Raw genomic sequence first — 57671 nt, 5'->3', positions numbered from 1 at the left:
TAAATTTTTACCAGCTAATAACACAAACCTATTTATAGGAACCGGAGGTCATGGACATACCTATCCTGGCGCAACGGTTCCTTTTGGAATGTTACAAGTAAGTCCTGATAACGGAATTTCAAGTTGGGATTGGTGTTCAGGATATCATTATTCCGATTCTATTATGATAGGATTTAGCCACTTGCATTTAAGCGGAACTGGTATTGGCGATTTGGCAGACATTCGCTTAATGCCAATCAACAAAAAAGTAGATTTATCTAAAGAAATAAAATCAAGAGATGATTTAGAATATAAATCATTGTATTCGCATGAAGAAGAAACTGCAAGCCCAGGTTATTATAGTGTAAATTTAAAAAGCCACAATATAAAAGTAGAATTAACTTCAAACTTAAGAACCGCTTTTCATAAATATACATTTGCACAAAACGATGTTCAATCTGTTGTTTTAGATTTAGGTTTTGCTATTAATTGGGACAAAACAATCGCTTCAAAAATTAATATGATTGATGCAACTACTATTTCTGGATATAGATATAGCGAAGGCTGGGCCAAAAACCAAAAAGTGTTTTTTGTTACTAAATTTTCGAAACCAATTGAAAAAATAGAATTAGTAGCGGATGGAAACTATATAACTGATGCAACTTCTGTAGTAGGAGAAAAATCATTTGCACAACTTTATTTTAAATCGGAAAACAACTCACAACTTTTAGTAAAAGTGGCAGTTTCATCTGTAAGCGAAGCAAATGCTTTAGAAAACTTATCAAAAGAAACTATTGATTTTGAGGGCATTAAAAGCGAATCGGCTGAAACTTGGAATAAAAATCTATCAAAAATTACCGTTCAAACCGATAATAAAGATTTAGAAACCATTTTTTATACTGCTTTGTATCATACGCAAGTTGCTCCAGTTACTTTTAGTGATGTAAATGGTGAGTTTAGAAAAGAGAATGATGAAATTGTAAAAGCAGCTAATTACACCGCTTATTCAACATTGTCATTATGGGATACTTTTAGAGCTGAACAACCACTATTAACAATTACACACCCAGAAAAAGTTGCTGATATTATAAACTCTATGTTAGCCTATTATGAAACAAATAAAATATTGCCAGTTTGGACATTGTACGGAAATGAAACCAATACAATGACTGGCTATCATTCTATTCCAGTTATTGCAGAAGCATACATAAAAGGTATCAAAGGTTTTGATATTAAAAAAGCCTATCAAGCAATGAAAACTACAATGATGCAAGATGAAAGAGGCTTAAATTATTATAAAAAATATGGTTACGTTCCACATAATTTATTAGATGAATCTGTAACCATCACTTTAGAATATGCTTATAATGATTGGTGTGTTGCACAAATTGCCAAAGAATTAGGTGAACAAGACGATTATACATATTTTATAAATCGTTCAAAAGCATATGAATATTTATTTGATGCCGAAACTGGTTTTATGCGTGGTAAGAATGATGCAGGAACCTCTTGGAAAGAACCATTCGACCCAAAATATTCTGCGCATAGAGTTCACGCAGAATATACTGAAGGAAATGCTTGGCAACACAGTTGGTTTGTTTTACACAACGTGAAAAATTTAATTCAAATGCACGGAGGTGATGATAAGTTTTCAAATAAATTAGAACAGTTATTTACAGAATCTTCTGAAATTACAGGAGAAAACGTTTCGGCAGATATTACAGGGTTAATTGGGCAGTATGCGCACGGAAACGAACCAAGTCACCATATAGCGTATATGTTTAATTTTGCAAACAAACCTTGGAAAACACAATATTGGGTACGAGAAATATTAAAAACCCAATACAATACAACACCAGACGGTTTAAGTGGAAATGAAGATTGTGGACAAATGTCTGCTTGGTACGTATTTAGTTCAATGGGGTTATATCCTTTTAGTCCAGCTTCGGGTGAGTATCAAATTGGAAGTCCATTATTTAAATCTTCAACCATTAAAATTTCTGAAGAAATTTCATTCACTATAAAAGCTGATAATGTTTCAGATGAGAATATATATATTCAATCGGCTACTTTAAATGGAAAAGATTTTAATAGAACAACAATTTCGCATAAAGAAATTATGCAAGGTGGTGTACTTCAGTTTAAAATGGGAAAAAGCCCTAATAAAAACTGGGGAATTATAAAAAAGTAAAAGATGGGTATAATTGATGTATCAATAATTGGAATTTATATTTTACTAACTTTAATTGTTGGAATTTGGGTTTCAAAAAAGGCTTCAAGCAGTTTAGAATCTTATTTTTTAGGAGGAAATAACATAAAATGGTATTTTTTAGGATTAAGTAACGGATCCGGAATGTTTGATGTTTCGGGAACAGCTTGGATGGTGGGAATTCTGTTTCTATATGGAGTAAAAAGCTTTATGTTTATGTGGCTTTGGCCAATATGGAATCAAATTTTTGTTATGATGTTTTTAGCAGTTTGGATTCGAAGATCTAACATTATGACTGGATCTGAATGGATTTTAACACGCTTTGGTGATAATAAAGCAGGAAGAGCTTCGCATATTATTGTTGCAGTTTTTGCAATAGTTGCAGCTATTGGTTTTATAGCTTATTTTTTTGAAGGTGTTGGAAAGTTTATGACCATAATTCTTCCTTGGGATGTATCACTTCAAATAGGAAATTTAGCTTTGCTAACTTCAGAACAATCGTATGCATTAATCATAATCTTATTAACTACAATATATACTGTAAAAGGAGGTATGTTTTCTGTAGTTGCCACCGAAGTTTTGCAATACGGAATTATGGTTTTGGCTGGTGTTTTAGTTGCTGGTTATGCCTTTTTTGCTTTTTCTGATGTTGAAATAAATGCTGTAATTTCTGATGAATGGCGAAACGTGTTTTTTGGATGGGAATTAGAAACACATTGGACTGATAAATATACTGCATTTAATAACTTAATAGATTCTGAAGGTTATAAAATGTTTGGAGCACTTATAGGTATGACTTTATTTAAAGGTTTTTTTGCAAGTATTGCTGGGCCAACACCAAGCTACGATTTACAAAGAATTCTATCTACAAAAACAGTAAAAGAAGCTGCTTATATGAGTGGTTTTACAAATTTAATTTTATTTATTCCTAGGTATTTACTAATTGCAGGTATTGTTGTAATTGCATTGGTTACTTTAGCTCCAGAAATGAGTATAAATCCATTATTAAATGGAAGCGATTTGGAAATTCTATTGCCAAAAGTTATTAATTTTCATGTGCCTGTTGGTATAAAAGGATTGTTGTTAGCTGGTTTATTGGCTGCTTTTATGAGTACTTTTTCGGCCTTTGTAAATGCAGGTCCGGCATACATGGTAAATGATATTTATAAAAAATATTTTAAACCTTCGGCTACAGCTAAACATTATATAAAAGCAAGTCATATAGCATCGTTTTTGGTAGTTGGTTTAGGTGTTTTTATGGGCTTTTTTGCTGAATCTATCAACTCATTAACCTTATGGATTACCAGTGCGCTTTTTGGTGGTTACGTTGCAGCAAACTTTTTAAAATGGGTTTGGTGGCGATTTAATGGTTGGGGCTATTTTTGGGGAATGTTGTCGGGTTTAGTAGTAGCTTCATTACAATTCGTTTTAGATCAAAGTAAAAACAACTTTTTAGAAGGCTCATTATTTTATGAACTATCTCATTTACATGCCATTTATTTATTTCCAATTATATTTTTTGTTTCAATTTTAGGTTCTTTTTTAGGAACGTATTTTAGTGAGCCAACAAATATGGAAGTGTTAAAATCTTTCTACAAAGATGTGCGCCCTTGGGGTTTTTGGAAACCCGTTTTAAATGAGTTGAAAAAAGAGGATGAAACTGCTGTGAAAAATTCAGATTTTTGGTTGGATATGATGAATTGTGCAATTGGCATTATTTGGCAATCAAGCATGATTGTGTTACCAATTTATTTAATGATAAGAGATTACCCTAAAACATTAATAGCATTGGTAATATTTTTAATTACATCTATAGTGCTTAAATTTACCTGGCTAGATAAGGTTAGAAAATTACCCAATTAAAAGTTATCAAAAAATAAGATTATAAGTAATTAAATATATAAGAAAGTGAATACAATTCCTTGGCAAGATAAACCTGAAAAAAGTAACGAAGTAATTTGGAGATATTCTGAAAATCCAATTATTAAACGCGACCAAATACCAACATCAAATAGTATTTTTAACAGTGCAGTTGTGCCCTTTAAAGATGGTTTTGCAGGTGTTTTTAGATGTGATAACAAAGCAGTACAAATGAATATTTTTGTTGGTTTTAGTAAAAACGGTATCGATTGGGATATCAACCACGAGCCAATTAAAATGCAAGCTGGTAATACCGAAATGATAGATTCTGACTATAAATACGATCCTCGTGTTGTTTTTATTGAAGATAGATATTGGATTACTTGGTGTAATGGTTACCACGGTCCAACAATTGGTATTGCCTATACATTTGATTTTGTTGAATTTTTTCAATGTGAAAATGCGTTTCTTCCATTTAATAGAAATGGCGTTTTATTTCCTAAAAAAATCAATGGAAAATATGCTATGTTAAGTCGTCCAAGTGATAATGGTCACACACCTTTTGGCGATATTTACATTAGCTACAGTCCAGATATGAAATTTTGGGGAGAGCATCGTTGTGTAATGAAAGCCACTGCTTTTGAAGACAGTGCTTGGCAATGCACAAAAATTGGTGCAGGTCCAATTCCAATTTTAACTGATGAAGGTTGGTTAATGTTGTATCATGGTGTTATAAATACGTGCAATGGTTTTAGATACGCAATGGGAGCAGCTATTTTAGATGAACATCAACCAGATAAAGTAAAATATAGAACGCAACCCTATTTATTAGGTCCACAAGTTAATTATGAGCAAGTTGGTGATGTAGCAAATGTTGTATTTCCGTGTGCTGCTTTGCACGATATGAAAGAAGATAAATTAGCAGTGTATTATGGTGCTGCAGATACTGTTGTAGCTTTAGCTTTTGGAAAATTAAGTGAAGTAATTCAGTACACAAAAGAGAATAGTTTATAAAAAATAACAGTAATGAAATTCATAAAATTAACTATTGTACTTTGTTTATTTTCGCTTATAAGTTGTGCGCAATCAAAAAATAATATTCCTAAAAGTTATATTGCTTACAAAACTTCTGAAACCATTACTATTGATGGTGAAGTATCAGAAGCATCTTGGAGTAAAGCAGCATGGTCTGATACTTTTATTGATATTGAAGGCGTAAAAGAACCAACGTACAAAACGCAAGTAAAAATGATGTGGGATGAAACTTACTTTTATATTTTAGCTCAACTAGAAGAACCGCACGTTTGGGCAAATATTACAGAGCACGATGCCATTATTTTTCATAACAACGATTTTGAAGTTTTTATTGATCCAGATGGAGATACTTTTAATTATTACGAATTAGAACTAAATGCATTAAATACAGTATGGGATTTATTTATAACAAAACCTTACCGTGAAAAAAATGCCGCTTTAAACGATTGGACTTTAACGGGATTAAAATCGGCTATAAAAGTTGATGGAACTATTAATAATCCTACAGATAAAGATAACGGTTGGACATTAGAGTTGGCAATTCCTTGGAAGGCTTATAAAACTTCATATTTCGAAAAAAATGTTCCTGAAAATAAACATTGGAGAGTTAATTTTTCAAGAGTTAATTGGGATTTTCAATTGGAAGATGGTAAGTATCAGAGAAAAAAAGACGCTGATGGTAAGTTGCTACCCGAATACAATTGGGTGTGGTCTCCGCAAGGTGTTATAAATATGCACGAACCAGAAAAATGGGGTTATGTGTATTTTTCTTCTAAAGAAGTTGGTTCAAAAGATACATTCACAATTCCGCAAGATGATGGCATTAAGGAGCAATTGTACAGCTTGTATAAAGCGCAAAATAGTTATCATCAAAAATATAAAAAATGGGCAACTTCAATAGATAGTTTAACCGCAAAAGCTATTGTTATAAATCATAAAACCTTGCAACCAACAATAGAAAATCACGCAACAGGTTATAATATTTCAGTAAAAAGTCCTTTTACTAACAAAACATTAATTATTAAAGAAAACGGTAAAATTATTTCAAACTAAATACATTATGAAATGAGCATGACCGAAATTTGGTCGTAAACGCCAATGTCGAAATGCGAATTACATATTACCAATTAAAAATAATAAATATTAACATATGAAACTACAAAAATTACTTTTTTTTGCACTGATATTAAGTATTTTTTCTTGTGATACAACAGATAAAAATAAAGTTGAAAATTCTATATCAGAAGAGGTTAAAACAGAAAATTCTTTTGAATTTGGCGTTTGGACTACTGCAAATAATGAAAAATCGAACGAAGAATATGCACAAGAGTTTGAAAAATATAAATCTGCAGGAATTGATGAGGTTTTAATCAACACAGGAACCGATCCAGAATTGTTAAAAAGAATTACACCAATTGCTACAGAAAAGGGATTAAAAGTACACGCGTGGATTATGGCAATGAATCGTCCTGGAGACACTATTGCACTAAAACATCCAGAATGGTACGCTGTTAGTAGAGAAGGAAAGTCGTGTTTTGATACGCGTCCGTATGTTGGTTATTACCAATGGTTATGCCCAACTAGAGAAGGATCTCGCAACCACGTTTTAAGCTTGGTTGAAGGTTTAGCAAAAGTTGATGGTATTGAAAGTGTACATTTAGATTACATTCGTTTCTCAGATATTTTCTTGCCAATTGGTTTGCTACCAAAATACGATTTAGTACAAGATGAAGAATTGCCAGAATTCGATTTTTGTTACTGTGATGTTTGTGTTAGTGAATTTGAAAAAACACATCATAAAAACCCAAGAAATATTAAAGATACAGACATTGATATGGAATGGAAACAATTCCGTTTAAATGCAGTTAGAAATGTGGTAAATGATGCGTATAAAATTGTGCATAAATACAACAAAAACTTAACAGCTGCCGTTTTCCCTTATCCAGAAATGGCAGATCACATGGTACGTCAACGTTGGGATAAATGGACAATTAACGAGGTTTATCCAATGATTTATCACGGTTTTTATAATGAAGAGATAGATTGGATTGGCTTTGCCACCAAACAAGGTGTTGAAGATGTAAAAGACAAAGGAATTGGCATTAATACAGGAATTTATATGCCAGATTTTAAAACTGTAGATGAATTTAAACAAGCAATTTTATTAGCAAAAGAAAATGGCGCTAAAGGAATCACATTTTTTGATGGTAATGCAATTGCACCAGAGTATTTAAAAGCAATTAAAGAAACAAAAGAAAGTTTGAAATAGTAATTTATGAAGTATTTTGGACTTATATATATCATTCTATTTGGAATTCTTTTTGGTTGTTCAAAACCAGATGCAAAAAGTGAGAAATTAACAAACTATGTAAACCCATTTATTGGAACTGATGGTCCTGGAAATACCTATCCGGGAGCAACAGTCCCTTTTGGAATGATACAATTAAGTCCAGATATTGGCATTCCTGGTTGGGACAGAATTGCGGGTTATTATTACCAAGATTCTATTATTTCTGGGTTTTCACACATGCATTTAACAGGAACCGGAGCAGGAGATTTGTATGATATTTTGGTAATGCCAACCAATAGTAAATTTTCAAAAAGAATTGAAAAAAATAGTTTCAAACCTTTTTCAAGTTTTTCACATGATAAAGAAACTGCTTCGCCAGGTTATTATTCAGTTGATTTGTTAGATTATGGTATTAAAGCAGAATTAACAGCTACTGAAAGAACTGGAATTCATAAATATACCTTTCCGAAAGACGATAAAACAGAAATTCATATTGATTTAGGGTATGCATTAAATTGGGACAGTCCAACAGAAACGTATTTAAATGTTGTTGATAATTCAACTATTGAAGGGTACAGAAAATCTACTGGTTGGGCAAAAGACCAACGTGTATATTTTGTAATTAAAGTTTCTAAACCATTTAAAACATATCAATTATTTAAAAATGATACGTTAACAACTTCACCAGTAACTGCAAAAAACACCAAAATTATTTTAGAGTATGCAACTATTGAAGGCGAACAAATTATTTTAAAAACGGGCATTTCTTCAGCAAATATTGAAGGAGCTCATAAATCGTTAGCAATTGAAGCTCCTGATTTTAATTTTGATGAAATTAAACAACAAGCAGAAGCAAAATGGGAAAACGAACTCAGTAAAATTGAAATTTCAACAAATGATACAACCAAAAAACATATTTTTTACACAATGTTGTATCAATCTATGTTAGCACCAACTTTATTAAGTGATCATAATTCGAATTATAAAGGAGCTAATGATAGTATCGAAAAAGCTAATGGTTTTAATAGATACGATACTTTTTCACTTTGGGATACGTACAGAGCGGCGCATCCATTATACACTATTCTGCATCCAGAAAGAACATCAGATATGATAAATTCTTTGTTAGCACATTACAAAGAAACTGGTTTATTACCAGTTTGGTCTATGCAAGGAAATGAAACAAACATGATGATTGGTTACCACGCAGTTCCAGTAATTGTAGATGCTTATTTTAAAGGAATTAAAAATTTTGATATTGAGCTTGCTTTTGAAGCTTGTATTGCAAGTGCAACAGACAATTCCAGACAAATTGATGAATATATGGAGCTAGGTTACGTTCCTGTTGATGAACACCATGAAAATTGGTCGGTTTCTAAAACATTAGAATATGCGTATGACGATTGGTGTATTGCACAGTTTGCAAAAGCTTTGGGTAAAACAGAAGATTATAATACGTTTTTAAAACGTTCCGAAAATTGGCGAAATGTGTACGATTCTCAAAGTACATTTATGCGCCCAAAATTAAAAAATGGTGAGTTTGTAAAAGATTTTATACCAAAAGAATATACACCATATTTTTGTGAAAGTAATGCATGGCAATACTTTTGGTCTGTACAACATAATATTGAAGATTTAATTGATATTATTGGAGGAAATGAATTGTTTGAAAAAAAGTTAGATACCATGTTTTCACTAAATCCACTTCCAGAAGATAAATTACCAATTTTTAGTACCGGAATGATTGGGCAATATGCACACGGAAATGAACCAAGTCATCATGTAGCCTATTTATACAATTACATTGAAAAACCTTGGAAAACACAGGGATTGGTGCGTGAAATTTTAGAAACACAATATAAAAATGAACCAAACGGACATTGTGGAAACGAGGACTGTGGACAAATGTCGTCTTGGTATGTGTTTAGCGCTTTAGGTTTTTATCCTGTAAATCCAGCACAAGGTATTTACGCTTTTGGCTCGCCAATTATAGATTCGGCAACTTTAAATTTAGAAAATGGAAAAAAGTTTACAATTGAAACTATGAACAATAGTTTTGAAAATAAATACATTCAAACTATTAAATTAAATGGTAAACTAATTGAACGAAATTATATCAAACATTCAGAAATAATGAATGGAGGAACATTGATCTTAACAATGGGAAATCTTCCGAATAAAAATGTAAAAAACACGATGGCAACAAGTTCAAAAGTGTATAATTAAAACCAAGTTTATGTCACACAGAAGAGATTTTATAAAAAAAGCCACTTTAGGAACTATAGGAATTAGTACTGTTTTAAGTTGTAAAGAACTTACTGAAAAAGAGGAAATTTCTACTAAAAAAACAGGAATTAAAAATCCAAAAAAGCCGCTAATTATTTCTACTTGGAATCACGGTTTTCCAGCAAATGAAGCCACTTGGAAGGCATTAAAAAGTGGAAAATCGTCATTAGATGCTATTGAAGCAGGAATGAAAATACCAGAAGCAGATCCAACTATTAGAAGTGTAGGTTACGGAGGCTTTCCAGATAGAGAAGGTAAAGTAACTTTAGATGCTTGTATTATGGATCATAACAGTGATTGTGGTTCGGTATCATTTTTACAAGGTATTAAGCATCCAATTTCAGTAGCAAAAAAAGTACTTCAAAATACACCACACGTAATGTTATCGGGACAAGGAGCACTTCAATTTGCTTTATCTGAAGGTTTTGTTGAAGAAAATTTATTAACACCTGAAGCTGAAAAAGATTGGAAAAAATGGTTGGAAGAATCTAAATACAAACCAGTTATTAATATTGAAAATCATGATACAATTTCAATGTTGGTGATTGATGAAGATGGAAATATTTCTGGTGGTTGTACTACAAGCGGAGCAGCTTGGAAAATGCATGGTAGAGTAGGTGATTCTCCAATTATTGGAGCTGGATTGTTTTTAGACAATGAAGTTGGCGCAGCAGCAGCTACTGGTTTGGGTGAAGCAGTTATTAGAACCGCTGGAAGTGCCATGGTTGTGGAGTTAATGCGTCAAGGAAAATCACCTTTTGAAGCTTGTAAAGAAATTGTTGAGCGCATTTACAACAAGCACAAAAATCATAAAGACATGGAATATTTACAAGTTGGTTTTATTGCCGTAAATAAACATGGAGAACACGCTGGTTACAGTTTGCGTTCTGGGTTTAATTACGCAGTTTATGATGAAGAAAATGGAAATAGAATGGAGGATGCGCAATTTAAAATGTCTTGGGACAATTGAGTTTTATAAAATAATTTATGTATGAAAAAAGCCTTGTTAATAATAATGGGAGTAATTTCTTTTAATGCATCCATAAATGGTCAAGAAAAACTTCCTTTTTGGTTAAACGAAAAGATAAATGAAGAAAATAGAGAACCAATGCATACAACATATTATGTGTATGAAAATGAGAGCTTGTCCTTACAAAACGATTGGAAATTATCAAAAAATTATAAAAGCTTAAATGGAATTTGGAAATTTAAATGGTTAGAAAATTCTTCTAATTTGCCGTCAGGGTTTCAAGATGTGAATTTTAATGATGCTAGTTGGGATAATTTTAAAATTCCAGCAAATTGGGAAATGAATGGCTACGGATATCCTGTTTATGTTAATGCTACGTATGAATTTGATAATTTAATTAAAGTGAATCCACCACAAGTTCCAGTATCACAAAATCATGTAGGAATTTATAGAAGAGAAATTACTATTGATAAAAGTTGGGAAGAAAAAGATGTGTTTCTTCACGTTGGTGCAGCAAAGTCAAATCTTAAAGTTTGGGTAAATGGTGAGTATGTTGGTTACGGAGAAGATGGAAAATTACCGCAAGAATTTAAACTTAATAAATTTATTAAAATCGGTAAAAATTCAATTGTTTTAAAAGTCATGAGATGGAGTGATGGCGCATATTTAGAATGTCAAGATTTTTGGAGAATGACAGGGATTACTAGAGATACCTATTTGTATGCTAGAAATAAAGTACATTTAAAAGATTTTGAAGTAAAAACCGAGTTAGATGCTAGTTATACCAATGCTAAAATACAAATTTCAACACTATTTTCACCAATAACTAAAAAAGACAAGTACTCTTTAGACATACTATTAAAAGATGGGAAAAATATAGTTGATTCAAAAAGTATTAATCTTACGGAATCTGATAAAGAACCAAAAGTAGAATTTTTTGTAAAAAATGTTAAAAAGTGGACAGCTGAAACACCAAATCTATATACGGTTAATTTTATTTTAAGAGATAAAAAAGGAAATGTAAGTGAAATTATTCCACAACAAGTTGGTGTTAGAAAAGTTGAAATTAATAATGGTCAACTTTTAGTTAATGGTCAGCCAATTTATATTAAAGGAGTAAATCGACATGAAACAGATCCAACTACTGGACAAACTGTTTCTAAAGAACGAATGGAACAGGATATTAAAGTTCTGAAACAATTCAATATCAATGCTGTTAGAACATCTCACTATCCTAATGATCCTTATTTTTATGATTTATGTGATAAATATGGCATATATGTAGTTGACGAAGCTAATATTGAGTCTCACGGAATGGGTTATGAATTAACCAAAACCCTTGCAAATGAACCAAGTTGGGAATTAGCACATTTACAGCGTTTAAGTAGAATGTTAGAAAGAGATAAAAACCATCCTTCAGTAATAATTTGGAGCTTAGGGAATGAGGCTGGTAATGGCTATAATTTTTATCGAGGTTATTTATGGATGAAAGAACGTGATGCATCGAGACCAGTTCAATATGAAAGAGCAAATTTAGGATGGGATGCAACCGTAAGGTTTGAATGGAATTCAGATATTATTAATCCAATGTACTCATCGCCTAGCGGTATGGAAAAATACATTTTAAAAAACCCTAATCCTTCAAGGCCTTATATTCAATGTGAATATGCTCATGCAATGGGAAATTCTATGGGGAATTTAAAAGATTATTGGGATTTAATAAGAACATATGATAATTTTCAAGGTGGTTTTATTTGGGATATGATAGATCAATCTGTTTATAAAACAAGAAAAGATGGAAGTGTTATATTTGCTTATGGTGGAGATTTTGGTCCTAAAGATGTGCCAAGTGATAATAACTTTTTAAATAATGGGGTGTTTACTCCTGAAAGAGATCCAAATCCACATGCTTTTGAAGTTAAAAGTGTGTATCAAGATATTCATACTTCTTGGAAAAATAAAGAAACTGTTACTATTAATGTATTTAACGAATTCTTTTTTAAAGATTTAAGTAATGTACATTTAAAATGGAAATTAATAGTTAATGGTGAAGAAAAAGCAAATGGTATAATTGATAAGTTAGAAGTAAATCCACAACAAACAAAAGGATATAGTTTGCCGATAAATATGCAGGAAATTAATGCTGGTGAGGCCTTTCTAAATATAAGTTATCATCTAAAAGTAGCTGAGCCATTTTTATCAAAAGGGTATAAAATTGCTTCGGAACAACTTTATTTAAGTGGAATTTATAAAAATGACTTAACAGTTAAAGGAGTTTCTAAATTAAACATATTAAAGGAAAAAAATTCAACGCTTTTTAAAGGTGAGAATGCTACTATTTCTTTTGATAATAAAACAGGATTTGTGAATGGTTACAAATTTAATAATGAAGATATTATAAAGAACGGAAATAAATTGCTTCCAAATTTTTGGAGACCTCCAAGTGATAATGATATTGGAGCTGGATTACAGGTGAAATTATTACCATGGAAAGAAGCAATTGAAAAAGCAGAGCTTTTAAGTTGGAGTTATAAAATTTCAAAAGAAAATACAATTACGGTAAATGCAGTATATAATTTAGCCAACGTAAATTCGGTATTAGAATTAATTTATCAAATAAATAGCAATGGAGAATTAATTGTACAGCAAACATTGAGTATTGATAAAAATAAAGAAACTCCGATGTTATTTAAATTTGGAATGCAACTTATAATGCCAAAAAGCTTTAATTCCATTTCTTACTATGGGGAAGGGCCTCATGAAAACTATATGGATAGAAATTATAGTTCTCAAGTAGGAATTCACAATCAAACAGTGTCTGAACAATATTTTCCTTATATAAGACCTCAAGAAACTGGAAATAAAACAGATATAAGATGGTGTAAATTATTTGGTAATAATATTGAAATTAAAGTAGAATCTAATACATTTTTTAATATTACAGCTTTACACTATTTAAGTGAGGATTTAGATGATGGTATTAAAAAAGATCAAAGAAATGCTGCGGATATAAGCGAAAGAGATTTAACAAATTTTCAAATAGATTATAAACAAATGGGTTTAGGTAGTATTACTAGTTGGGGAGATTTACCTCTTGAAAAATATAGACTACTTGAAAAAGAATATAGTTTTAAATTTAAAATTAGTCCAAAAATAAAAAAGCAATAATGAATATAAATTATCCAATAAAATTCAATCCAATTTTAAAAGAGAAAATATGGGGAGGAGAAAAGCTGAAAACATTATTTAATAAAAAATCTACACGAAATGATATAGGTGAAAGTTGGGAAGTTTCAGATGTTGATGGAAATATTTCAATAGTAAGTAATGGTGCCTTAAAAGATAAATCTTTAAAAACATTATTAAGTACTTATAAAGCTGAATTAGTAGGTGAAAAAGTATATAAAGCCTTTGGGAATAATTTTCCACTTCTTATAAAATTTATTGATGCTAAAGAAGCTTTAAGTATTCAAGTACATCCCAATGATCAACTGGCAAATGAACGTCATAATTCATTTGGTAAAACTGAAATGTGGTATGTTATGCAGGCGGAAACTGAAGGGAATTTAATTGTAGGTTTTAATAAAAACACTTCAAAAGAAGCGTATGTAAAACATCTTGAAGAAAAGAAATTGTTAGAAATTTTAAATCAAGAAAAGGTACATAAAGGAAATGTTTATTTTATTCCTACTGGAAGAATTCATGCAATAGGTGCTGGAGTTTTATTAGCTGAAATTCAACAAACAAGTGATATTACGTACAGAGTTTATGATTGGGATAGATTAGATGATGAGGGAAATTCACGGGAACTTCATACAGAATTAGCGTTAGATGCAATTGATTATTCAGCGCAAAATGAATATAAAACAACGTATGTTAAGGAGTTAAACGCATCATCTCCAATAGTAAACTGTCAATATTTTACAACAAATATAATTGTAATAAATGGAGTGTTAAATGTAAACAATACCAATAAAGATTCATTTATAATTTATATGTGTGTTGAAGGTGAGATTACCATAAAAAATGATGATTTTGAAGAAGTTAAATTATTGAAAGGCGAAACGGTTTTAATACCAGCTATTTTAAAAGAATACCAATTAATTGCAAGCGAAAAGTCAGAATTATTAGAAGTATATATCAGTTAATTAGATAAAATTTAGATAAAATTTAGATAAAATTTAGATAAAATGAAAAGATTAGGATTTTCAAAAATCATAGCAATAATGGTATTTGTGTCACTTTTTTCTTGCGGTAAGCAGGCTAAAGTTTTTACAGAAAATGATATTAAAATAATACCACAGCCAGTTGAATTTACACTAGGAGAAGGTGTGTTTAAATTTACAGAAAACACAAAATTTGTGGTTAATTTTAAGGATGATTTAGTAATAACAAATATATTATTAGAGAAGTTTAAAAATACAGAAAATTGGAATTTAGAAGTAACAAAAGAAGCGCCAACAAATAATTATGTTGAGTTTATTTTAGACAATAATTTAAATAATGAAGCCTATCAATTAACTGTTGCTCCAGATAAAATTACAATTTCAGCAAAAGACGCTAAAGGCTTTATGTATGGTTTAGAAACTATTCGTCAATTATTGCCTGTTGAAATTGAAAGTAAAGAAAAAGTATCAAATGCGAATTGGATTATTCCAGTTATGGAAATAAAGGATCAACCTCGTTTTCAATATCGAGGTCTTCATTTAGATGTTGCACGTCATTTTTTCAAAAAGGAATATATCAAAAAAACCATTGATCGTTTAGCAATGCTAAAGATGAATGTTTTGCACTTTCATTTAGTAGATGATCAAGGTTGGAGAATTGAAATAAAAAAATATCCAAAATTAACAGAAGTTGGTGCATTTAGATTGGATCAAGAAGATTTGCATTGGGATGGTAGAAGAGTAACTACACCAGAAGATGAAGCTACTTATGGAGGATTTTATACTCAAGAAGATATTAAAGAAATTGTAACGTATGCAACAGCTAAAGGTATAGAAGTTATTCCTGAAATAGAAATGCCAGCACACGTTATGAGCGCAATAGCTTCGTATCCTGAGTTGTCTTGTTTTGAAACACCAATTGGTGTTCCTTCAGGTGGTGTTTGGCCAATAACAGAAATTTATTGTGCAGGAAAAGATTCAACATTTGAGTTTTTAGAAAATGTATTGCTAGAAGTTATTGAATTATTTCCTTCAAAATACATTCATATTGGTGGTGATGAAGCAACAAAAACAAATTGGGCAAAATGTCCGAATTGCCAAAAAAGAATGAAAACTGAACAACTTGAAAATGTTGAAGAATTACAAAGTTATTTTGTAAAAAGAATGGAGAAGTTTATTAATTCAAAAGGTAAAAGTTTAATTGGTTGGGATGAAATTTTAGAAGGCGGTTTAGCGCCAGAAGCAACAGTTATGAGTTGGAGAGGAGTAAAAGGCGGTGTAGAAGCGGCAAAACAAGGTCATGATGTAATTATGACGCCAGGTTCTCATTGTTATTTTGATCATTATCAAGGTCCTCAAAATGAAGAACCTTTGGCTTGGGGAGGTTATACGCCTTTAAGTAAAGTATATGAATTTGATCCAATTGTAGAAGAATTATCCGAAGCAGAAAAAAAACATATTTTAGGAGGGCAGGCAAATCTTTGGTCAGAACAAATACAAACGGAATCACATTCAGAATATATGATTTTTCCAAGATTAGCTGCTTTGTCAGAAGCGCTTTGGTCCCCAAAAGAATTAAGAGATTGGAATTATTTTACTAACAGAATTACTTCTATGTTTAAAAGATATGAGTTGTTAGATATTAATTATGCAAAAAGTGCCTATTTAGTAACTGCAGATACTCAAATAAAGTTAGAGGAAAATATAGTAGAAGTATTGCTAAAAAATGAATTTCCTAATTCAGATATAAGATATATAATAGATGGAACTGATTTAAATAGCACATCAAAAAAATATTCAGAACCAATTAAAATTACAGAAACTACAAATTTAAAAGCTTCTTTATTTGAAAATAATCAGCCAATAGGAAAGGAGTTTAATCAAACTATTAAATTTCATAAAGCTGTTGGTAAAAAAGTTTCTTATAAAGAAATTTATAATGATAACTATCAAGGTGCAGGTGAATTTACTTTGGTAAATACATTAAGAGGTACCAAAAATTTTCATGATGGTCAGTGGCAAGCTTGGTTAGGAAAAGATATGGAAGTTGTAATTGATTTGGAAAAAGAAACTTCAATTAGTGAAGTAACAGTTGGCTCTATGGAAAATCAAGGTCCAGGAATATATTATCCAATAAAAATTGAGGTATTTGTTTCATTAAATGGTAAAGATTACAAACGGGTTGGAAATGTAGAAAGAGCTTATGCTAAAAATCCGGGTTCAGAGTTAAAAGAATTCAAAATTGAATTCTCAGCTCAAAATGCACAATATGTAAAAGTGATTGCAACTAATTTAAAAAATACTCCAGAAGGTGGAGATACTTGGTTGTTTATTGATGAAATTTTAATCGATTAAAAAATGAAAGGTATAAATACAGTACTAATAATTTTATTTCTATTTAGCTATCAAATAAATGCTCAAGAAACTAAATTAACTAAAGAAGAACGTTTAGAATGGTTTAAAGATGCTAAATTAGGTATTTTTATTCACTGGGGATATTATGGTGTAAAAGGAATCGGAGAATCTTGGTCTATGTATCATAAAAGAATTTCTTATGAAGATTATATGTTACAAGGTAAAGAATTTACAGCCGAAAATTATAAGCCAGATGAATGGGCAAAATTATTTAAAAAAGTAGGTGCGCGTTATGCAGTGCTTACTACTAAACATCACGATGGTGTAGCATTATGGGATACAAAATTTAGCAAGTTAAATGTAAGAGAAAAAACACCTGCTAAAAAAGATTTGGTACAACCTTATGTTACTGCTTTAAGAAATGAAGGGTTAAAAGTTGGATTGTATTATTCTTTATGTGATTGGTCACATCCAGATTATGAGGTGGTTTTTCCTCGTCCTGATACAAGAAAAAATTATCCACAAAAAAATCAGAAATTCTTATCACCTTGGCAACGTTTTATTAAGTTTAATAATAATCAACTAAAAGAATTGAGCACTAATTTTAATCCAGATTTGTATTGGTTTGATGGCGACTGGGAAAAATCTAGCGAACAATGGAGGGCAGAATCTTTAAAAGACTCTTTATTAGCTTGGAATCCTAAAGTAATTGTAAACTCTAGATTAAAAACACATGGCGATTATAGTACCCCTGAACAAGGAATTCCAGTTGTGAGACCTGAAGGAGCTTGGGAATTTTGTATGACAATGAATGATAATTGGGGATATTATCCTACCGATACCAATTACAAACCTATATCACAAATTGTAAGAACGTTTGTTGAAGTAATTGCTTCTGGAGGAAATTTATTGTTAAATATTGGTCCAAAACCTGATGGAACTATTGCTGAAGAGCAAGTTGAACGTTTAGAAGCTTTAGGAGAATGGATTAAAAAATACGAAACAGCAGTGTTTAATTCTAAAGCGGGTTTACCATACGGGCATTTTTACGGACCAACATTATTAAGTAAAGACGAAACTAAAATTTACTTATGTTTATTTGATGCTCCTAAAAATTACATTTCATTAAAAGGAATTCAAAACAAAGTTAAATCTATTAAAGTTTTAGGAAATAATCAAACCTTAAATTTTGAAAGAAATGGCGGAGCAGCTTGGAATAATATTCCTGGGATTTTAAGAATTGAAATTCCTAACCAGAAAAATTTAGATAAGTACGTAACAATAATAGAAGTTGAATTACAAGACGAATTAAAACTCTATAGAGGTCACGGAAACGCTGTTGAACTAAACCAATAAATTATGAAAAATAACACTTTTAAATTTTTGTTTGTATTGTTTTTAATAACTATTGTTTCTTGCAATACAAATAAAAGTAACGAGACAAATTCAAATATTTCTAAAATAAATTTGGTGGATTATGTTAATCCGTTAATGGGAACAGATTCTGAGTTTATTTTGTCAAATGGAAATACATATCCTGCAATTGCAACGCCTTGGGGAATGAATTTTTGGACACCAATGACTTCAAAAATGGGTGACGGTTGGACTTATAAATATGATGCATACAAAATTAGAGGAATTAAACAAACACACCAACCAAGTCCGTGGATAAACGATTATGCGGCATTTTCTTTAATGGCAACTACGGGCGATTTAAAATTTCAGGAAGACGAACGTGCTTCTTGGTTTTCTCACAAGGCAGAAACTGTAAAACCTTATCATTATTCAGTTTATTTAGCAGATTATGATGTGGTTGCGGAAGTTGCTCCAACAGAAAGAGCTGCTCATTTTAAATTTACATTTCCACAATCGGAACAATCTTTTATTATGTTGGATGCTTTTTTTAAAGGTTCTATGGTAAAAATTATTCCTGAAGAACGCAAAATTATTGGCTATTGTAGAAATAATAGTGGTGGCGTTCCAGAAAATTTTCATAATTATTTTGTTGCTGAATTTGATAAAGATTTTGAAATAAATCATACTTGGATTGATGGCTGGAACTTAATAGAAAACTCAACAAATAGCGAAGGAGCACATGTGGGTGCAATTATTGGATTTAAAACCAAAAAAGGGGAAGAAGTTCATGTAAAAGTTGCATCGTCATTTATAAGTCCAGCACAAGCGCAATTAAATTTAACTAGAGAGATTGGTACGGATACTTTTAATCAAACGAAAGAAAAGGCAAAACAAGTTTGGGAAACAGAATTAGGTAGAATTCAAATAGAAGATGAAAATATAGATAACATTAAAACTTTTTATTCAAGTTTGTATAGAGTGTTGTTGTTCCCAAGAAAATTTTACGAGTTTGATGCTAATAATGAGGTTGTACATTACAGTCCATATAACGGAGAAGTTTTACCAGGCTATATGTTTACTGATAATGGATTTTGGGACACGTTTAGGGCAGTTTTTCCATTTTTTAATATGATGTACCCAGAACTAAACAGTAAAATAATGCAAGGTTTAGCAAACACTTACAAAGAATCTGGATGGTTACCAGAATGGGCAAGTCCAGGACATAGAGATTGTATGATTGGCTCAAATTCTGCTCCAATTATTTCTGATGCTTTTTTGAAAGGTGTTAAGAATATGGATGTTGAATTATTATTAGAAGCAATGCTTAAAAATACAACGGTTGCAGATGGAAGACCCGTAAATTCAGTAGGTAGAGCGGGATTAAAATATTACAATACTTTAGGATATGTGCCATATAATGTTGAAATTAATGAAAATGCTGCTAGAACTTTAGAATATGCGTATGCGGATTTTACCATTGCAAAAATGGCAGAAAAATTAGGAAAAACTAAGATTGCAGATAAGTACTTTAAGCAATCTATGAATTATAAAAATTTATTCGATCCAGAAACCAATTGGATGCGTGGAAAAAATGAAGATGGAAGTTTTCAATCTCCATTTAATCCTTTAAAATGGGGCGATGCCTTTACAGAAGGAAATAGTTTACATTACACTTGGTCTGTTTTTCATGATATAAATGGCTTGATTGATTTAATGGGAGGAAAAGAACAATTTGCTTTAAAATTAGACGAAGTTTTTGAAATGCCGCCAAAATTTGATGATTCATATTACGGACAAACAATTCATGAAATTCGAGAAATGCAAATTGCAAATATGGGTAATTATGCACATGGAAATCAGCCAATTCAACATATGATTTATTTGTATAATTATGCTAATCAACCATACAAAGCACAAGAAAAAGTAAGAGATGTTTTGACCAAATTGTATGCTGCAACTCCAGATGGTTATTGTGGTGATGAAGATAACGGACAAACATCTGCTTGGTATGTGTTTAGTTCTTTAGGTTTTTATCCAGTTACTCCGGGAGCCGACGAATATGTAATTGGAAGTCCATTATTTAAAAAAGCAACGTTGCATTTGCAAAACGGAAATACTTTTGAAATCACTTCAAAAAATAATTCAGAAAGTAATTTCTATATTGATAACGCAGATTTAAATGGTAAACCTTACAACAATACTTTTATAAAATTTGATGCTATTCAAAAAGGAGGAACTTTACAATTTAGCATGAACAATCTTCCAAATAAAGATTGGGGGACAGCAGTTGAGAGCGCTCCTTATTCATTAAGTACTTCAAAAAAATAAAATTATAAATGAAGAATACGCTATTTTTTATATTATTTGCTTTTAGCATACTATTTACAGTGCAAGCGCAAGAACCTGTAGATTATGTAAATCCAATTATTGGAACTTCTAATTACGGAGCAACATTTCCTGGCCCAATTGCACCAAGAGGAATGGCAAGTATAAGCCCGTTTAATGTTGCTGGACCACAAAATTTACCTTTGGAAAAAGACAGCCGTTGGTTGTCCAATCCATATGTGCACGAAAATACCTTTTTAACAGGATTTAGTCAGGTAAATTTAAGCGGAGTAGGTTGCCCAGAATTAGGTGTTTTATTGTTAATGCCAACAACTGGCGCAGTAGAAACCAATCATTTAAAGTATGGCTCAACCTATTCTAATGAAGTTGCAAAAGCAGGGTATTATAGTACAGAAATTGATAAATACAATGTGAAAGCTGAATTTACAACTTCAAAAAGAGTTGGAGTTAGTAAGTTTACGTTTCCAAAAGGTGAATCAAATATTTTACTGAATTTAGGCTTGGGCTTAACCAATGAACAAGGTGCCATGGTAAAAGTGGTTTCTTCAACCGAAATTGAAGGAATGCGTTCTGTTGGTTCATTTTGTTATAACAGCCCAGAAGCAGCATATCCAGTTTATTTTGTAGCGAAGTTTTCTAAACCTGCTGATAATTTTGGAGTTTGGAAAAAACCAACAACATATAACGGAGTAGAAGCACAATGGATGGGCTATAATGGTAAAACTAGACTGATGGATGCTTCCACAAAAATGGTAGTTGGGGATAGTATAGGTACTTATTTTACCTATAAATTTGATAAAACAGAAAGTGTTGAAGTTAAAATAGGAGTGAGTTATGTAAGTATTGAAAATGCGCGTGAAAATTTAGAAAAAGAAACTTCGAACAAATCATTTAACGAAATTTATAAAGAAACTTACACTGAGTGGAACAAATTACTCTCTAGAATTAAAGTTGAAGGTGGCTCAACAAATGATAAAACTGTTTTTTATACAGCACTATATCATACCTTAATTCACCCAAATACCTTGAACGATTTTAACGGTGAATATCCTGAAATTAAAACTGGTAAAATTGGAAAAACTGAAAGAACACGTTATACCGTTTTTTCGTTATGGGATACCTACAGAAATGTGCATCAATTACTATCATTAGTATATCCGCAACAACAATCAGATATGATTAGAAGTATGTTAGCTATGTATGATGAAAATGGTTGGTTGCCAAAATGGGAATTAAATGCTACCGAAACATTTACAATGGTTGGCGATCCGGCAAGTATTGTTATTACAGATACTTATTTAAAAGGAATTCAAGATTTTGATGTACAAAAAGCATACAAGGCAATGTTAAAAAGTGCAGACCAAGTTGAGAATAATCCTTTACGTCCAGGTTTAAAAAATTATATTGAAAAAGGCTATTTAACTACTGATAATGGAGGTTCGGTTTCTACTACTCAAGAATACAATGCTGCAGATTATTCTATAGCATTACTAGCAAAAGAATTGGGCAAAAAGGATGATTATAAACGATTTTATAATCGTTCAATTTCTTATAGAAAGTTGTTTGATAAAAATTTAAAATTGCTAAGACCAAGATTAGAGAATGGCTATTGGTACGAACCTTTTGATCCGAATGATGGTGCTAATTTTAGCGAAAATGTTGGTTTTATTGAAGGAAATGCTTGGCAATATGCATTTATGATTCCACACGATATTTTAGGACTTAAAAAAATAATGGGTGGAAATAAAGCATTTATAAATCAATTACAAAAAGTCTTTGATGATAATCAATTTGATATGGCAAATGAGCCAGATATTGCGTATCCGTTTTTGTTTAATTATGTAAAAGGTGAAGAATGGAGAAGTCAGAAATTGGTTTCAGAATTAGTTGAAAAATATTTTACAAACGCACCAGATGGAATTCCTGGAAATGATGATACAGGAACTATGTCGGCTTGGGTTGTATATGCTATGATGGGTATATATCCAATTGCTCCAGGAGAACCAAAGTATTCCATTACAAAACCATTGTTTGATAAAATTACCATTCAGTTAGATTCAAAATATTATAAAAATAGCGAGTTGATTATTGAAAAAGATACAAATGCTAACGGATATATTCAGCAAATTTTATTAAATGGAAAAATTTACCGAGGCTATTTTATAAATCATGAAGATTTGGTGAATGCTCAAAACCTAAAAATTATCTTAAAATAAATACAATTAAAATGAAATTAACCCCCTTATTTGTGACATTATTTTTTACTGCCTTTTTTTCTGTTAAGGCTCAAGAAAATATAACTCATACTGTTTTTAAAAATGAACCAATTAATTTTGGTGGAGAAACTGATAATGAAACCGATGTTATTCGATTGGAAAATGGTCGAATTATTTATAAAAAAATAACCGTTCCTAGTTTTCCAAAAGGAACGGATGTTAAAATTAAAGTTTCATTGCGTTCAAATGGTGACCGTTGGGATAAGTCAGGTTCTTGTTTTGTTGTAAAAGATTTGAATGAATTATCTATTTTAAATATTTCAAAAAATAATAAAGAATTTCCTTCAAATTCAACTGTATATAGTAAATTTAAAGGAGTAAAAGCTACTGAAAACTACGCTCCAGTTATTGAATTATTGCGTTTTATGACACCTTTTGGTGTAGGTTATTACAGTGATAATACTGTAAAATACAGAAGACCAGTTTATATTCCAACTTGGGAAAAAGAAGTTGTTTGGGAACAAGATATTTCTCATTTAAAAAGCTTGGTTAGTAATACTTTTTATGTTGGTGTTTGGATTGATACTTGGACAAGTGAAGGTTATAAAGTTGATGTAGATTTAATTTATTCTAATCGACCAAGAAAGACTTTAAAAGTACTGCCATTGGTAAATACTATTTCGTATGTTAATGGTCAATCTTTACCAGATTTTTTTGCTACAGGGCCGTTAGATCAAAATTTTGAATTGTTGAAAAACGCAAAAAATGTAAGATTGTATTTCACAACTACTGGGCACGGAGGACATGAAGGAGGTGATGAGTTTATAAAAATTAAAAATAGTATTTTTATTGATAATCAGATGGTTTTAGATACCATTCCTTGGAGAGATGATTGCGCTTCTTTTAGAAGATTTAACCCAACTTCAGGTATTTGGCTTAAAAAAGATTCGGCATCTTATATAGATTTTGAGGCAAAAGCCTATAAAATTAAAGAAATTGAAGAACGTATTGCTTCATCAGATTTATCTCGATCAAATTGGTGTCCAGGTTCTTATGTTAAGCCTTTTGTTATTGATTTAGGCGATTTAAAAGCTGGCAAACATACTATGCAAATTTTAATTCCTGCAACAGCTGCTTATGATGATAAGTTAAATCATTGGTTGGTTTCTGCATATATTACTTACGAAGATTAATTTAAATTATTATTATGAAAAACTTTAGTTTTTTGATAAGTTTAATTGTTTTTAATGCAATTATTTTTAGTTCTTGTAATAACAAGAATCAATTACAATTGGTTTCAAATGGTGTTTCCAATTATGAAATTGTTATTAAAAGTGATGCTTCAAGTGATATAAAAAATGCTTCAGGAGTATTGCAAAAATACTTTCAAATAATTTCAACAGCAAAAATTCCAATTGTAACTGAAGAACATCAATCAATAAACAAGAAAAAAATAGTTGTTCAAGTTCAGAATATTAATAAAAATCAATTGAAAATTTCAACTGAAAATTCAAATATTTTTATTGTAGGAGGTTCAGATTCAGCAGTGCAAAATGCAGTTTATGAGTTTTTAGAAAGTTACTTAAAATGTAAATGGTATTCGCCTACAGCTGAAGAAATTCCAACTTCAAAAAATATTGTATTGAGTAATACGATCAATTATTCATATACACCTAACATAACAACTAGAACTGTTCATTCAAAATTATTTTATGAAAATCCTGAATTTGCTGCCAAACATAAAGTAACCACAAATGCTTTTCCTTATTATGTGCCATCAGCAAGAGTGCATACTTTTAATAAATTTATTCCTGAGGAAGTTTTTTATAAAACCAATCCAGAATATTATGCATTAAGAGGAACCAAAAGGTTACCAACTCAACTGTGTTTGACTAACAATGAGGTTTATGAAATTGTGAAAGATTCTGTAGCATCTTTGTTTCGTCAGTATCCAGATGCAAATGTAATTTCCGTTAGTCAAAATGATAATCAGCAGTATTGTACCTGTGAAAAATGTAAAATCATAGATGAAACCGAAAGAAGCTCTAGTGGTACTATGATTCAATTTGTAAATAAAATTGCTGCCAATTTTCCAGACAAAACAATTTCAACTTTGGCATATCAATACACTCGTAAGCCTTCAAAAACAAAACCTTTAAGCAATGTACTAATTACGCTATGTTCAATAGAATGTGATAGAAGTGCACCAATTGAAGAAAATTGTATTGATTTTTCGGAAGATTTAAAAGGTTGGAAACAAATAACCGAAAATATTAGAATATGGGACTATACTACGCAGTTTACTAATTTTTTAGCGCCGTTTCCAAATTTGCATACATTACAACCAAATATTCAGCTTTTTAGTGAAAATAATGCAACTTGGGTGTTTGAACAACACAGTCATAATCCAAGTGAATTGTTTGAATTACGTTCCTATATCACTGCAAAATTACTATGGAATCCAAGTTTAAATATTGATGAATTGATTACAGAATTTACCAATGGGTATTATAAAGAATCTGGCGTTTATGTGAAAAAATATATAGATTTAGTTCATGAAAAAATACAAGAAGACAATGATTTTTTCTTGTTTTTGTATGGAGATCCTTCACAAGCTTTTAATTCTTTTTTAAAACCAGCATTGTTAAAACAATACAATTCATTTTTTAATGAAGCTGAAAAAGCTGCTAGTTCACCAGAAGTTTTAAATCGTGTAAAGTGTGCAAGAATAAGCGTGGATTATGCCATTTTAGAAGCTTGTAAAAAAGGAATTTCAGAAGACTTTCAATTAGTTATTTCAGATAAAAACGGAACTAAAAGTATAAATCCGGTAGTAAATCAAAAGCTTATCAATTTTTATGAAACCTGTAAAAAGAATAATATAACTTTAATGAATGAAATGGGTTTTACAGTTGAAGAATATTTTAATAATTATAAAAAATCGTTAGAAGTTGCTTCGCAACCAAATAAAGCTTTTGCAAAAAAAGTGACCTTGCTAACCAAACCTAAAAAATATGCAAATGAAAATCCACAAACATTAACAGATGGCGCTTTAGGTGGAAGTAATTTTTATGCAAATTGGCTAGGTTTTGAAGGAGCTAATTTAGAAGCCATTATTGATTTAGAAGCTGTTACCGAAATAAGTTCAGTTTCAACAGCATTTTTACAAGTGAGTAATCATATCGTATTTTTCCCCGTAAAAGTTTCCTATTACTATTCAAATGATAATCAAAAATTTGAGAAACTTGGTGTATTAAAAAATGATACACCATTAACAAAAACAAGTAAAATAAACGATATAAAATATTTTAATCTAGAATTTTCAAAAGTAAAAGCTCGGTATATAAAAATTATTGCTGAGAATATGAATAAAGCACCATATTGGCACCACGCAGCCGATTTACCATCTTGGATTTTTGCAGATGAAGTAATTATAAACTAAATTAAAAAAAAATGAAAAAGTTTTTTTGTGTTTTACTATCTTTTATAGTGTTAATGAGCTGTAAAACTGAAAATAATTTAAAAATAAGTTCACCTAATAAAAAAATAGAAGTACTTGTTCAAACCAAAAGTGGCGCTATTTTATACTCTGTAAATTTTAAAGATTCTATACTTATTAAACCATCTAATTTGGGTTTGTTATTAAAAAATTCCAAACCTTTGAATGGTAATTTTTTAATAAGTGATTTTAAAATTACAACTAAAAATACTTTATGGACGCAGGTTTGGGGAGAAAATAAAACCATAATTGATAATTACAATCAATTAGAGGTTTCACTTCAAGAAAAAGTAGAACCTTTTAGAAAAATGAACGTTATTTTTAAGGTTTATGACGATGGAGTTGGCTTTAGATACCAAATACCAGTTCAAAAAAATTTAGACAGTATTTTAATTTCTGAAGAATTAACGGAATTTAATTTTTCTAAAAATTTTGAAGGTTGGTTTACTCCTGCAAATTTTGATTCATACGAGCAATTATATCAAAACAAACCTTTAAATGAAATTGAAAATGCAAATACACCAATAACTTTTCAGTCTGAAAATCAAGTTTTTGTAAGTATTCATGAAGCAAATTTAACAAATTATGCAGATATGACTTTACTAAAAAATAAAGAAAAAGATTTTTCATTTAGAAGTAATTTAGTGCCTTGGCCAGATGGCGTAAAAGTTAAAACAGTAACACCAATGGTTTCACCTTGGAGAACAGTTCAAATTACTGATAGTGCAGAGAAATTAGTTGAATCCAATTTAATTTTGAATTTAAATGAACCCAATATAATTGAAGATACATCTTGGATTCAACCCATGAAATATATTGGTATTTGGTGGGGAATGCATTTAGGAACACATACTTGGACTTTAGGTGAAAGACACGGAGCTACAACTGTAAATACTAAAAAATATATAGATTTTGCATCAAATAACAATATTTCAGGTGTTTTGGTAGAAGGGTGGAATACAGGTTGGGAAAATTGGGGGAAAAAAGGTGCTTTTGATTTTGTAACTCCATATAAAGATTTTAATTTAAATGAAATTGCAGCATGTGCAACGTCAAAAAATATTCAACTTATTGGCCACGTTGAAACTGGTGGTGATGCCGATTTTTTTGAAGAAAATTTAGATAAAGTCTTTATGATGTATCATAATTTAGGTATTAAAACTGTAAAAACAGGATATGCTGGAGTCATTAAAACAAAAGGACAATTTCATCATGGGCAATATATGGTAAACCATTATAGAAAAGTGATAGAAAAAGCAGCAAAATATCAAATAATGATTAATGCTCATGAACCTATAAAGCCAACTGGAATTAGACGAACTTACCCAAATATGATGACTCGGGAAGGAACAAGAGGAATGGAATGGAATGCCTGGAGTTCTGGAAATCCACCAGAGTATTATACAATTTTACCTTTTACAAGAAGTTTGGCAGGACCATTAGATTACACTCCAGGAACGTTTGATATTTTGTTTAAAAACGCCAAAAACAGAGTAAAGTGGAATGATTTAGATGAAGGAACATCACGAGTAAATACCACCTTGGCAAAGCAGTTAAGTTTGTTTATAATATTATACAGCCCAATGCAAATGGCATCTGATTTAATTGAAAATTATGAGAATCAGCCAGCTTTTAAATTTGTTAAAGATTTAGCTGTTGACTGGGAAATTTCAAAAGTATTGAATGGTAAAATTGGTGATTATGTTACAATTGTTAGGAAAGATAAAAATAGTGACAATTGGTTTTTAGGAAGTTGTACTGACGAAAATAGGAGAGAGCTAAAAATTGACTTATCGTTTTTAGATTCCAATAAAAAATATGTAGCAGAAATTTTTGCCGATGGAGAAAATGCCAATTGGAAAACAAACCCACAAGCAATTGAAATTTATTCAGAAGAAGTTGATTCAAAAACAGTTCTAAATTTAAAATTAGCAGCTGGTGGTGGACAAGCCATAAAATTCTCACCAATAAATTAGTAACATGAAAAAATATATATTTTTACTTTTAACCGTATTTATGTTTAATATCAAAGCAGAAAGTCAATCTTTAAAATTAATGACCTATAATATTCGCTATGATAATCCAAATGATGTTGAAAACCAATGGTCGCAAAGAAAGGAATTTTTAAGCAATCAAATAGGTTTTTATGAAGTTGATATTTTTGGAATACAAGAAGGATTGCATCATCAGGTAGCTTATTTAGATAGTGTTTTTGTTAATTATAACTACATTGGAGTTGGTAGAGATGACGGTAAAACAAAAGGAGAATACAGCACAATTTTTTACAATTCAAAAAAGTTTAAAGTAATAGAAAGTAGTACGTTTTGGTTAAGTGAAACGCCAAATAAAATATCTGTTGGTTGGGATGCTTCAATGGAACGAATTTGTACGTATGGTTTGTTTCAACATAATGTTACAAAACAACAGTTTTATGTTTTTAATACACATTTTGATCATATTGGAACCGAAGCTAGACTTAAAAGCGCTGAATTGATTCTTGAAAAAATTGAAGAACTCAATCAAAAAAAATTACCAGTAATATTAACAGGAGATTTTAATTTAATACCAGAAACGGAACCAATTCAAACCATCTCAAAAATATTAAATGATTCTGAAAAAATAAGTAAAGTAACTCCTTTTGGACCAAAAGGAACTTTTAATGGCTTTAAGTTTAATCAACCAGTTACCGATAGAATTGATTATATTTTTACAAGTAAAAATAATATATCTGTTAAAAAATATGCGGTATTAAGCGATTCAAAAAATTGTAAATTTCCATCAGATCATTTACCAGTTTTTGTTGAGGTTTTAATTAAAAAATAACAGTATGAAACGAAGAAATTTTATTGTAAATAGCTCTTTAGTTGCAGCTGGAGCATTAGTTTTACCACAAAATATGTTAGCTTTTGAGCAAGAGAAGTTTATAAGTAAAAGACCACTAAAATCTGAACGAAATTTCACTAGTATTGCCGTTGAAAACACTATTAAAAAGGTAAAGGTGGTAATAAAAGATGAGGAATTAGCGTGGATGTTTGAAAACTGTTTCCCAAACACATTAGACACTACTATAGATTTTGAAATTATTGATGGAAAGCCAGATACGTTTGTAATTACTGGAGATATTGATGCTATGTGGTTAAGAGATTCTACAGCACAAGTTTGGCCTTATATGCCCTTAATTTTAAAAGATGAAAAATTAAAACAATTAATTAAAGGTTTAATAAATAGGCAAGTAAAATGTGTGTTATTAGATCCTTATGCAAATGCTTTTTATAAAGATAAAACTAAAATATCTCATTGGAAATCTGACAAAACTTTAATGTTACCAGGAGTGCATGAGCGAAAATGGGAAGTAGATTCACTTTGTTATGTAATTCGGTTAGCAAATGAATATTATCAAATAACTAAAGATGTTTCAATTTTTGATAAAGATTGGAATAAAGCTATGCGTTTAATTTTAAAAACCTTCAAAACAGAACAGCGTAAAAATAACGAATCAACATATATATTTAGCCGTGAAACAACTTCTGTAATTGACTCACCTCCTTTTGAAGGTACAGGAAGACCAATTACACCAAATGGACTTATTTGTTCAATGTTTCGCCCATCAGATGATGCTACAATGTTTCCTTATTTAATTCCTTCAAATATATTTGCAGTGTTATCATTACAGCAGTTGTCTATTATTTATTCTGAAGTAATTAAAGATGAAAGTTTTGCAAAAGAATGTGCGGAATTAGCTTTAGAAGTTGATAAAGCCATAAAAAAATATGCTGTTGCAGAACATTTACATTTCGGTAAAATTTATGCCTATGAAGTAGATGGTTTTGGAAATAAGTTATTTATGGATGATGCCAATGTTCCGTCATTAATGTCTTTAGCGTATTTAGGAGCACATCAGCCAAATGATAAAATATATCAAAATACCCGAAAATTTTTATTAAGCAATTATAATCCATATTTCTTAAAAGGAAAATATGCAGATGGACAAGCAAGTCCACATACAGGAAAAAATAAAATTTGGCCAATGGGCATTATCTTGCGCGCAATGACAAGTACTGATGATAAAGAAATTGTGAAATGTATAAAAATGTTAAAAGCAACTCATGCTGGAACTGGATTTATGCATGAAAGTTTTGATAAGGACAATCCTAATGACTATTCTCGAGATTGGTTTGCTTGGGCAAATACATTATTTGGGGAGTTAATATTAAAAGTTTTCAACGAAAACAGGAAAATATTGTTAGAAGAGTTTTAGCATATTTTTATTAATATAATTTAGCATTATCAAGTTCAATTGTAAGTAATATTCAAAAATTTAATTCTTTGTTTGTAATACATTCTAAAAATTGACAAGTATCTTATATAATTTTAATTTCTAATAAGCAACCTATAACGTTTTAGAATTGCTATTGGTCGAAATTATTTAAAGAAAAGGTTATTCATTTATATTTTTATTCATTATTAACTCAAATTATATAATGAATGATACAAAAAGCACTAAAACTGTTTTTTTTAATTTGTGTACTAGGTTTTTCTAGTTTACAAGCCCAAACAGTAAAGGGAACAATTACAGATGCATTGGATGGAGCTCCGCTACCAGGTGTAAATGTAATAATCAAAGGCACATCTGTTGGTGTCTCATCAGATTTTGATGGTAAATTTAGTATTGATGTTAAAAGTGAAAATGCAGTATTGCAATTTTCATTTATGGGGTATGCAACTCAAGAAATTTCTGTTAAAGGAAAAACATTAATTAACGTAGCATTAACTCAAAGTGCAGAATCACTTAATGAAGTAGTTGTAACTGCTTTAGGTATTAAAAGAGAGAAAAAATCTTTAGGTTATGCTGTTCAAGAAATTGATGGGGAATCTTTAATTCAATCAAGAGAAAATAACTTAGCAAATTCTATTTCGGGTAAAGTTTCTGGTGTACAAATTGTTAGATCAAGCAACGGTCCTGCAAGTTCTTCTAAAATTATTCTTAGAGGGAATAACTCTTTAACAGGAGATAACCAACCTTTAATTGTTGTTGATGGAGTTCCTATGGATAACTTTACAGGAGCCGCAAATAATGATTATTGGAATCCATCACAAGATATGGGAAATGGTTTAGGAGATTTAAATCCTGAAAACATTGAAAGTATGTCAGTATTAAAAGGAGCATCTGCAGCTGCATTATATGGTTCGCGTGCAGGTAATGGTGTAATTTTAATTACTACAAAAAGTGGTAAAGTAAAAAAGGGATTAGGAATCACGTATTCAACAACAATTGGATTTGAAACAATTGGATCAACTCCAGAAATTCAAAGTGTTTATGGGCAAGGTGCAAATAATGTATATGATGAAGTTTCAGGATCAAGTTGGGGACCAAAAATTGAAGGTCAACAAGTTACTAATTGGAACGGAGAACAAGTAGCGTTAAAGGCATATGATAATTTAGATACTTATTTTAAAACAGGAATTAACCAAACACATACATTGTCATTTCAGCAACAAGTTAGTGATGCAACTTCTGTTTTTTCATCAGCAACATATTTAAATGATGATAGTAAAATACCAGGTGCAAAACTAGAACGAGTTAATTTATTAACCAGGGCAGTATCTAAATTTGGTGAAGATAATAAGTGGACTACCGATGTAAAAGTTCAATATATAAATTCAAAAGCAGATAACCGTCCTTTAAATGGATCAAATATTTCTAACGGTTTTGGTACAATGTATATGTTACCTCGTTCAGTAAATGTTGCAGATTTTAAATCTGGAAGTGATGAATTTGGAAATATGATTTGGTATGTTCCTTCAAACTCAATGAATCCTTATTGGGGAGCTAAAAATAACTTAAGTACCGATGCTAGAGATCGTTTTTTATTAAATGGAAATTTAAAGTATGAATTTAATGATTGGTTACGTGCTGAAGTAAAAGCTGGTGCTGATTTGTATACTACAAGCACAGAATCAAAATTATATGCAGGAAGCCCACTTTCAAATACCGGACGTTACAGTTTAGGTAAAAGTACGTTTTCTGAAAAGAATTATAGTGCGTTGTTAATTGCACAACAAGATAATATTTTTGGAAAATTTGGTGGTTCATTAACATTAGGAGGTAACTTAATGTCTCAAACAGCAAGTGGAATTAATTCAAGTTCAGGAGAGTTAGAAGTTCCTAACTTATTTTCTTTAAACAATGGAAAAGATAAGCCAACGGTTGATCAAATTTTTAGTGAAAGAAAAATGAACTCTTTATATGGTTCTATGCAAATAAACTATGATGGATATGTATATTTAGATTTTACAGGACGTAACGATTGGTCATCAACTTTAAGTGAAGAAAACAGATCATTTTTCTATCCTTCTATAAGCACATCATTAGTTGTAACAGAAATGATTAAAAAACAAGATGGAAACTTACCAGACTGGATTAACTTTGGAAAAGTTAGAGCATCATATGCTGCAGTAGGAAATGATTTAGATCCATACAGATTGTACAATAGTTATTCAATTGGTAAAGATCCTAATGGAAATACAACAGCTACAACAGGTAATGTAAAATTTAATTCAGATGTAAAAAGTGAATTAATAAAATCAGTAGAATTTGGTATTGACGGTCGTTTCTTTAGCAATCGTTTAGCAATGGATTTTTCTTGGTATAAATCTAATGCAACAAATCAATTGATAGAACTTCCATTAGATCCATTAAGCGGCTATAATAGTGAAATCGTTAATGCTGGAGATATTCAAAATAAAGGTTTTGAATTGATGTTGAATGGTACAATTCTTGACAATCCTGATGGTTTCTCTTGGGAAATGAGTTTAAATTATTCTAAAAATGAAAATTCAATTGAAAAACTTACAGATGAAGTTACTCAATATGAATTAGGAGGTTTTGATAATGTAACTGTTTTTGCAACTGCAGGTGGTGGATATGGTGAAATTTGGGGAACTAAATATCAAAGAGTTGAAGAACCTACAAACCCTAATTTTGGAGCCATAATTGTAGATGGTAATGGTTTACCTACAGCTACAAGTGAAAAGTTTAAGTTAGGAAATCAACAACCAGATGCGTTAATTGGTTATTCAAATACATTATCATACAAAAATTTATCATTCAGTTTTTTAATTGATGCTAGAATTGGTGGTGAAATATTTTCAGGAACCAATAGAACTCTTCAAAATTCAGGAAATGCAGCAGTAACAGTTGTAAATGGTGCAAGAGAAGAATTTATTGTTGATGGTGTGGTAAATGATGGAAATGGAGGGTATGTTGCTAATACCGTAGCAGTATCTCCACAAATTTACTGGAATACGATAACTACAAGATCAGGAAACTTAGGAATTACTGAAGCGAACATTTATGATGCTTCAAATGTAAGATTAAGAAACATTCAATTAAATTATTCATTACCAGCAAAATGGTTAAAGAATTCAGGTATTCAAAATGCAAAAGCTGGAATTTCTGCCAATAATGTATGGTTAATTAGTAGTCATTTAAATGGAGTTGACCCAGAATCTGTATATGCAACGTCAACTAATGCTGTTGGTTTTGAAAACTTATCATCACCAACATCAAGTACAGTATTTTTAAACTTATCATTAAGTTTTTAATAATTAAAAATATATTTAATATGAAAAAAATGTTAAAAAAAATAGGATTTCATTTAATGGCAGTTGGTCTGTTAGTTTCTTGCTCAGATTTTGAGGATATGAATGTAGATCCAACCGCTGCTTCTGTAGATCAGGTACAAGTAGAATATTTTATAAATAGCTCAATTATTGGAGCACAACAAGACCCAAATATTGCTGAAAGAGTATTTGTACTATATTGGAAAGACGCCGGACGTATGGATAGAATTGGTTCCTTATCAGAAGGGTATTATAGTGAAGACTGGAGTAGTCAATACTACACGTATGTTTCAAGATGGTTAAAAGATATCAACACTGCTGTTAGAGTTGCTGACGAGCAAATAGAATCTGGAAATTCAAAAGCTTATACTAATAATTTAAAGCAAATTGCAAGAATTTGGAGAGCATATTTAATGAGTGAAATGGCAGATAATTTTGGGCCAATGCCAATTGATGGTTTTCAAGGTATAAATCCAGATTATAATAGCGTTAAAGATGTTTATTACTTTATTCTTGATGAGTTAAGAGAAGCTTCAAATTCTTTAGAATTAGATGTTAATAATCCAGATAATCTTAAAAATGGAGATCCTGCTTATGGTTATAATTATACAAAATGGAAACAATATGCAAATTCTTTAAGAATGCGTTTTGCAATGCGTTTATCTGAAGTTGATGCTGCTAAAGCAAAAACAGAATTTGAAGATGCTGTAAGTGGAAGTGTTTATATTTCTTTATTAGATGATAATTTTGCAGTTCAAGAAAAAGATGGATGGAATGATTTAGCTGGAGTTATGTCTAGAGAATGGAACAGTCAATATTTATCTGCAACATCTAATAATTTAATGATTGGTTTAGGTGGAGTAACATCTGAATCTATGTTATCAGCAGATAAACATTCTTATATTAAACCAGCCAATTATATAGGGTTAAAATACGATGACCATTTTACTACACTAACAAACGATCCATCAGCAGGTTTTTGGTTTGATGGTCTTCATAATTCAATAGATCCAAGAGCTTATGATGCGTATCCAATTCCTGGAGATTTTGATAATCCAGAGTTTAATAAATATCCATCTTGGGCTTCTAATGCAACAACAACTAAAAGAAATTTATTAGATGATGCTGGAAATACACTTCAAGAAATTGAAGCTGCATTTACTTGGAATGCTCCAGCTACTGGAGATTGGGGCGAAAAAGGGTCTAAAAATAGACTGTATTGGTATCAAGGAACTTTACCTCGTTTAGCTAGTAAATATAGAAATAGTACAATGAAACGTGTATTTTTTGGATCTTGGGAATCATATTTTTTAATTGCAGAAGCAGCCGTGAAAGGATGGAATGTTCCTATGAGTGGAAAATCTGCCTATGAAGAAGGAATTAGACAAAGTTTTAGTTACTCAAATGTTTCAGCATATGTTGATAGTTATCTTACCTCAGAAAATTATAATAGAGTTGGAACTTCGGTTAGTTGGAATCATACGGCTGAACCTCCAGCAACTGTGGTAATGAATTATATTGATGGTTATACAGGAACTCCTGGTACATATAATTTTAAATATCCATCCAATACAATTTATCAAGGAGGAAGTGTTAAAAACGATTTGTTGACTAAAATTATAACACAAAAATTTATAGCACAAACACCTTGGTTACCTCTAGAAACTTGGAATGATCATAGAAGACTTGGGTTGCCATTTTTTGAAAACCCAGCTATTGAAAACCTTTTACCTGATTCACCTAATTTAACATTAGGTAATTATATGACAAATAGTGTAAAAGTATTTCCTCAACGTTTAAAATATCCTTCAGGAATTTCAAACAACGTTCCAAAAGGTTATAAACAAGCTGTAGAATTTTTAGAAGGACCAGATAATGTTTTCACTCCATTATGGTGGGCTAAACATTAATACAAATTTTCACATTAATATCTATAAGTATTTGAATTAATAGTTTTGTTTAATAAGGAATCAGTAAAATTATTGCTGATTCCTTTTTTTTAAAATGAATTTTCGAAAAAATAGATTGTTTTTCAATTAAAAAAAATAAAAAATGAAAGAAAAAATTGTAATTGGGGTTGATGTTGGAGGTAGTCATATTAGTTGTGCTGCAATTAATATTGAAACAGGAACTATTTTACAAAAAACTTTAATAAGTGTAAAAATTTCAAATTCTGAAAAAAAAAATGTTTTACTAAGCGTTTGGAGCCAAGCTATTTTGGATTGTAAAAAAAACTTACCAGTTAATTCTGATTTTTTAGGAGTTGGTATTGCTATTCCAGGTCCTTTTGATTATGAAAATGGGATTGGGTTATATGATAATTCAAATCAAAAGTTTTTGGATTTAAAAAACGTAAATGTAAAAGAAGCATTGTTAGAAAATTTAGCATTGTCACAACATCAAATTAAATTTGTAAATGATGCAACTGCATTTTCATTAGGAAGTTACTGGTATGGTAGTGGAAAAGGAAGTGAAAAAATGGTTGCAATTACATTAGGAACGGGATTTGGTTCGTCTTTTATTAATAATGGAAAAGTTATTGAAGAAGGTAAAACAGTACCTGAAAATGGTTATTTGTGGGATCAACCATACAAAGACGGAATAGCAGATGATTACTTTTCAACTCGCTGGTTTGTAAATAATTTCAACAATATTTCATCAAAAAAAGTAACTGGAGTAAAGCAAGTTGCAGAATTTGTTAAAGAAGGAGATGTAGAAGCTATAAAATTATTTAATGAATTTGGGCAAAATCTAGCCGAATGTTTAACATCACATTTAATAAACTTTAATGCAGATGTTGTTGTAATGGGAGGGAATATTGCTGAAGCTTTTGAATTATTTAAACCAAGTTTATATAAAAAATTAAAAGATAGTGGATTAGAAATTCCATTTAAAATATCCATCTTAAAAGAAAGCGCGGCTATGTTAGGAGCTGCTACATTATTCAAATAACAAAATGAACCAAATTATGAGTAATAAAAAAATAAGTACCCTTCCTATCTTTTTAGCCTTTTTATGTATGGGTTTTGGAGATGTAGTAGGACCAATGGTAAGTTTAGCAAAAGAAACGTTTGAACTTACAAATTTTTTAGCAACTTTATTGCCTTTTAGTGGGTTTTTAATGTTTGGTATTTTATCTATTCCAATGGGAATTTACCAAGATAGAAAAGGGAAAAAAAATGTATTGCTAATAGGATTGGCAATTGCATTTATAGGCCTGTTATTACCAATTTTTTCTGGTATGTATGGTCCAATTGTTCAATCTACAGCTATTGAATTGCAATCTAAGTTTTATGTAATTTTGGGTTCTATTTTGTTGTTAGGGGCCGGAGCAACAGTGTTGCAGGTATCAGGAAACCCAATAATGAGAGATGTTTCCGTTCCTGGTAGATATTCTAGTAATTTATCATTAGGACAATCCATAAAAGCAATTGGTTCTTCACTAGGATTTTTACTGCCACCATTTGCATTGATGGTAGGAATGGATTGGACTTTATTATTTCCAATTTATGCAATATTGATTTTAATAACATTTGGGTGGACAAGTACTTTAAAAGTAAAAGAAATAAAACATGAAGATGAAAAACCTGCATCATTAGTTAGTTGTTTGTCTTTGTTAAAAAATAAATACGTTTTAATGATGGTGTTATCCATTTTTGTTTACGTAGGAGCTGAAGTTTCAATGAGTTCAGGAATACCAATTTTATTAAATGAAGAGTTTGGTATAGAAGGATTTAGTTTATGGCTAAGTTGGGCATTATTCTTTTTACCAATATTAATTGGACGATTTTTAGGCGCAGCTATTTTAACTAAAATAAAACCAATCAAATTTTTATTTGTAACAGTAATAATGGCCATTTTAGGCGTTTTATTATTGCTATTTGGTAATACAATAATTGCTTATACAGGAATAATATTAGTTGGATTGGGATTTGCAAATATTTTTCCTTTGGTATTTTCAATAACAGTCGATAAATTACCAGAAAGAGCTAATGAATTAAGTGGTTTAATGGTAACGGCAATAGTTGGAGGAGCATTTATTCCACCAATTATGGGTTATGTAGCAGATTTAACAAGTATATTGTGGGGATTTTTTGTACCGTTAGCTTGTTTAATATATATATTATTTTCGGCAATTATAGCTTCAAAAAAATAAGTATTAATTTTATAGTTGAATTATAATTTAAAAAACCACTCATAATAGAGTGGTTTTTTTCTTTGCAATTTCCCTAAATTAACAATAGACTATATTCTTTTTCTTGATAGCAAATTTAAATATTGAAAAAAACTATTAAGAATGAATTACACCCTTTTGATAGGGGGATTTTCCCCTTTTTACAATGTTTTTAGTAATTCATTAACAGCGGTTTTTAATTGAGAATCTTTACCTTTTGCTTTTTCATCAGGATAATTATCAATTACAACATCTGGCATAGCAGGTGTAAAGTCCATATTTTTTTCAGATGATTTTACATACCAACCTCTAAATGGAACTCTAACATAAGAACCATCTATTAAAGTTTGTCCACCAGTTGATATTACTGCTCCAAAAGTTGGAATACCTACTAATTTACCAATACCTAATTCTTTATATGCATGTGAAAAAATTTCAGCGTTTGAGTAACTTGCTTGGTTACAAATGGCTACAGACGGTTTAGTCCAAGCAGCTAAAGGTAATCGTTCGCTATATGGATAATAATTTTTAAAATCTTTATGGTCTTTGCTTAAATCGTTAGATGCGCCTCTAGGAATAGTATAAGCGTGTTGTTTTACACTTAAAACAGCCATTAAATAATCGGTTGTCCAACCTCCACCATTATATCTAACATCTATTACAATACCTTCTTTTCCTAAACCAGCAGCAGTTAATTCTCTTTCAAAATGCTCAAAACTTTCCCAGTTCATTCCTTGAATGTGAACATATCCTAATCTTCCATTTGAATAAATATCAGTTAAACGTTTACATTCTTTTACCCAAGCATTGTAATTATCTTCTCTACCACTTGATTTTGGTCTAATTATTACTTCTTTTTCTTTTCCGTTTGAAGAAACACCTAAAATTATTTTTTCATTATTAGAAGCTACTAAATGTTTGTAAATATTTTCAGAAACTGATACAGGTTCACCGTTTACAGACGTTATAATATCTCCCATAACAAGTTTGCTCATTTCTCTATCGGCAGCTGAGTTTGGAACAACTTTGCTTATTTTTAATTTTCCGTTTGATGTTGGCTCAAATTCAACGCCTAAAATACCAGTTGTTTCATCTTGAAGTTCTTTGCGTTCTTCACCACGATACATTCCCATATGACTGGCATTAATTTGCCCTAACATAATATTGAAAATGTATTTAAAATCTTCTCTAGTTGATGCTTTTAAAGCCAATGGTTTATAAGTGTTTTTTAATGATGTCCAATTTTGCCCATGATGATTTGGATCGTAAAAACGGTCTTGAATTGTGTTCCAAGCTTCTTCAAAAATTTGATTAGCTTCCTCCGTATAATTAATATTCATTTTTGCAGAAAACGGCAAACTTTCTTTTTTTAAGCCAGCTATTTTTATTCGGTTGGCTTTTCCTTTGCTTAAATAATAAATAAAATCTTCTTTAGCTGATAAAGAAATATTTCTTGGACTGGAATTTCCAGTTGTTATTTCTTTGTTTTCTTTTCCATCCCAATTAATTTGAAATAAATCGGATGTAACATCAGGATTTCCTCTTCCACTATTGCCAGTTGTGTAGTAAAAAGTTTTTCCATCTTTAGAAACAGCAGCTAAATATTCGCCACCGTTATACGATGTAACTTGTTGCTGACGTTCATGAATATCTTCAAAATCTATAATCACATCAACAACTTTTTTTTCTGTTTTTTCTTCAGATTTGTCCTCTTTTTTATCCTTCTTTTCATCGCTTGCTTCTTCCCAATCTTGTTTTGTTTTTTCCCAATCTTTTTTCTGTAACCACACAAACCAAATATCGTGATCGCCATTGTTTCTGTTAGAAGAAAAAACTATTTTAGATCCATCATCACTCCAAATTGCTCTAGAATCTGACTTTGGATGCATTGAAATATTTACAGGTTTTTTACTATTATCAGCTTTATGAATATAAATTTCTTCATTAAAATATAAATCGCTTAAACTATAAGTTATCCATTTAGAATCTGGAGACCAAGCTATTCCAGATGGTGTATCCCAACCATTTACAAGCGTAATTTCATTAGTTATTTTAGCCTCTTCAGAGATATTAGCAACAATCAATTCAGAGCCATTATTGTAAGCGATTTGTTTTTTATTTGGTGCTAGTTTTATATTGGTGATACCTTTTTTACTGTTTGTGATTTGTGTAATTTTATGTTTTAATGAAGTGAAAATATTTTTGTTGTTAACATCATTAGATGTTACAGTATAAATATTATTTTTCCCATTTCTATCAGAAACAAATAGCAAAGTATTATCATTTAACCAAGTAACGTCTTCATCTTTATAAGCAGAATTTGAAACATTTACAGCTCTACTTTTATCTGGATTATTTTCAAGAATAAAAATCTCACCTCTAATTACAATAGCGCTTAATTTACCATTAGGTGAAACTTCAATTTCTGAAGCATTTGAAGTGAATGTTTTTCTTTCAATAGGGTCAAACCTATAATCACTATGTATGGTAATATTTATTGGAGTAACTTTTTTAGTATTTACATTTACTGTTGAAACTTTATCACCAGAAACCATGACTAAATCTGTACCGTTTTTACTTAAATTAAATGAAAATATTCCCATATCTTTTAAGAAAGTAATTTGTGAAATATCGCCAGATTTATTTCCGTTTTCATCAATATTAACTTTATGAACATTGTATTTGTCTGTTAGTGCAGACTGAAAATAAAGCGTGTTGTTATTTGCCCATTGCGGTGCTAAATCCTGTCCTTCAAAAGTTGTGATTTGGTTGTATTTATCATTTTTAATATCGTACACCCAAATATCTCTATTAGCAGGTCCTTTATAAGCTTCGCGTTCAATTCTACAAGAACCTCTAGTAAAAGCTATAAATTTTTTGTTTGGAGATAACGTAGCATCAAAACCAACGGCATTTAACAATCTAAAAGGTGTTCCTCCATTTGCACTCACATACTGAACTTCTGGTTCGCGTTCTAGTTGAACAAATTCTCTTGCTGTTGCAAAATAAATAGTTCCATCGGCTGTAAAATCTGTTACTTTATCATTTGCAGAATGGTATGTGATGCGTTTTGGAATTCCGCCGTTAACAGAAATAGTAAAAACATCATCATTTCCAAAACGATCACTTTGGAAAGCAATTGTTTTTCCATCGGCACTCCAAATAGGATTGGCATCGTATGCTTCGTGTATTGTAAGTCTTTTTAAATTTTCACCATGAATATCAACAGTCCAAATGTCGCCTTGATAATTAAATGCAATTAATTTTCCATCGGGACTTAATGCAGGTGTGTTAATTAGCGGATTGTTTTGTGAAAATACTATAGATGTTGCTAAAATACATAATGTTACAAGTAATTTGTTTTTCATAAAGTTTGATTATTTGGGTATATAATCAAAGTTACAATTTTGAAATACTGTTAGTGAGTTTTTTAGAAGGATTTTAACAAAAATTTAAGGTTTGACTTAGCCACTCTTTTTATGTTTTGTATATAAATTCATAACTTTCTTTTGTATATTGTTTTGATATATTAAATTGTTTTTAGTTTTTTTAATGTTATTTTTGCACGCTATTTAGTTTAAATAGTAAAGGTTACTTTTTCATGAATAGCTCAAAAGCAATTTTTTATATGATTTTTAGCGTAATCGCATTTGCGCTAATGAACGCTGTAGTAAAATATTTAAATGATTTTAGTGCATATCAAATTGTCTTTTTTAGGTCAATAGGTACTTTGCTTTTTACGATTCCATTAATTTTAAAGCACCAAATTCCTATTCTTGGAAACAATAAAAAATGGTTGCTTATTAGAGGTGTTGCGGGTGTAATATCTTTAACATGTTTCTTTCAATCTTTAAATTATTTAACTCTTGGTACTGCTGTTTCATTGAGATATACATCTCCAATTTTCGCATCAATTTTCGCATTTTTTTTCTTAAAAGAAAAAATAAAACCAATGCAATGGTTGCTGTTTTTAGTTGCATTTATAGGCGTTTTAACTATTAAAGGATTTGGGGGGAATATAAATTCTATAGGTTTTATATTAGCTATTTTATCTGCAATTTTTTTAGGTGTCATTTTTGTGTTGATTCGTAAAATTGGAGATTCAGAAAATCCATTGGTAATTATTAATTATTTTATGGTTATGGCATTTGTTTTTGGCGGAGTAATGTCTGTCAACCAGTGGAAGTCTCCAAATTTCATAGAATGGTTGTTACTACTAAGTTTAGGAGTTTTTGGTTATGTTGGTCAATTGTATTTAACAAAAGCATTCCAAACTCATGAAACAAATGTTATTGCTCCATTAAAATATTTAGAAGTAGTTTTTATGATTATGATTGGAGCTTTTTGGTTTGGAGAAATCTATAATTTATGGACTCTTTTAGGTATTTTACTAATTATGTTTAGTTTAATCTATAATGTTTATTTAAAGAGAAAAAAAGTTAATATTTAACCTAGCCATCCTTCTCTATCTAAACTTCTGTATTGAATTGCCTCTGATATATGTGAAGATGAAATATTTTCAGTTCCGTCTAAATCAGCGATGGTTCTTGAAACTTTTAAAATTCTGTCGTAAGCTCTTGCTGATAGATTTAAACGTTCCATAGCATTTTTTAAAAGTATCTTGCTTTCATCACTTAATTTACAAAATTTTCGAATTTGATTTACACTCATTTGAGCATTGTAATGCACATTTTCTATTTTATGAAATCGTTTCGACTGAATTTCTCTTGCTTTTGTAACGCGTTCTCTTATAATTTTACTTGGTTCGCCTAATCGTTCTTCTGAAAGTTTTTCAAACGGAACAGGGTTTACTTCAATATGAATATCAATCCGGTCTAATAACGGGCCAGATATTTTACTTAAATAACGTTGCATTTCGGCTGGTGATGAGGTAACTGGAGCATCAGGATCATTAAAATAGCCACTTGGACTTGGGTTCATACTTGCTACCAACATAAAACTACTTGGATATGTAACAGTAAATTTTGCACGAGAAATTGTAACTTCTCTATCTTCTAAAGGTTGACGCATAACTTCTAAAACAGTACGTTTAAATTCAGGTAATTCATCTAAAAATAAAACGCCATTATGAGATAACGAAATTTCGCCAGGCTGCGGATATTGACCGCCTCCAACTAACGCAACATCGGAAATTGTATGATGAGGTGATCTAAATGGGCGTTGACTCATTAATCCAGCGTCTTTTACTTTTCCAACAACTGAATGAATTTTTGTGGTTTCTAGCGCTTCTTGTAAAGTCATTGGTGGTAAAATTGATGCTAACCGTTTACTTAACATAGTTTTTCCACTTCCTGGAGGTCCAACTAAAATGATGTTATGTCCACCTGCCGCAGCAATTTCCATAGATCTTTTTACAGACTCTTGTCCTTTTACATCAGCGAAATCAAATTCAGGATTGTTTAAATTTTTATAAAACTCAGCTCTTGTATCAATTATAGTTTGTTCTAAAGCTATATTTTTATCAAAAAAATGAATGACTTCGGTTATGTTTTCAATTCCATAAACTTTTAATCCGTTTACTATTGCAGCCTCTTTAGCATTTTGTTTTGGTAAAATAAAACCGACAAAACCTTCTTCTAAAGCTTTTATGGCAATAGGTAAGGCTCCTTTTATAGGTTGTAAACTTCCGTCTAATGAAAGTTCACCCATAATAATGTATTTGTCAATGTTATCTGATTTTATTTGATTGGAAGCTGCTAAAATTCCTACAGCTAGAGTTAAATCGTAGGCGGAACCTTCTTTTCTCAGATCTGCCGGTGCCATATTTATGGTAATTTTTTTTCCTGGTAATTTGTAACCGTTGTTGTTAAGTGCTGCTGAAATTCTATAACTACTTTCTTTAATAGCATTATCGGGTAAACCAACCAAATGATAGCCAATTCCTTTATCTATATTTACTTCAACAATAATAGTAGTAGCTTCAACACCGAAAACGGCGCTACCAAAAATTTTAACAAGCATAGCAATTTGTTTATATATTTTAAAACTTTATGAAAAGTTTTTTTGTTGATTCACGTTCAACCAGTTTTGTTTTAATAATTTCTGTTTTAATATCTTCAAAATCAATTTTTTCTTCAATCTTATTAATTAACCTTGCGGCTGCAGTTTCACCTGTTGTGTGTGCAAACCTATTAACACTTGTTAGTGGCGGTGTGCTGTAGCGTGATATCATTCCGTTTGTAAAACCAATAATAGAAACTTCTTCAGGTATTTTAATATTTTTTGCATCTAATGCCTGAATGGTTATGGCTCCTGAAATTTCATCAACTGTAAAAATACCATCAACTTTGTTTGTATCCAACATTTTTATAATTCGTTCTTTCAAATTGGTTTCATCATGTTGACGAATAATTAAGTTTTCATTGATTGGAAAATCATATTTTTTAAGTGCTTTTCTGTAACCTTTAGCACTAAATTCACTAACATTTAAACCTTCTGAAACGGAGACCAATGCTATATTTTTACAACCAGATTTCATTAAAAATCGAGTTGCTTTATAGGCGCTTTTTACAGTATCAGTAACTACTTTATCACAATTAATATCTTGGTGTGTTCTATCGTATAAAACAATTGGAGTTCCTTCTTCTAAAATATCATGAAAATGATCAAATTTTTGAAGTTTTAATGTTTCTTCAGACATGCAAGCTATGAAACCATCAATGGTACCGTTAGACAACATTTGCATGGTGTCTACCTCTTTTTTATAAGATTCATTTGTGATGCAAGTTATAATATTATAGCCTTTTTCGGTAGCAACTTTTTCAATTCCACGCAAAACTCTGGCAAAATAATAAGTAAGAATATTTGGTATAATAATACCAATAGTTTTGGTTTTTTTGTTTTGTAGGCTTAATGCTAAAGTATTTGGTTTATACTTATGCAATTTTGCGTATTCTTGAATTTTTTTCTTTGTTTCATCACTAATTTCATAACTATCATTTAAAGCTTTAGAAACAGTTGAAATTGAAACGTGCAGTGCTTGTGCAATTTGTTTTATGGTTATTCTCTTACTCATTTTTAGGTAAAATAGTTAGTTTAGTAGACGTTGTAATTATTTCTTTTTTATTCATTTTCATTTTTCTGAATTGTCCTTTGTTATACATTTCAACTTGATCTTTAAAATGTTTACTAAAAGGGTTTCCAGACTGACCAGTTGGTAGAATACTAATACTGTTCTCAATGTCTGAAAAATCTATAATTCTTCTTGTTGAAGGTCCGGCAGTAATTTTATAAATACCACTATCATTATATTCAAAACCTCTATTGTCAATAACTTCTCTTGCGCCATTCATTGGAAAAGGTCCTACGTTAAAATACTTTTTTAAGTAAGAAATTGTTCCTATCGGATGCGGATGCTCTAAGGTATGAACTTTTCCCCAATTCCATAGCATAATATTGTCTCCAAGTTGATTTTCTAATGAATTAATTGCTTGGGTAAATGATGTTGTTAAAATTTCTTTCTTAGTTTCTTTTATATTATTGGTATTAACATTGTCCCACCAGATGGAATTTTCTTTTTCAATTTGGTTTGCAATCATTCGTTTCATTAAATGTGTTGCATTAAGTTGGTTAAATAATTTTTCACCTAATTCATCTTCAAAAGTATTTTTTAAATACAGATATATCCATTTGTTATAAATTGTAGGAGCAACATTATCAATAGTGTTAGAACCATCCCAAAGTTGTAAAATATCAATGGCGTTTTGTTCGTTTTTGGAAAACGAATTATAGTCCATAATTGATGTAAATTCTTTAATAATGTCTGATGAAACTGATGAAGTATTATCATTAATCATTTGACTCATTGTTTCTTTGGTCCAATTATTTTTTGGTTCTAATAGTTGAACAATTCTTTTGGCTCTGTCTTCAGGTAAATAATAACCAGGATATAAAATATTGGCAATTGTATCTGGTTGATTATTTGCGGAATAGACATAATTCCAAGAAGGATTTTCAGCCATTGGGTTTTGGTTAAAATCTAAATATTCTTCAACATCATCTTCTCCAGATGCGCCATTTAAAATAAACTTTCTATTGGCATTTGATTTTAATTTATACAATTTACCAGCAGCCCACCAAGCAATATTTCCATCAGCATCTCCGTACATTATATTTAATCCTGGAGCGTGGATCATAGAAACTCCTTTTTTAATATCGGCCATTTTAGTTGCCCTAGAAATGTGGTATAATGCTTCTAAAACATTGGCATCAATTTTTGTGTAAATCCAAGACATTGCAATGGGTTCGGTTTGCGAAATTCCGTCAATAGCATTGTTCATTATTGGACCGTGATTGGTAGATTTTATTTCAACTAATATATCATCTTCATTTTTAACTTTAATTGTTTTACTAGTTGTTGTGTAATTAGAATAACCATTTGCTGTTTTATATTGATTATTATTTGTAGGATTGTTTTCTTCTTGGTAAAAATCAATATCATCATTTTCAAACATGGTTAAACCATAAGCATATTTTCTGTTGTGGCCTAAAAGTGGAAAAGCTACACCAGCAATATGATAACCATACATTTCATAATTTGGCGTAACAATGTGTGCTTCAAACCAAACCGAAGGTTGTGAATAACCAATATGTGGGTCGTTTGCAAAAAGCACTTTTCCTGTTGTTGTTTTTTTTGACGAAACTACCCAGCTATTACTACCAATAAAAGGCGGTATTGGTGATGTTTTTAAAACTTCTGAGGCTTGAACAATAAGGTTTTCAAAACTTTCTATGGTTGATTTAGAGGTTTTTATAAAAGTTGAATTTGGATTGCTGTCAATATTTAATTCCTTTAAATAATTTTCGCCTAATTTTTGTTGAATTACAGATAATAGCGGGTCTGTTTTTTGAGCCATTGCAAAACTAAAAGACATATAGCCAAGTATATTGTACATGTCTTTTAATGTGTATTTTTCTTTTTCAATACCAATTAAAGTAAACTCAATAGGTGTTGGGCCATTTTCTATAAACTGATTTACACCATTTAAATATGCGGTGCATAATTTATATGTTTCACTATTTTTATCTAATTTTTCAATGGTTTTTTTTGATGCCTCATCAATTCCTAATTTAGAAAAAAACAGATCGTTTTTAACCATGTCTTTACCAAAAATCTCTGAAAGTCTGGCAGGAGCGATGCGACGCATTAATTCCATTTGAAACAACCTGTCTTGCGCGTGAACGTAGCCTAAAGCAGTTAAAGCATCTTCTTGGTTTTGTGCATAAATATGAGGAATCCCATAATCATCAAAATATACAGAAGTCTCATCTTCAATATTATCTAATTGTAATTCGCCTGCATAAGTCGGTTTTAGGCTGTTGAAATAAATCCAAATTCCAGCAAAAAATAGTAGTATTATTACTACAATTGATATGAAAATCTTTTTAAGAATTCGCATTTATATGTATATTTTTTTAGTTACATCAAATATAATATTTTTTCTGTTACGAAACGTAATAGTAAAAAATATTTGTCTAAAAGTAAAGAATATTTTACATTTGAAAATATTTATAATATAAACAATATGAACGCTAGATTTTTAATATCGCACAATTACAAACTGTTAGGTTGGTTTTTATTTATTACAGGAATTATTTTTGGTGTTGTTATGCTGATTAATGATTTTGATTATTTTAATTTAGAAGTTCCTGTTTTTCCTTTGGTTGGTGAAACCGGAATATTCTCAAAAAACCCATCACTTCAATGGAGTTTTAATAATATTTCTGATGAAATTGTGGCTATTGTTTTAATTATTGGAGGCATTATAGTTGCTTTTTCTAAAACAAAAGATGAAGATGAATATATCTCAAGAATTAGAATGGAATCACTTATATGGGCAACGTATGTAAACTATTTTATATTAGTTTTAGCCATACTGTTTGTTTATGATTTAAGCTTTTTTACAGTGTTAATTTTAAATATGTTTACTGTATTATTGTTTTTTATATTGCGTTTTCATTTTATTTTGTACAAAACTAAAAAAGCTGCAACTAATGAAGAATAATATTAAAGTTGAACGTGCAATACTTAATATTACTCAGGCAAAATTAGCTGAAATGATTGGTGTTAGCAGACAAACAGTAAATGCAATGGAGTTAAATAAGTATGTACCTTCAACTGTTTTAGCTTTAAAAATTTCAGAGATATTTGATAAAAATGTTAATGAAATTTTCTTTTTAGAAAAAGGTGATTAAAGATATTTCTCCTTTATAACTTTTAAGTGATGCACTTGATGTCCAGCAATTATAAAACCTAATGCTCTAACAGACATATCGCTACCATTTATAGCGCCAGATAACGTGTACATTTCATCTGTAAAACTTTTAAAAAGTTGAATGCTTGCATTACGAACAAATGTAAATTCATCTAATAATTCTTCAATATTTCTATCATTTCCGTTAGAATTTTCAACATACCAATTTTCATTAAAACCAGGTAAATCTGTTGCGTCATTTCTTGAAAAACGTAAGGCTCTATAACTTAAAACTCGTTCAGCATCAATAATATGCTGAACAAGTTCTTTAATGGTCCATTTACCTTCCTGATATCTGTAAGTTAGTTTTTCTTTTGGTAAATGTTGTATTGTGTTTAATAAATCGTCTAATGAATCATTTAGTATATCAAACAATTCTACAGTTCCTAATGACGTAATATAATTTTTATAAAAAGGGGCGTATTCGTTTTCGTTTATTTGTAAAGTTGTCATAATTTAAGCGGAGTTTCTACTTGCATTTATATTTCCAAATAAAGATCTGGTGACCATTTTTTCAAATACTTTCATTAACTCAGGATCTGCATTTTTATCTTTTGTAAGTTTCTGAATGTTCATTAATGCATATTGCTGAATGGTAATTAATGGTAATACAATATTTTCACGAATATCAATAGATGCTTTTCCAACTTTGTTGCTTTGCATTAACTCGGTATAGCCTGCTAATTTTAAAATTAAACGTTTGGTAGTTAGATATTCATCGTGAATTACTTTCCAAAATTCGCCAAATTCTTCATCTTTTTCCATGTATTGAGTTAATTCAAAGAAAGATTTTGAAAGTGACATCATACTGTTCCCAACCAATGTTTTAAAGAAATCACAAGTGTTGTAAAATTTCTTTAATTTATCAAATTCACCAGCATCTTCATACTTTTTTAAAGCAGTTCCAACGCCGTAAAAACCTGGAACATTTTGTTTTAATTGACTCCAAGAGCCTACAAAAGGAATGGCTCTTAAATCAGAAAAATTAAGTTCATCACCACTTGATCGTTTAGATGGTCTGCTTCCAATATTTGTTTTCGCATAATATTTAAGCGTACTCATTCTTTCTAAATATGGTAAAAACTTTGGATGATTTTTAAAATCAGAATATGCTTGATAGCTTGTTGTTGCCAAATCATTCATAATTTCAGTATCATTTTTAGTCATGATATGATTTGGGTTTGTAAACAATTCATTTGAAACTCCGGCACTTAATAATTGTTCAATATTATATTGTGCAGCATCTTGTGTGCCAAAATTTGAACTAATTGTTTGTCCTTGCACCGTTAATTGAATTTCTTCATTTTCAATAGTTGGTCCTAAAGAAGCATAAAATTGATGTGTTTTTCCACCACCACGTGCAGGAGGTCCGCCACGCCCATCAAAAAAGATAACTTTAATGCCGTAATTTCTAGATATTTTTGTTAGGTTTTCTTTGGCTCTAAATATTGCCCAGTTTGCCATTAAATAACCACCATCTTTTGTTCCGTCAGAAAAACCTAGCATAATGGTTTGTTTGTTTCCTCTTTCGGCTAAATGTTTCATATAAGCTTCATTAGAATACAATTTATTCATCACGCTTTCGGCATTTGTTAAATCGTTAATGGTTTCAAAAAGCGGAATAATATCGGCAGTTATATTGTGTTTAAAACCACATAAATTAAACATTGCAAAAGTTTCCATAACGTTTACAGCTTTTTGATTGTTGCTAATAATGTATCTATTAGCTCCGCGTTCTCCGTTACTTTTTTGTATAGATTTTATGGCTAAAATAGAACCTAATGTTTTGGTAACCATTTCGTTTTCAAATATAGAGATGTCTATAGTGTCTTCAACTTTAGAAAGGATTTCAATTTGTTCATCTTCAGAAAGTTCTAGATAATTTTCTGGAAACGATTTGTTGCCGTTATTAATTAAGGTTGTAACTATTTCTGAAAAAACATTGTGGTGTACTCTACTATCTTGTCTAATATCAAGTGTTGCAAAGTGGTAACCAAATAAATGAACTTTATTTAAAAAGTCATTGATTTCTTCTAAATAAAGTGATTGATGTTTTGTAACTAAAATGTCTTTTATATGCTCTAATTTACCAATAAATTCTTCTAAGGAATACATGGTGTTTAAATCTGGATTTACACTGTTATCAAACAATAATTTTTCTAAATCGGTAATTAATTGTTCAACGCCATTAAAAGTCAGTCGCTTTTTTAAAATGCGGATATCTCTGTAATAATTTTTAAGTATTGTTTGTTTTAAACGTTTGGCAACATTTAAGGTAATTTCTGTAGTTACAAACGGATTTCCATCTCTATCACCACCTGGCCAAAATCCTAAGTTAATAATATTATTGTCTACTTTTTGACCTTCAAAAATATTACTTTGGATGTAGTTGTAAGTATCTGAAACAGAGTGGTAAAATACATTTTCTAAATACCAAATTAAACTTACAGCTTCATCATAAGGTGATGGTTTAACGTGTTTAAAAAAGGGTGTTTTTCCTAACTGAGCTAATAATTTATTTATTAATAACAAATCGTTTTTTTCAATAGCTTCAGCTAAATCTGTAATAATTCCTAAAACTGGACCAGGATAAAATTGTGTTGGATGTGCTGTTAAAACAATCCTAACTTTAAAGTCTTCTAAATGTTTTCTTAATGCTTCCTTTTTATTTTCTTGTGTGGCAGTTTCTTTGGTGTTTCTCATAGTTCCAACACCATCCATATTGTTTACAATTGGAAACGCGGCATCTTCAATTGCATCAAATAAAACAACTTGACGCTCAATGTATTGAATAAATCGAAATAATAAATTTATTTTTTCTTCTTGCGAAGGGTTTTGCTGGTAAGCATCAAAAAATTGTTCCACAATTTCTACTGGGTCTTTTTTTTGTGCAAATCCACTTTCACAAATGTCATGAAACAGCGGTAATAAAACACCTGTTTTTGAAATAGTATCAAACGGTAGTGTCATAAAAATACTGTTGTAAATTTGGTATTTAGATAATACGTTTTCGTTGAATCTAGTAAGTTTTGGCTGTTTATGCATAAGGTATAATATTAATTTTTGGCGAAAAATACAAAAGCTACTGTAAATTTGTATTTTAAATATTGAAATTTAACGAAATCGTTTTTTTTGTAAATCAATTTTGTTTTCGTTTTAATTGTCTTATTTGTTTGATATTAAAAGGCCACATTATTATAAGGAATTAATTTTTAAAATGTTTGACGTTTTTTTTGAAATTTTAAATCTTTCATCTAAACGCTTACCAATTACCCAAACAATTTCATTATTTGAACATAGCAACCACGTATTTTCTTTGTCGTTTAATGAAAATTTTTCATCCTTAAAATATTTGCTTAATTTCTTTTTTCCGTTTAAACCAATTGGATAAAAGAAATCTCCTTTTTCCCATTTTCTAATTATTAATGGAAACTGAATTTTATCTAAATCAATTGAAATTGTATTTTCTGTATCAAAAATAATGGTTTCAAAAGCTTTATTATCCATATTTGTTGATGAAATTGGAATGGTAATAGTTTCAAAAGTTAAATGGATTGGCGTATCAATTTCTTTAGTATTTACGTGAATTTCTATAGGTGTAATTGCACTTAAATTAGTAATGGAAGTTAATACTAAAACATCTCTATTTTTTAATAATTGATGTGTTTTGCTCAGTATTTTTTTACCAGTTTGTGCATCTAATAAATCTGCAATGTCATTCCATTCTGTAAATCCGTAGTTATGTAAAAGTTCAAATAAATATATTTTTGGATTGCTTAAATTTTTTAAAATTTCAATATTAAAATGTGTTTCATTATTTGTTTTTGAAACTACTTTTTCTTCAATATTTTTAATTTGATCTTTAACAATTTGCTGACTTCCTTTTAAATTTTCTAACGTGTTATAAAAGGTTTCTAGTAAATTTGGATTTAATTCTTTTAAAACCGGAACAATTTTATGGCGAATTTTATTTCTGAAATATTTAATGGAAGAATTAGAACCATCTTCTCGCCAAATTAGTTTCTTTTTGGTAGCATACACTAACACTTCTTGGCGGATAAATGGAAGCATTGGTCTAACAATTTTTCCATTAACTTCTGGAATTCCAGTTAAACCATCTAGTCCAGTTCCACGAGTTAAATTAATTAAAAATGTTTCAATTACATCGTCTTTATGATGCGCGGTAATTATGTAATCTAACTCATTCTCTTTTAAAATTTTTTCAAACCAAGTATATCTTAATTCACGCGCTGCCATTTGGGTAGATAATCCTTTTTCTTTGGCATATTCTTCGGTGTTAAATTTAATGGTATACGTTGGTAAATTGTATTTTTCTCCTAATTCTTGTACAAACTCTTCGTCTTTATTGCTTTCTTTTCCTCTTAAGCCAAAATTGCAATGTGCTAATGAAATAGAATATTTCAATTTACGTAATAAATGAGTTAACACAACACTGTCAATTCCTCCAGAAATAGCAATTAAAAGCTTTTTGTTTTTTAAAAAAGGAAGATTTGTATCTATATGGTTTCTTAATTCAGATTTCATTGGGTTGCAAGAAAAAATTTGTTTTTAGCTGTTTTAAGTTTAATTTCAAATAGTGTAAATATACTTATTTAGTGTTTAATAACACTTGTTTCATAGCTTTTGCTTTTAGCAAACATTCTTCATATTCTTTTTCTGGTTCCGATTTTGAAGTAATGGCACCACCAACCGAATAGGATACATATTTATTTGTTGCATTATACAAAATACTTCTTATAATAACATTAAAATCAAAATCGCCGTTTGGTGTAAAATAACCTACTGCGCCAGAGTAAATTCCGCGTTTTGTTTCTTCTACTGCTTCAATAATTTTCATTGCCGAAATTTTTGGTGCGCCAGTCATACTTCCCATCGGAAAAGTGTCTTTTATAATATCAACCGGATGAACCGAGTCTTTAATTTTACAAGTTACTGTTGAAATTAATTGATGCACTTGTTCAAAAGTATATACTTTGCATAATTCTTCAACTTTTACAGTTCCTTTTATGGCAGAGCGTGATAAATCGTTTCTTACCAAATCTACAATCATAATATTTTCGGCACGTTCTTTTGGATTTTGCTCTAATTGATTTATTAATTTTTGGTCTTCAACTACAGTAGAAGCTCTTTTTTCAGTTCCTTTAATTGGTTGTGAAATTACTGTTTCTCCATCTTTTTTAAGATAGCGTTCTGGTGAAGCAGACAATAAAAATTTATCGTTTAACTTTAAAAAGGTTGCAAAAGGCGGTTTTGAAATTTTATTTAAATTCTGATAAATCTCCAACGGATTTATGGTTGAATTTTCACTGTAAAATTCCTGACAAAAGTTGGCTTCGTAAATATCACCTCGATGAATATGGTTTAAAACGGTATTTAATTTTTTAAAATATTCATCTTTATGAACACGAAGTTTAATCTTTATTTGCTTATTGCCTTTTATCTTTTGATTGTTATTTTTTTGTTTGGAAATTTCTTCTAAATCTAAATGGATTTCATTTTCGAAATTTGAAATGTATTTTACTTCAACAGTGTTTCCTTTAATAAAGAACAATTTTTTAGGTTGAAAAAAGTACAAATCTGGAAAACCTAAACCATCAAAATTGTTTGATGATAAATTTTCAGTAGCATTCTTTAAATCGTAACTTAAATAGCCAAAAATAAAATCGCTTGTGTTGGTTTGGTAACTTTTTAATTGTTGAAATGCATTTTTATAAGAGCTTTCAATATGTGAAAACGAATCAACAGCTAAAACAGCATCAAAATTAGAATGCTTTTGATGGTAGTTGTTACTGTCTAACCAAACGGCAACTTTAAATTGTTGCGCCCAAAGCAACAATTGCGATTTAAATTCAGCAATATTGTTTTGATGAAAAATATAATTGGTTCGTTGCATTGTTGCAAAAATAGACTTTTACAGAGTATTATTAATATCCGTTATACTGAATTTATTTCAGTTTGACGAAATTTTTAAACCATTTAACTTTTCAACGTTAAGCTAAAATTAGCTATGTATAGCTCTGTCATTAACAGCTAAACAAGCTTCTTTAAATGCTTCGGTAAATGTTGGATGTGCGTGAGAAGAACGTGCAATATCTTCACTTGAAGCTCTAAATTCCATAGCAATAACAGCTTCAGCAATCATATCAGCAGCTCTAGCTCCAATCATATGAACTCCTAAAATTTCATCGGTTTCAGCATCTGCTAGTACTTTAATTTGTCCGTCTAAGTCCATACTTGCTCTGGCTCTTCCCAATGCACGCATTGCAAAAGTTCCAGATTTGTAATTTACACCAGCTTCTTTTAATTGCTCTTCAGTTTTACCAACAGCAGCAACTTCTGGCCAAGTATATACAACACCCGGAATTAAATTATAATCTATATGTGGTTTTTGTCCAGCAATTAATTCGGCAACTAATGTTCCTTCTTCTTCTGCTTTATGTGCTAACATGGCGCCTTTAACAACATCGCCAATAGCATAAATATTAGAAACATTGGTTTGTAAATGTTCGTTGGTTTCAATTTGACCTCTTTCAGAAACTTTAATACCAACTTTATCTAAGCCTAAACCTTCGGTATATGGTTTTCTTCCAACTGAAATTAAGGTATAGTCACCTTTAAATTCAACTGGATTACCTTTTTTATCGTCTGCAATTACAACAACTTCGTTTCCTTTATTTTCAACTGAAGTAACTTTATGACTTGTATATATTTTTAAGCCTTGCTTTTTTAATGATTTTTGCAATTCTTTTGATAACATTGCATCCATTCCTGGTGTAATGTTTGGCATATATTCAATGACCGAAACTTCAGATCCTAATCTGCTATAAACTGAGCCTAATTCTAAACCAATTACACCACCACCAATTACAATTAAATGTTTAGGAATTTCGGTTAAACTTAATGCTTCTGTTGAAGTTATTACTCTTTTTTTATCTACAGAAATAAAAGGTAAAGATGCTGGTTTTGAGCCGGTTGCTATAATTGTTTTTGATGCTTCAATGGTTTCAGACGTTCCATCAGTTTTTGAGATTACTATATGTGTAGCGTCAGAGAAACTTCCAACTCCTTGAAATACATCAATGTTATTTTTATCCATTAAATAATTAATGCCACCAGAAGTTTGAGCAACTACTTCGTTTTTTCGTGCAATCATTTGTTGAAAGTTTACACTTAAATCAGAAACATTTATTCCATGAGTTTTAAAATGTTTGGTTGCATCGTAATAATGATGTGAAGAATCTAATAAAGCTTTTGAAGGAATACATCCTACATTTAAACAAGTTCCACCAAGTGTATTGTATTTTTCTATAATAGCAGTTTTTAATCCTAATTGTGCACATCTAATGGCTGCAACATATCCTCCAGGACCAGAGCCAATTACAGCTACATCGTAATTATTCATTGTAATAATCTTAATAGTTCAATTGCAAAAATAGCCATTTTATTTTATATCAATTATCAATTTTAGGAAATTAATATAAGTTCCTAATTAAAAAATTCTTTAAAAAAGCATGATAAAAATCATATTAAAGCAGAAAAATAAAAAATATTTTATACCGTTTGTTTGAAAAATCTTTCCATTTGTTAAATTCACATGAAAAAACAACTGATATATAGTTAGTTATCTACTTTTTGGAGTATATTTGTTTTAGAAATATGTTTCCCCACAGATTTCATTTTTATTTTGACCCTACAAATAAATATAATCAATAAGTTAAGTTGATTTGTGTTTATAAGTTAATTTTCAAGGTTGTTTAATTGCAATTATTGAAGTTTTGCTGTCCCCCAAACTTTTACTTGGTGGAATATTTACTCTAGTTTTTTGAAAAAATAAAGAATATGAAAAAAATTACTTTTATTAGATTTTTGACTTTGTTAACCTTATTGTTTACAGTAATAACTGGGTTTTCGCAAACAGTTGGACTGCCACAGATTTCAGGATGTTCATATTCTGGTTGTAATGCAGGGGATTTAACAATTACCAAAGCTTACATTGCATTAGATAATAATGTTCCTTTAACATCTTGTACTGCTGGCACAACAGTAAATGCATTTTTATATATTCATGTTAATACAGGTCCAAAATACAATATATATGTACAGTTTGATTTGTATAATGGTGCTACTAAAGTAAATGGAATTAACAAATTTACTTATGCAGAACCAGTGACAGGTACGCTTATACCAAATACACCAATTAAAATTGCACCAATTACATTTACATGTGGAGATGAGTTGGAATTGAAGAATATTTATGTTTCTTGGAAAACGGGTGGAGCAAGTTCAAATCCAGCAAGCTGTGCAGGTGTAGGAGGTGCAGGATCTAAATGTGCTGATGCTTCTGCTATTCCGAATATACCTGTAAATACACCTATTTCTCCTAATTTCACATATTCAAAAAGTTGTGATGGAGATTCCTATGAAAAAGTTGTATTTACAAATACTTCAACTGGTGGAGATGGAACAAAAGCTTATTCTTGGAATTTTGGTGCTGGAGCTAGCCCAGCCACAGCCAATACAGTTGGACCGCATACAGTAACTTATTCTTCGGGAGGTTCAAAAATGGTTTCTTTGACTGTTACGGATGCTGACAATGATATGGCAACTAAGACGACTTCCGTAACTGTTTTGTCTTGTTGTAATTTATCAATAACAAATATTTCATCAACAAATGTAAGTTGTTTTGAAGGTAATAATGGAACAGTTACCGCAACGATTTCTGGAGCGGCAGGTACGCCTGTATACGATTTGTTGTATTCTTCAACAAGTGGAGGTGTTTATAGTAATGCAGGCTTACCAACAAATGGAGATGCAAATGGTATCTATAGTGGTTTATCAAAAGGATTTTATAAAGTTAATGTTGTCGATGATAATAATTGTAATGTTACAAGTAATTATGTAGAAGTTACTCAACCAGCAGCAGCCGTTGTAGTTAGTGGTACACAAACCAATGTGTTATGTAATGGCGGATCTACAGGAGCGATAGATTTAAGTGTAGTTGGTGGAAGCGGT

The 57671-nt window shown here is 30.4% G+C and carries 34 protein-coding genes and 1 pseudogene (1 of these 35 running past the window's edge); 26 read left to right on the top strand and 9 right to left on the bottom strand.

Annotated features, from left to right (window positions below; genetic code table 11):
• The 22 genes from BM335_RS10555 to BM335_RS10450 all read left to right on the top strand — a co-directional run.
• Positions 1-2170: the 3' portion of a GH92 family glycosyl hydrolase gene (locus BM335_RS10555; protein ID WP_090226878.1), read on the top strand. It extends 86 nt beyond the left edge of the window; 2170 of the gene's 2256 nt are visible here — the last part of the coding sequence; its start codon lies off the left edge, out of view; its stop codon occupies positions 2168-2170.
• 3 nt (positions 2171-2173) lie between these two features.
• Entirely contained in the window at positions 2174-4051 is a 1878-nt protein-coding gene (locus BM335_RS10550; protein ID WP_090226875.1) for a sodium:solute symporter family protein, read from the top strand.
• Between the two features lie 45 nt (positions 4052-4096).
• Complete coding sequence (locus BM335_RS10545; RefSeq protein ID WP_090226869.1) at positions 4097-5062, top strand: glycoside hydrolase family 130 protein; 966 nt, start codon at positions 4097-4099, stop codon at positions 5060-5062.
• Between the two features lie 12 nt (positions 5063-5074).
• On the top strand, positions 5075-6136 hold the full coding sequence (locus BM335_RS10540) for a carbohydrate-binding family 9-like protein (protein WP_090226866.1): 1062 nt from the start codon (positions 5075-5077) through the stop codon (positions 6134-6136).
• A 97-nt stretch (positions 6137-6233) separates the two neighbouring features.
• Positions 6234-7352 carry a glycoside hydrolase family protein gene (locus tag BM335_RS10535; RefSeq protein WP_090226861.1) on the top strand — a complete coding sequence of 373 codons (1119 nt, stop codon included), beginning with the start codon at positions 6234-6236 and terminating at the stop codon, positions 7350-7352.
• A gap of 6 nt (positions 7353-7358) precedes the next feature.
• Entirely contained in the window at positions 7359-9599 is a 2241-nt protein-coding gene (locus tag BM335_RS10530; protein WP_090226857.1) for a GH92 family glycosyl hydrolase, read from the top strand.
• Between the two features lie 10 nt (positions 9600-9609).
• Positions 9610-10629, top strand: coding sequence for a glycosylasparaginase (locus BM335_RS10525; protein WP_090226853.1), 1020 nt, complete (start codon positions 9610-9612; stop codon positions 10627-10629).
• Between the two features lie 21 nt (positions 10630-10650).
• Entirely contained in the window at positions 10651-13797 is a 3147-nt protein-coding gene (locus tag BM335_RS10520) for a beta-galactosidase, LacZ type (protein WP_090226849.1), read from the top strand.
• Positions 13797-14777, top strand: coding sequence for a type I phosphomannose isomerase catalytic subunit (locus BM335_RS10515; protein WP_090226845.1), 981 nt, complete (start codon positions 13797-13799; stop codon positions 14775-14777). Before BM335_RS10520 ends, BM335_RS10515 begins: the two co-directional genes overlap by 1 nt.
• Positions 14778-14819: 42 nt before the next feature.
• Positions 14820-17150 (top strand): glycoside hydrolase family 20 protein, encoded by a 2331-nt coding sequence (locus BM335_RS10510; RefSeq protein WP_090226841.1) that lies wholly within the window; start codon positions 14820-14822, stop codon positions 17148-17150.
• Between the two features lie 3 nt (positions 17151-17153).
• Positions 17154-18506 (top strand): alpha-L-fucosidase, encoded by a 1353-nt coding sequence (locus BM335_RS10505; RefSeq protein WP_090226837.1) that lies wholly within the window; start codon positions 17154-17156, stop codon positions 18504-18506.
• A gap of 3 nt (positions 18507-18509) precedes the next feature.
• On the top strand, positions 18510-20834 hold the full coding sequence (locus BM335_RS10500) for a GH92 family glycosyl hydrolase (RefSeq protein ID WP_090226832.1): 2325 nt from the start codon (positions 18510-18512) through the stop codon (positions 20832-20834).
• An 8-nt stretch (positions 20835-20842) separates the two neighbouring features.
• Positions 20843-23068 carry a GH92 family glycosyl hydrolase gene (locus tag BM335_RS10495; protein WP_090226829.1) on the top strand — a complete coding sequence of 742 codons (2226 nt, stop codon included), beginning with the start codon at positions 20843-20845 and terminating at the stop codon, positions 23066-23068.
• An 11-nt stretch (positions 23069-23079) separates the two neighbouring features.
• Complete coding sequence (locus BM335_RS10490; protein ID WP_090226826.1) at positions 23080-24261, top strand: PNGase F N-terminal domain-containing protein; 1182 nt, start codon at positions 23080-23082, stop codon at positions 24259-24261.
• 14 nt (positions 24262-24275) lie between these two features.
• Positions 24276-26510 (top strand): DUF4838 domain-containing protein, encoded by a 2235-nt coding sequence (locus BM335_RS10485; protein WP_090226821.1) that lies wholly within the window; start codon positions 24276-24278, stop codon positions 26508-26510.
• 11 nt (positions 26511-26521) lie between these two features.
• Positions 26522-28543: a glycoside hydrolase family 97 protein gene (locus BM335_RS10480; RefSeq protein ID WP_090226818.1), complete on the top strand. Its 2022-nt coding sequence runs from the start codon at positions 26522-26524 to the stop codon at positions 28541-28543.
• A gap of 4 nt (positions 28544-28547) precedes the next feature.
• Positions 28548-29390 carry an endonuclease/exonuclease/phosphatase family protein gene (locus BM335_RS10475; RefSeq protein ID WP_090226815.1) on the top strand — a complete coding sequence of 281 codons (843 nt, stop codon included), beginning with the start codon at positions 28548-28550 and terminating at the stop codon, positions 29388-29390.
• Between the two features lie 4 nt (positions 29391-29394).
• On the top strand, positions 29395-30825 hold the full coding sequence (locus BM335_RS10470; protein WP_090226812.1) for a glycoside hydrolase family 125 protein: 1431 nt from the start codon (positions 29395-29397) through the stop codon (positions 30823-30825).
• Between the two features lie 227 nt (positions 30826-31052).
• Entirely contained in the window at positions 31053-34172 is a 3120-nt protein-coding gene (locus tag BM335_RS10465; protein WP_090226809.1) for a SusC/RagA family TonB-linked outer membrane protein, read from the top strand.
• 20 nt (positions 34173-34192) lie between these two features.
• Positions 34193-36100, top strand: a complete 1908-nt coding sequence (locus BM335_RS10460; protein ID WP_090226804.1) for a SusD/RagB family nutrient-binding outer membrane lipoprotein — start codon at positions 34193-34195, stop codon at positions 36098-36100.
• A gap of 142 nt (positions 36101-36242) precedes the next feature.
• Complete coding sequence (locus BM335_RS10455; RefSeq protein WP_090226801.1) at positions 36243-37142, top strand: ROK family protein; 900 nt, start codon at positions 36243-36245, stop codon at positions 37140-37142.
• Between the two features lie 16 nt (positions 37143-37158).
• Positions 37159-38346 carry an MFS transporter gene (locus BM335_RS10450; RefSeq protein ID WP_090227731.1) on the top strand — a complete coding sequence of 396 codons (1188 nt, stop codon included), beginning with the start codon at positions 37159-37161 and terminating at the stop codon, positions 38344-38346.
• A 179-nt stretch (positions 38347-38525) separates the two neighbouring features.
• Here the strand turns inward: BM335_RS10450 and BM335_RS10445 are convergent, their stop codons facing one another.
• Entirely contained in the window at positions 38526-41732 is a 3207-nt protein-coding gene (locus tag BM335_RS10445; RefSeq protein WP_090226798.1) for a S41 family peptidase, read from the bottom strand.
• Between the two features lie 233 nt (positions 41733-41965).
• Here BM335_RS10445 and BM335_RS10440 point away from each other — a divergent pair, with 233 nt between their 5' ends.
• Complete coding sequence (locus BM335_RS10440; RefSeq protein ID WP_262493866.1) at positions 41966-42814, top strand: DMT family transporter; 849 nt, start codon at positions 41966-41968, stop codon at positions 42812-42814.
• On the opposite strand, the gene BM335_RS10435 is transcribed toward BM335_RS10440, so the two are convergent.
• The 3 genes from BM335_RS10435 to BM335_RS10425 are packed head-to-tail and all read right to left on the bottom strand — an operon-like array spanning position 42811 to position 47783.
• The gene (locus BM335_RS10435) at positions 42811-44346 is read right to left on the bottom strand and encodes a YifB family Mg chelatase-like AAA ATPase (RefSeq protein ID WP_090226795.1); all 1536 of its coding nucleotides are present in this window, start codon (positions 44344-44346) and stop codon (positions 42811-42813) included. The two genes, BM335_RS10440 and BM335_RS10435, sit on opposite strands and share 4 nt — an antisense overlap.
• Before the next feature lie 19 nt (positions 44347-44365).
• On the bottom strand, positions 44366-45400 hold the full coding sequence (locus BM335_RS10430) for a LacI family DNA-binding transcriptional regulator (RefSeq protein ID WP_090226792.1): 1035 nt from the start codon (positions 45398-45400) through the stop codon (positions 44366-44368).
• Complete coding sequence (locus BM335_RS10425) at positions 45393-47783, bottom strand: penicillin acylase family protein (protein WP_090226787.1); 2391 nt, start codon at positions 47781-47783, stop codon at positions 45393-45395. Before BM335_RS10425 ends, BM335_RS10430 begins: the two co-directional genes overlap by 8 nt.
• Before the next feature lie 126 nt (positions 47784-47909).
• Here BM335_RS10425 and BM335_RS10420 point away from each other — a divergent pair, with 126 nt between their 5' ends.
• Entirely contained in the window at positions 47910-48389 is a 480-nt protein-coding gene (locus BM335_RS10420) for a hypothetical protein (RefSeq protein WP_090226781.1), read from the top strand.
• Positions 48379-48579, top strand: a complete 201-nt coding sequence (locus tag BM335_RS10415) for a helix-turn-helix transcriptional regulator (protein ID WP_177219192.1) — start codon at positions 48379-48381, stop codon at positions 48577-48579. Before BM335_RS10420 ends, BM335_RS10415 begins: the two co-directional genes overlap by 11 nt.
• Here the strand turns inward: BM335_RS10415 and BM335_RS10410 are convergent.
• The 5 genes from BM335_RS10410 to lpdA form a co-directional block, all read right to left on the bottom strand.
• The gene (locus BM335_RS10410; RefSeq protein WP_090226777.1) at positions 48576-49091 is read right to left on the bottom strand and encodes a DinB family protein; all 516 of its coding nucleotides are present in this window, start codon (positions 49089-49091) and stop codon (positions 48576-48578) included. The genes BM335_RS10415 and BM335_RS10410 overlap by 4 nt on opposite strands.
• Positions 49092-49094: 3 nt before the next feature.
• On the bottom strand, positions 49095-51683 hold the full coding sequence (locus tag BM335_RS10405) for a phosphoenolpyruvate carboxylase (RefSeq protein ID WP_090226774.1): 2589 nt from the start codon (positions 51681-51683) through the stop codon (positions 49095-49097).
• Positions 51684-51833: 150 nt separating this feature from the next.
• Positions 51834-53183 (bottom strand): tRNA lysidine(34) synthetase TilS, encoded by a 1350-nt coding sequence (tilS, locus tag BM335_RS10400; RefSeq protein ID WP_090226768.1) that lies wholly within the window; start codon positions 53181-53183, stop codon positions 51834-51836.
• Positions 53184-53247: 64 nt separating this feature from the next.
• Entirely contained in the window at positions 53248-54552 is a 1305-nt protein-coding gene (gene pabB / locus BM335_RS10395) for an aminodeoxychorismate synthase component I (protein ID WP_090226764.1), read from the bottom strand.
• 108 nt (positions 54553-54660) lie between these two features.
• Positions 54661-56061: a dihydrolipoyl dehydrogenase gene (gene lpdA / locus BM335_RS10390; RefSeq protein ID WP_090226761.1), complete on the bottom strand. Its 1401-nt coding sequence runs from the start codon at positions 56059-56061 to the stop codon at positions 54661-54663.
• Positions 56062-56498: 437 nt separating this feature from the next.
• On the opposite strand from lpdA, the pseudogene BM335_RS10385 reads away from it, so the two are divergent.
• Positions 56499-57671 (top strand): annotated as a pseudogene (locus BM335_RS10385) (hypothetical protein); the annotation flags it as partial.

It is taken from the genome of Lutibacter maritimus, assembly GCF_900116115.1.
Lineage (GTDB): Bacteria > Bacteroidota > Bacteroidia > Flavobacteriales > Flavobacteriaceae > Lutibacter > Lutibacter maritimus.
Note: the sequence above shows the minus strand (reverse complement) of the source record. Positions and strands in the feature narration are given on the sequence as shown.

Bases quoted from the DNA above. Each gene is read 5' to 3' on its own strand.
- BM335_RS10550 (WP_090226875.1), top strand. From the start codon at position 2,174: ATGGGTATAATTGATGTATCAATAATTGGAATTTATATTTTACTAACT.
- BM335_RS10540 (WP_090226866.1), top strand. From the start codon at position 5,075: ATGAAATTCATAAAATTAACTATTGTACTTTGTTTATTTTCGCTTATA.
- BM335_RS10535 (WP_090226861.1), top strand. From the start codon at position 6,234: ATGAAACTACAAAAATTACTTTTTTTTGCACTGATATTAAGTATTTTT.
- BM335_RS10530 (WP_090226857.1), top strand. From the start codon at position 7,359: ATGAAGTATTTTGGACTTATATATATCATTCTATTTGGAATTCTTTTT.
- BM335_RS10525 (WP_090226853.1), top strand. From the start codon at position 9,610: ATGTCACACAGAAGAGATTTTATAAAAAAAGCCACTTTAGGAACTATA.
- BM335_RS10520 (WP_090226849.1), top strand. From the start codon at position 10,651: ATGAAAAAAGCCTTGTTAATAATAATGGGAGTAATTTCTTTTAATGCA.
- BM335_RS10515 (WP_090226845.1), top strand. From the start codon at position 13,797: ATGAATATAAATTATCCAATAAAATTCAATCCAATTTTAAAAGAGAAA.
- BM335_RS10510 (WP_090226841.1), top strand. From the start codon at position 14,820: ATGAAAAGATTAGGATTTTCAAAAATCATAGCAATAATGGTATTTGTG.
- BM335_RS10505 (WP_090226837.1), top strand. From the start codon at position 17,154: ATGAAAGGTATAAATACAGTACTAATAATTTTATTTCTATTTAGCTAT.
- BM335_RS10500 (WP_090226832.1), top strand. From the start codon at position 18,510: ATGAAAAATAACACTTTTAAATTTTTGTTTGTATTGTTTTTAATAACT.
- BM335_RS10495 (WP_090226829.1), top strand. From the start codon at position 20,843: ATGAAGAATACGCTATTTTTTATATTATTTGCTTTTAGCATACTATTT.
- BM335_RS10490 (WP_090226826.1), top strand. From the start codon at position 23,080: ATGAAATTAACCCCCTTATTTGTGACATTATTTTTTACTGCCTTTTTT.
- BM335_RS10485 (WP_090226821.1), top strand. From the start codon at position 24,276: ATGAAAAACTTTAGTTTTTTGATAAGTTTAATTGTTTTTAATGCAATT.
- BM335_RS10480 (WP_090226818.1), top strand. From the start codon at position 26,522: ATGAAAAAGTTTTTTTGTGTTTTACTATCTTTTATAGTGTTAATGAGC.
- BM335_RS10475 (WP_090226815.1), top strand. From the start codon at position 28,548: ATGAAAAAATATATATTTTTACTTTTAACCGTATTTATGTTTAATATC.
- BM335_RS10470 (WP_090226812.1), top strand. From the start codon at position 29,395: ATGAAACGAAGAAATTTTATTGTAAATAGCTCTTTAGTTGCAGCTGGA.
- BM335_RS10465 (WP_090226809.1), top strand. From the start codon at position 31,053: ATGATACAAAAAGCACTAAAACTGTTTTTTTTAATTTGTGTACTAGGT.
- BM335_RS10460 (WP_090226804.1), top strand. From the start codon at position 34,193: ATGAAAAAAATGTTAAAAAAAATAGGATTTCATTTAATGGCAGTTGGT.
- BM335_RS10455 (WP_090226801.1), top strand. From the start codon at position 36,243: ATGAAAGAAAAAATTGTAATTGGGGTTGATGTTGGAGGTAGTCATATT.
- BM335_RS10450 (WP_090227731.1), top strand. From the start codon at position 37,159: ATGAGTAATAAAAAAATAAGTACCCTTCCTATCTTTTTAGCCTTTTTA.
- BM335_RS10445 (WP_090226798.1), bottom strand. From the start codon at position 41,732: ATGAAAAACAAATTACTTGTAACATTATGTATTTTAGCAACATCTATA.
- BM335_RS10440 (WP_262493866.1), top strand. From the start codon at position 41,966: ATGAATAGCTCAAAAGCAATTTTTTATATGATTTTTAGCGTAATCGCA.
- BM335_RS10435 (WP_090226795.1), bottom strand. From the start codon at position 44,346: ATGCTTGTTAAAATTTTTGGTAGCGCCGTTTTCGGTGTTGAAGCTACT.
- BM335_RS10430 (WP_090226792.1), bottom strand. From the start codon at position 45,400: ATGAGTAAGAGAATAACCATAAAACAAATTGCACAAGCACTGCACGTT.
- BM335_RS10425 (WP_090226787.1), bottom strand. From the start codon at position 47,783: ATGCGAATTCTTAAAAAGATTTTCATATCAATTGTAGTAATAATACTA.
- BM335_RS10420 (WP_090226781.1), top strand. From the start codon at position 47,910: ATGAACGCTAGATTTTTAATATCGCACAATTACAAACTGTTAGGTTGG.
- BM335_RS10415 (WP_177219192.1), top strand. From the start codon at position 48,379: ATGAAGAATAATATTAAAGTTGAACGTGCAATACTTAATATTACTCAG.
- BM335_RS10410 (WP_090226777.1), bottom strand. From the start codon at position 49,091: ATGACAACTTTACAAATAAACGAAAACGAATACGCCCCTTTTTATAAA.
- BM335_RS10405 (WP_090226774.1), bottom strand. From the start codon at position 51,683: ATGCATAAACAGCCAAAACTTACTAGATTCAACGAAAACGTATTATCT.
- tilS (WP_090226768.1), bottom strand. From the start codon at position 53,183: ATGAAATCTGAATTAAGAAACCATATAGATACAAATCTTCCTTTTTTA.
- pabB (WP_090226764.1), bottom strand. From the start codon at position 54,552: ATGCAACGAACCAATTATATTTTTCATCAAAACAATATTGCTGAATTT.
- lpdA (WP_090226761.1), bottom strand. From the start codon at position 56,061: ATGAATAATTACGATGTAGCTGTAATTGGCTCTGGTCCTGGAGGATAT.